The sequence below is a fragment of the Salinivibrio siamensis genome, assembly GCF_001996005.1.
GTDB lineage: Bacteria > Pseudomonadota > Gammaproteobacteria > Enterobacterales > Vibrionaceae > Salinivibrio > Salinivibrio siamensis.
The window spans coordinates 1-54,437 of the sequence record NZ_MUFB01000022.1 but is presented as its reverse complement, the minus strand read 5'-3'; the positions used below and the strand labels follow the sequence as shown (position 1 = coordinate 54,437).

At 48.8% G+C, this 54,437-nt stretch carries 50 protein-coding genes and 1 pseudogene; 32 read left to right on the top strand and 19 right to left on the bottom strand.

The annotated features are described in order from the left end of the window. The coding region (locus tag BZG73_RS11955) for an IS110 family transposase (protein WP_131826197.1) at positions 1–384 on the bottom strand (384 nt) is incomplete at its 3' end. Positions 385–472: 88 nt separating this feature from the next. On the opposite strand from BZG73_RS11955, the gene BZG73_RS11950 reads away from it, so the two are divergent. The 7 genes from BZG73_RS11950 (at position 473) to BZG73_RS11920 (ending at position 6,776) form a co-directional block, all read left to right on the top strand. Continuing rightward, positions 473–1,171 carry a hypothetical protein gene (locus tag BZG73_RS11950; protein ID WP_077668413.1) on the top strand — a complete coding sequence of 233 codons (699 nt, stop codon included), beginning with the start codon at positions 473–475 and terminating at the stop codon, positions 1,169–1,171. A gap of 123 nt (positions 1,172–1,294) precedes the next feature. Further along, the gene (locus tag BZG73_RS11945) at positions 1,295–1,807 is read left to right on the top strand and encodes a methylated-DNA--[protein]-cysteine S-methyltransferase (RefSeq protein ID WP_077668412.1); all 513 of its coding nucleotides are present in this window, start codon (positions 1,295–1,297) and stop codon (positions 1,805–1,807) included. Between the two features lie 17 nt (positions 1,808–1,824). Beyond that, positions 1,825–2,043, top strand: a complete 219-nt coding sequence (locus BZG73_RS11940) for a DUF6500 family protein (RefSeq protein ID WP_077668411.1) — start codon at positions 1,825–1,827, stop codon at positions 2,041–2,043. Positions 2,044–2,216: 173 nt separating this feature from the next. Continuing rightward, positions 2,217–3,569 carry a molecular chaperone gene (gene yegD, locus BZG73_RS11935; RefSeq protein WP_077668410.1) on the top strand — a complete coding sequence of 451 codons (1,353 nt, stop codon included), beginning with the start codon at positions 2,217–2,219 and terminating at the stop codon, positions 3,567–3,569. A 294-nt stretch (positions 3,570–3,863) separates the two neighbouring features. Further along, positions 3,864–5,249, top strand: a complete 1,386-nt coding sequence (locus tag BZG73_RS11930; protein ID WP_077668409.1) for a DUF3137 domain-containing protein — start codon at positions 3,864–3,866, stop codon at positions 5,247–5,249. Positions 5,250–5,256: 7 nt separating this feature from the next. Further along, entirely contained in the window at positions 5,257–5,829 is a 573-nt protein-coding gene (locus tag BZG73_RS11925; protein ID WP_077639256.1) for a LemA family protein, read from the top strand. 74 nt (positions 5,830–5,903) lie between these two features. Continuing rightward, positions 5,904–6,776: an AraC family transcriptional regulator gene (locus tag BZG73_RS11920; RefSeq protein ID WP_046073031.1), complete on the top strand. Its 873-nt coding sequence runs from the start codon at positions 5,904–5,906 to the stop codon at positions 6,774–6,776. On the opposite strand, the gene BZG73_RS11915 is transcribed toward BZG73_RS11920, so the two are convergent. The 5 genes from BZG73_RS11915 to BZG73_RS11895 form a co-directional block, all read right to left on the bottom strand. Then, positions 6,738–7,331 (bottom strand): LysE family translocator, encoded by a 594-nt coding sequence (locus tag BZG73_RS11915; protein WP_046073032.1) that lies wholly within the window; start codon positions 7,329–7,331, stop codon positions 6,738–6,740. The two genes, BZG73_RS11920 and BZG73_RS11915, sit on opposite strands and share 39 nt — an antisense overlap. 200 nt (positions 7,332–7,531) lie before the next feature. Next, on the bottom strand, positions 7,532–9,313 hold the full coding sequence (locus BZG73_RS11910) for a putative bifunctional diguanylate cyclase/phosphodiesterase (protein WP_077668408.1): 1,782 nt from the start codon (positions 9,311–9,313) through the stop codon (positions 7,532–7,534). 2 nt (positions 9,314–9,315) lie between these two features. Continuing rightward, positions 9,316–9,693 (bottom strand): PleD family two-component system response regulator, encoded by a 378-nt coding sequence (locus tag BZG73_RS11905; protein WP_077579016.1) that lies wholly within the window; start codon positions 9,691–9,693, stop codon positions 9,316–9,318. A gap of 16 nt (positions 9,694–9,709) precedes the next feature. Then, on the bottom strand, positions 9,710–11,089 hold the full coding sequence (locus BZG73_RS11900; RefSeq protein WP_077668407.1) for an ATPase domain-containing protein: 1,380 nt from the start codon (positions 11,087–11,089) through the stop codon (positions 9,710–9,712). Between the two features lie 259 nt (positions 11,090–11,348). Beyond that, positions 11,349–11,732 carry a hypothetical protein gene (locus BZG73_RS11895; protein ID WP_077579018.1) on the bottom strand — a complete coding sequence of 128 codons (384 nt, stop codon included), beginning with the start codon at positions 11,730–11,732 and terminating at the stop codon, positions 11,349–11,351. A gap of 240 nt (positions 11,733–11,972) precedes the next feature. On the opposite strand from BZG73_RS11895, the gene BZG73_RS11890 reads away from it, so the two are divergent. The 4 genes from BZG73_RS11890 (at position 11,973) to BZG73_RS11875 (ending at position 16,104) form a co-directional block, all read left to right on the top strand. After that, a complete protein-coding gene (locus tag BZG73_RS11890; RefSeq protein WP_077668406.1) occupies positions 11,973–12,734 on the top strand; it encodes an N-acetyltransferase in 762 nt (253 codons plus the stop codon). Between the two features lie 31 nt (positions 12,735–12,765). Beyond that, positions 12,766–13,344 (top strand): DJ-1/PfpI family protein, encoded by a 579-nt coding sequence (locus tag BZG73_RS11885; protein ID WP_077668405.1) that lies wholly within the window; start codon positions 12,766–12,768, stop codon positions 13,342–13,344. A 58-nt stretch (positions 13,345–13,402) separates the two neighbouring features. Further along, the gene (locus BZG73_RS11880) at positions 13,403–13,945 is read left to right on the top strand and encodes a GNAT family N-acetyltransferase (protein ID WP_077668404.1); all 543 of its coding nucleotides are present in this window, start codon (positions 13,403–13,405) and stop codon (positions 13,943–13,945) included. Positions 13,946–14,019: 74 nt separating this feature from the next. Next, entirely contained in the window at positions 14,020–16,104 is a 2,085-nt protein-coding gene (locus BZG73_RS11875) for a M13 family metallopeptidase (RefSeq protein ID WP_201247903.1), read from the top strand. A 156-nt stretch (positions 16,105–16,260) separates the two neighbouring features. Here the strand turns inward: BZG73_RS11875 and BZG73_RS11870 are convergent, their stop codons facing one another. Then, positions 16,261–17,583: an IS4 family transposase gene (locus tag BZG73_RS11870; RefSeq protein ID WP_077668403.1), complete on the bottom strand. Its 1,323-nt coding sequence runs from the start codon at positions 17,581–17,583 to the stop codon at positions 16,261–16,263. A 96-nt stretch (positions 17,584–17,679) separates the two neighbouring features. On the opposite strand from BZG73_RS11870, the gene rimJ reads away from it, so the two are divergent. From rimJ to betA, 10 genes and pseudogenes are all read left to right on the top strand, one after another. Continuing rightward, positions 17,680–18,165, top strand: a complete 486-nt coding sequence (gene rimJ / locus BZG73_RS11865; protein ID WP_077668402.1) for a ribosomal protein S5-alanine N-acetyltransferase — start codon at positions 17,680–17,682, stop codon at positions 18,163–18,165. A gap of 163 nt (positions 18,166–18,328) precedes the next feature. Beyond that, positions 18,329–18,544, top strand: a complete 216-nt coding sequence (locus BZG73_RS11860) for a DUF4177 domain-containing protein (RefSeq protein ID WP_021022754.1) — start codon at positions 18,329–18,331, stop codon at positions 18,542–18,544. Next, positions 18,544–18,768 carry a membrane protein insertion efficiency factor YidD gene (gene yidD / locus BZG73_RS11855; protein WP_077668401.1) on the top strand — a complete coding sequence of 75 codons (225 nt, stop codon included), beginning with the start codon at positions 18,544–18,546 and terminating at the stop codon, positions 18,766–18,768. Before BZG73_RS11860 ends, yidD begins: the two co-directional genes overlap by 1 nt. Then, positions 18,768–19,160 (top strand): hypothetical protein, encoded by a 393-nt coding sequence (locus BZG73_RS11850; RefSeq protein WP_046073042.1) that lies wholly within the window; start codon positions 18,768–18,770, stop codon positions 19,158–19,160. The genes yidD and BZG73_RS11850 overlap by 1 nt, the downstream gene beginning before the upstream one ends. 108 nt (positions 19,161–19,268) lie before the next feature. Further along, a complete protein-coding gene (locus BZG73_RS11845; RefSeq protein WP_046073043.1) occupies positions 19,269–19,796 on the top strand; it encodes a nucleotidyltransferase family protein in 528 nt (175 codons plus the stop codon). 100 nt (positions 19,797–19,896) lie between these two features. Further along, the gene (locus tag BZG73_RS11840) at positions 19,897–20,301 is read left to right on the top strand and encodes a GNAT family N-acetyltransferase (RefSeq protein WP_327295098.1); all 405 of its coding nucleotides are present in this window, start codon (positions 19,897–19,899) and stop codon (positions 20,299–20,301) included. 8 nt (positions 20,302–20,309) lie between these two features. After that, a pseudogene (locus BZG73_RS16180) lies at positions 20,310–20,480 on the top strand (delta-class carbonic anhydrase); the annotation flags it as partial. 12 nt (positions 20,481–20,492) lie between these two features. Beyond that, complete coding sequence (locus BZG73_RS11830) at positions 20,493–20,945, top strand: GNAT family N-acetyltransferase (RefSeq protein WP_077668398.1); 453 nt, start codon at positions 20,493–20,495, stop codon at positions 20,943–20,945. Positions 20,946–21,141: 196 nt separating this feature from the next. Then, positions 21,142–21,876, top strand: a complete 735-nt coding sequence (locus BZG73_RS11825; RefSeq protein WP_077668414.1) for a FadR/GntR family transcriptional regulator — start codon at positions 21,142–21,144, stop codon at positions 21,874–21,876. 108 nt (positions 21,877–21,984) lie between these two features. After that, positions 21,985–23,676, top strand: coding sequence for a choline dehydrogenase (gene betA, locus BZG73_RS11820; protein WP_077668397.1), 1,692 nt, complete (start codon positions 21,985–21,987; stop codon positions 23,674–23,676). 93 nt (positions 23,677–23,769) lie between these two features. On the opposite strand, the gene BZG73_RS11815 is transcribed toward betA, so the two are convergent. Genes BZG73_RS11815 through BZG73_RS11805 form a run of 3 tightly spaced genes read right to left on the bottom strand, consistent with a single transcriptional unit; the run spans position 23,770 to position 29,302 of the window. After that, a complete protein-coding gene (locus tag BZG73_RS11815; RefSeq protein WP_077668396.1) occupies positions 23,770–25,728 on the bottom strand; it encodes a PAS domain-containing sensor histidine kinase in 1,959 nt (652 codons plus the stop codon). A gap of 15 nt (positions 25,729–25,743) precedes the next feature. After that, positions 25,744–27,702: a sensor histidine kinase gene (locus BZG73_RS11810; RefSeq protein WP_077668395.1), complete on the bottom strand. Its 1,959-nt coding sequence runs from the start codon at positions 27,700–27,702 to the stop codon at positions 25,744–25,746. 55 nt (positions 27,703–27,757) lie between these two features. Beyond that, positions 27,758–29,302, bottom strand: coding sequence for a response regulator (locus tag BZG73_RS11805; RefSeq protein ID WP_077668394.1), 1,545 nt, complete (start codon positions 29,300–29,302; stop codon positions 27,758–27,760). 382 nt (positions 29,303–29,684) lie between these two features. On the opposite strand from BZG73_RS11805, the gene BZG73_RS11800 reads away from it, so the two are divergent. From BZG73_RS11800 to BZG73_RS11790, 3 genes are all read left to right on the top strand, one after another. Then, positions 29,685–31,568 (top strand): methyl-accepting chemotaxis protein, encoded by a 1,884-nt coding sequence (locus BZG73_RS11800; RefSeq protein WP_046073051.1) that lies wholly within the window; start codon positions 29,685–29,687, stop codon positions 31,566–31,568. A gap of 88 nt (positions 31,569–31,656) precedes the next feature. Further along, positions 31,657–31,950, top strand: coding sequence for a DUF3955 domain-containing protein (locus BZG73_RS11795; protein WP_077668393.1), 294 nt, complete (start codon positions 31,657–31,659; stop codon positions 31,948–31,950). A gap of 54 nt (positions 31,951–32,004) precedes the next feature. Further along, positions 32,005–32,280, top strand: coding sequence for a YrhK family protein (locus tag BZG73_RS11790; RefSeq protein WP_046073052.1), 276 nt, complete (start codon positions 32,005–32,007; stop codon positions 32,278–32,280). Between the two features lie 129 nt (positions 32,281–32,409). On the opposite strand, the gene BZG73_RS11785 is transcribed toward BZG73_RS11790, so the two are convergent. The 3 genes from BZG73_RS11785 to BZG73_RS11775 all read right to left on the bottom strand — a co-directional run bounded on the left by BZG73_RS11785 (position 32,410) and on the right by BZG73_RS11775 (position 34,651). Next, complete coding sequence (locus BZG73_RS11785) at positions 32,410–32,730, bottom strand: AzlD domain-containing protein (RefSeq protein WP_046073054.1); 321 nt, start codon at positions 32,728–32,730, stop codon at positions 32,410–32,412. After that, complete coding sequence (locus tag BZG73_RS11780; RefSeq protein WP_046073055.1) at positions 32,727–33,449, bottom strand: AzlC family ABC transporter permease; 723 nt, start codon at positions 33,447–33,449, stop codon at positions 32,727–32,729. Before BZG73_RS11780 ends, BZG73_RS11785 begins: the two co-directional genes overlap by 4 nt. A gap of 188 nt (positions 33,450–33,637) precedes the next feature. Further along, the gene (locus BZG73_RS11775; protein WP_077668392.1) at positions 33,638–34,651 is read right to left on the bottom strand and encodes a bZIP transcription factor; all 1,014 of its coding nucleotides are present in this window, start codon (positions 34,649–34,651) and stop codon (positions 33,638–33,640) included. A gap of 288 nt (positions 34,652–34,939) precedes the next feature. Here BZG73_RS11775 and BZG73_RS11770 point away from each other — a divergent pair, with 288 nt between their 5' ends. From BZG73_RS11770 to BZG73_RS11760, 3 genes are all read left to right on the top strand, one after another. Continuing rightward, positions 34,940–36,145, top strand: coding sequence for an MFS transporter (locus BZG73_RS11770; RefSeq protein ID WP_077668391.1), 1,206 nt, complete (start codon positions 34,940–34,942; stop codon positions 36,143–36,145). A gap of 278 nt (positions 36,146–36,423) precedes the next feature. After that, on the top strand, positions 36,424–38,013 hold the full coding sequence (locus BZG73_RS11765; RefSeq protein WP_046073058.1) for a SulP family inorganic anion transporter: 1,590 nt from the start codon (positions 36,424–36,426) through the stop codon (positions 38,011–38,013). A gap of 11 nt (positions 38,014–38,024) precedes the next feature. Then, positions 38,025–38,873 carry a universal stress protein gene (locus BZG73_RS11760; protein ID WP_077607144.1) on the top strand — a complete coding sequence of 283 codons (849 nt, stop codon included), beginning with the start codon at positions 38,025–38,027 and terminating at the stop codon, positions 38,871–38,873. A gap of 120 nt (positions 38,874–38,993) precedes the next feature. Here BZG73_RS11760 and BZG73_RS11755 read toward each other — a convergent pair whose 3' ends face one another. From BZG73_RS11755 to BZG73_RS11745, 3 genes are all read right to left on the bottom strand, one after another. Next, a complete protein-coding gene (locus tag BZG73_RS11755) occupies positions 38,994–39,542 on the bottom strand; it encodes a hypothetical protein (RefSeq protein ID WP_046073060.1) in 549 nt (182 codons plus the stop codon). Positions 39,543–39,675: 133 nt separating this feature from the next. Next, positions 39,676–40,176: a response regulator gene (locus tag BZG73_RS11750; protein WP_046073061.1), complete on the bottom strand. Its 501-nt coding sequence runs from the start codon at positions 40,174–40,176 to the stop codon at positions 39,676–39,678. Further along, complete coding sequence (locus BZG73_RS11745) at positions 40,173–42,128, bottom strand: ATP-binding protein (protein WP_158075305.1); 1,956 nt, start codon at positions 42,126–42,128, stop codon at positions 40,173–40,175. Before BZG73_RS11745 ends, BZG73_RS11750 begins: the two co-directional genes overlap by 4 nt. 282 nt (positions 42,129–42,410) lie before the next feature. Here BZG73_RS11745 and BZG73_RS11740 point away from each other — a divergent pair, with 282 nt between their 5' ends. Then, positions 42,411–43,706, top strand: a complete 1,296-nt coding sequence (locus tag BZG73_RS11740; RefSeq protein ID WP_077668389.1) for a DUF945 family protein — start codon at positions 42,411–42,413, stop codon at positions 43,704–43,706. 65 nt (positions 43,707–43,771) lie between these two features. Beyond that, on the top strand, positions 43,772–44,512 hold the full coding sequence (locus tag BZG73_RS11735; RefSeq protein WP_077666836.1) for a PilZ domain-containing protein: 741 nt from the start codon (positions 43,772–43,774) through the stop codon (positions 44,510–44,512). Positions 44,513–44,584: 72 nt separating this feature from the next. On the opposite strand, the gene BZG73_RS11730 is transcribed toward BZG73_RS11735, so the two are convergent. After that, the gene (locus BZG73_RS11730; protein ID WP_077668388.1) at positions 44,585–46,207 is read right to left on the bottom strand and encodes a VRR-NUC domain-containing protein; all 1,623 of its coding nucleotides are present in this window, start codon (positions 46,205–46,207) and stop codon (positions 44,585–44,587) included. 47 nt (positions 46,208–46,254) lie between these two features. Between BZG73_RS11730 and BZG73_RS11725 the strand changes: the two genes are divergently transcribed. From BZG73_RS11725 to BZG73_RS16020, 3 genes are all read left to right on the top strand, one after another. Then, on the top strand, positions 46,255–47,736 hold the full coding sequence (locus BZG73_RS11725; RefSeq protein WP_077668387.1) for a bifunctional NUDIX hydrolase/phosphatase PAP2 family protein: 1,482 nt from the start codon (positions 46,255–46,257) through the stop codon (positions 47,734–47,736). Positions 47,737–47,841: 105 nt separating this feature from the next. Beyond that, positions 47,842–50,940 (top strand): D-2-hydroxyglutarate dehydrogenase YdiJ, encoded by a 3,099-nt coding sequence (ydiJ, locus tag BZG73_RS11720; protein WP_077668386.1) that lies wholly within the window; start codon positions 47,842–47,844, stop codon positions 50,938–50,940. Between the two features lie 63 nt (positions 50,941–51,003). Beyond that, positions 51,004–51,159: a hypothetical protein gene (locus tag BZG73_RS16020; RefSeq protein ID WP_156146643.1), complete on the top strand. Its 156-nt coding sequence runs from the start codon at positions 51,004–51,006 to the stop codon at positions 51,157–51,159. Between the two features lie 131 nt (positions 51,160–51,290). Here the strand turns inward: BZG73_RS16020 and BZG73_RS11715 are convergent, their stop codons facing one another. Together BZG73_RS11715 and BZG73_RS11710 are read right to left on the bottom strand one after the other, a co-directional pair. Continuing rightward, positions 51,291–53,444: a YgiQ family radical SAM protein gene (locus BZG73_RS11715; RefSeq protein WP_077668385.1), complete on the bottom strand. Its 2,154-nt coding sequence runs from the start codon at positions 53,442–53,444 to the stop codon at positions 51,291–51,293. Positions 53,445–53,589: 145 nt separating this feature from the next. Then, the coding region (locus tag BZG73_RS11710; RefSeq protein WP_077668384.1) for a LysR family transcriptional regulator at positions 53,590–54,437 on the bottom strand (848 nt) is incomplete at its 5' end.

The window sequence follows — 54,437 nt, the reverse complement described above, 5'->3', positions numbered from 1 at the left end:
ATGCTCACGTACACGATGAGTCGCGAGAATCGCTTGGCGTTCGGGTGACTTAACAGGAATGAACCGGCTGTTTGGACGCTGAACAGCGTCACAAATGGCAACGGCATCGTTCAGGTCATTTTTTCCTTTTGTGCGATAAGGACCGACGTACTTTGCGGCCATGATACGGGTATCGTGACCGAGCTTGTTGAATTCTCTGGCCCAATAATGTGCCCCACTACAGGCCTCAATACCTATGCACATTGTAGGCATATTTGCTAATGTAGCCAGTAGTTTAGCGCGTGAAACAGATTTATGGATAATGACTTTTCCGTGGTCATCCACCGCGTGAAGAGAAAAGTGGTGCTTGGCGAGATCAACGCCACAAAAGAATTGAGTAGGCATGGTTACCTCCGGTATTAAAGGCCGCACCTAAGTGTGGCAGATCTTCAAGAGGGGGAATCCATGTCATTCGTTATGTTCTAGGAGTAAGTTGTTGATTTATTTGTGTGCTATTTTTGTTTTGGCTTTGTCTATACCAGTATCACTGTATATGAGCCAATTTGGGCTGGGGTTGTGGGATGATCATACAAAATGGGCTGAAATGGGAAGCTTTTTCGGTGGTGTTTTGGGACCAGTAGTTACTATTATTTCTGTTGGCTTTTTATATGTTCAACTGAAAGCTCATCAAAAACAACAGCAATATACATTCGATACATTGAAACTACAGAAAATTGAATCAGATATTTCATTTTTTGCATCTGTAGTTAAGTCGGAACTTGAGCGTGAAATAGAAACGATGGATAGTAAAACCCTACAGAGTGTTTTAAGTCATCATGCTGCAGAATTTTGCTCTGTTCATACCTATTATCAAGGTGATGAAGATCCGAACTTGATCGTCAAAGAATTTGGTCGACGTTCGTTTGACTTTCTTATCTGCTATGAAAGTCTATTTGCTTCTTGGTCTGCAATAAATGCCCATCTACATTCTCTAAAGACTATTGATGACTCTTTAGGTATGGATAACTATAAATCACAACGTGCGCGAGTCTTTACTATATTGGATAGCTATATTTGCTCTCATTTAGATACTATCGTAATGACCTTAGAGCAAGATTTTAAGCCTCACTTCCGGCCGTCATTTGAAGAGTCTCGTGAAAAAGTACAAACATCAATTGAGAAACGAACATAACAAAGCGTTTAAGACGGGTTCTGGACTTGAACCGTTTTACTGGACACGGCACAGAGGTTATCAAAAGTAGGTTATTGTTCATTCTTACGTATTTAATGGATGAATCATTTATAAGAGAACACAATGAACACAATAAATATCCAGTATTATAAACATCCTTATGCCGAATTTATCCTTGGTTCGTATCAAGGTAAGCTTTGCTTGTGTGACTTCCGATATCGCAAGATGAGAAGTGCTGTTGATGAGCGCATTAAACGGATTCTTAACGCTGATTTTGTAGAAAAGAGCGATGATGTTTTAGCGGCTACTCAAGCTCAACTCGAGGAATATTTTTTGGGTGAGCGAAAAACTTTCGATTTGCCTTTACTTTTGGCGGGTACCGATTTCCAACGGTCGGTATGGAATGCATTAAGCAACATTCAATACGGTGACAGGGTGACGTATCAAGAGTTGGCAGTATCGATTGGTAATGAAGCCGCAGTACGTGCGGTTGGCAATGCTAACGGGGCAAATGGGTTGGCGATTATTATTCCTTGTCATAGGGTTATCGGCACCCAAGGGGAGCTCATTGGCTATGGTGGCGGTTTGTCACTGAAAAAGCGTCTTTTAGAATTAGAGCAGAACTTATTCATTTAAGGATAAAGTAGGGGCGTATGAGAGCGGAGCTGAGAGCGAAAATCCTGGCGGTATGTGATCAAAAAATCAAAGCGAAAGGTGAGAATGTCGGTGTGTCATTTTATGCGTTCTTCAAAAATAAAAATGACGATCCCGAGCAGTTGATGGAAGCTGCAACCTGGTGGATACAGACCCATCAGTTAGATCATTTTGTTAAGGCACGAGTTATCAAAGAGATGATCAAAAATAATTTATGACGGCTGCAAAAATCATGGCCTATTTTGCCGACAAGGTGTAATTCAGGTTCACAAGGATGGTACTGGGTAGCGGCACAGGCCCAGATAGTCGGACTGGCTTCGTCGCACTGATGTTAGAAATCCCGCGACGGTTGAGGTAGCATTGCCGACTTTTTCTGCGGTGAGAGGCATTTATGTATATCGGCTTTGACTATGGTACAGCAAATTGCTCGGTGGCGAAGATTGAAAACGGTCAGCCGACGCTATTGCGTCTAGAAGGGGACAGCACGTTTATTCCTTCCTCCCTTGCCGCACCTACGCGCGAATCAGTGTCTGAGTATCTGTTTCGTCATCGGGGCATCAAGCCGTTAGATACGATTGGCGAGCAGATGTTGCGCCGCGCCATTCATGTAAACCGTGAGGAAAGCATTGAACTTGAGGCGGAGGACATGGCGTTTGGTCAAGCGGCGCTCGATCGCTATCTCGATGATCCGCGCGATATGTACTACGTGAAATCGCCTAAATCTTTCCTTGGTGCGTCAGGTTTACGTGATGCTCAGCTTCGGTTTTTTGAAGACCTCGTATGCGCAATGATGGATAACATCAAAACGCAAGCCGAACACCAAACCCAACAGAGTATTCATGATGCGGTGATTGGTCGGCCGATCAACTTTCAAGGCCGTGGGGGCGAGACGGCAAACCGCCAAGCCGAAGCTATTTTGCTCAATGCGGCTAAGCGGGCGGGCTTTAAACAGATTGAATTTCAGTTTGAACCGGTTGCTGCTGGTCTGGACTATGAAGCCACATTGAGCGAAGACAAAATTGTTCTGGTGGTCGATATCGGTGGGGGGACCACAGACTGTTCGTTGATTGAGATGGGGCCATCATGGCGCGGTAGTAGCGATCGTAGTGCAAGTTTATTAGCGCACAAAGGCCAGCGTATTGGCGGCAATGACTTAGATATTGCGTTGGCATTCAAACAAATGATGTTCCCGTTTGGGATGGGTAGCAAAATGGAGTCTGGCATTGAGATGCCGATTACGCAGTTTTCCAACCCCATCGCGATTAACAACGTACAAGCGCAAAACGATTTCTATGCGTTTGAAAATTTGGCGGTGCTCAAAGGGCTGCACAAGCAAGCGCAAGAGCCACATAAACTGGCCCGTTTGCTTGAGGTGTATCACGAGTCACTGGGTTACAATATTGTCCGTCGTGCGGAAGAGGCAAAGATTGCGTTGTCGGATCATGCCGCTTACCGAGCGGGTATTAAGCTGTTCTCCGAGCGCGTGGACGTTGATGTAACGCGCGATAACATGATTGATGCGATTGAGGCGCCCAAACGTAAGATGATCGCCTTAGTTCACGATGTGGTCGCGCAGGCTGGTGTAAAGCCTGACGTGATTTTTATGACGGGCGGCTCGGCACGCTCGCCCTTTTTACGTGAGGCTGTACAAGCAGAGCTGCCGCACATTCCTGTGGTGAGTGGCGACTACTTTGGCTCAGTCACCGCAGGCTTAGCGCGTTGGGCGGAAGTTTGCTTCAAGTAACTGTGCTTTAATGCGCCAGCTTAGCTCTTGTCGGTTGCTCACTAATACATACTGCATTGGTTAGATGTGTTGTGACATCCTTTTCCCTCTACGGATGTGATTGCTCTCGGGTATCAGATCCGTGCCCGTATTGACATGCGACCAGTACGCTAATTTCTCGTGATCTTTCTCCAAAGTGTTGCACGCTTTAGCAGGCAGTCAGTTGCTTCATGGCTAGAAACGATATTAACTACAGCCTGCTCAAATCTAATCGGCATATATGATGGTCACGTTAGTCGTCCAAGAGGAAATCGGATGCGCCACAATAGGAAAGTTTCGGAGAATATCAAAGAGCTCGAAGCAGAGCTAAACGCTGCTAAGAGCCAGGAAGACTTAGTTACATTTATTCGTAAGGTAGAAAGTCACCCTGGACCGCTTGATTATGATGATCGGCCCATTCGTGTTTTTCTCGGTGCCTGGGTATTGCTGCTTATCTATACGATATTTTTATTTGGGGCGCCCGCTCCTTTTAAGTTAGTCTTTGACCTTCCATATATTGACGATGTTTTGCAGACTGTCGTTTTCTATAGCTCTGCATGGGTGCCTGCCACTATTAATTGTTATTTGGCTAAGCGTCTGGATAAGTGGACTTGTAAAGAGTTCGGGCTCGATAAACTGTTGCCTAACCCTGATCATCGCTTTGCTTTTGCCTTTTTAGCTACCTTCATTTCTATGAGCATTTCATCGAAATTACAAACCGCCTATTGGAACTTCATGTCTTTTATTGGTTCCTCGTTTTCCTCTTACCGAACCAGTGGCGAACTTGTTGGCTTCTTTTTATTCTGTGCTGGGGTTATCTTATTTTACTGGCTCTTTTTAAGAAGGCGGCCGAACTGGCGTCGTTATATGTCAGAGCATATTATGTCTATGGGCACGTTGTTCGATAATAACTTAAAAGATCTCAGAAGAGCTTGCGGTATCCGTTATGAGCAAGTGGCTTCTCAATTTGCAGAGTTTGACCGAGGTAACGATTATCGCGGCCTAGACAGCTTGTACCAAGGACATTACAAAGGGGAGGTACACGAGTTTGATTATCAAGTTTATCGCTTTGTGTATGTGATTAGAAAGTCAGAGACGCGCAACGATTCTAGTGGTAATACTACCTCTCGGGACGCTCGCTGCTCTTACTACCGCTATGGTTTGTTAGTGCCATTTCCTTTTGCTGAGGACGTGACTATTAGCAGTGACGGTGCAGTTTCAGGTGGAGGTGGAGAATACAAAACGGCTTCTCCGGCTTTTAACCGTCAGTTTATAATTAACGCTAACGATGAATTGAGTGCAGCTCGGTTTTTGTCGCCCGCAATGGTTGAGACATTGAGTGATCTCAACGATATAGTCGAAAAGCCTGTGTTGGCTGTGAGTAATGACAACGAGCTTTGTCTGGCTTTTGACGATGGCGACATTCTTAAAACGGAGTGGCAATACGACCTAGAAAACCCCGGGGCATTTGCTGATGAAATCACCGCTCATGCTAACCTTGAAAAACTGAATAGCCTGTTAGCGATCATTCACGAGACGATGAAACTAACGGACAGCAACTTTAGTGGTGAAACGACCCATTTTTTCCCAGATTACAATGTAAGAGAAGTGTCGTTTGACGATCTTGATGAAATAGAAAAGCTAACAACAATGRTAAGGTAAATGATAAATGGGTACCATTATACTCCTAATACTATTCACATTAATCCTACTAGCTATTTGGGCTATTAGGATTAACAACACTATTATCAGTAATTATAATGGGGTTGAACGAGCGTGGGCGTCGGTGCTGACTCAGGAGCGACAGAAGAATAAAATTATTCCCTATGTGGAACAGTTGGTAGAAGACTACAAACTACATGAGACTTCTTTGTTTACTGAGATTACGAAGTTGCGAACATCACTCGATCAGCTTTCTGACGCTCAAGTAGATACCGAGCTTTTAGAGGAGGCCGAAAAGCAGACCAGTAATTTTTTATCAGGGTTACGCGTAACGGTCGAGGCATATCCGGAGCTGAAGGCCTCTGATGCATATTTAAAATTGATGGATGAGATTTCAGAGCAGCAAGAACAAGTGGGTGCGGCACTTCGTATTTTTAATCAAAATGTGGAAAGCTTTAATACAAGTATTCAAGTCTTTCCCAACTCTTTGGTAAACAAGTGGGTGAATAACAAGCAGGCTATTACGGTATTTTATGATAGCGAGGCCTCAGCAGGGTTTGAATATAAGCCTAACTTTTGACGGCTCGTGTCTTTTTTTTCTCTTGCCTGTGTGGTTAAGGCACAATCAGAGATTATTTGATCAGGACGTTATCCATGGAGCAAAACGCGCGTATCGGGCCACCAGATCAACCGCTTTTTTGGCGTGATGGGCGTATGCCATATGTTGAGCTTCGTGTGGTCCAGGATGGTCGTAAAGTGTGTTATGCGCCGCATAGCCATGTTGAGTGGTCAATGGGTGCGATCATTAATGGGGAAAGCACATTTGCCTACCGTGATGACGCATATCGGGTGAATGCTGGCACCTTGGTGTTGATGAACCCACATTGGGTCCATGCATGCAATCCAATTGATAATCAACCCTGGGCATACACGATGCTCTATGTGGATAAAGATTGGTTAACGCAGCTGCGCTATGAGGCGGGTCTGCTTGAAGCTCCGCTTTGGCAAGACATAATGACAGCCACAATTAAAGACGAGAAATGGTATGTCGGCTATTGCGACATGGCGGCATGCTTACTCGACAGCACGCGAACGTTGCTTGAAAAACAATCAATTTTGGTAGAATTTCTCACCAACATCATGACCTTGTTTTCCGGTCAGCTCAATCTATCTCGAGAAACACCAGCCCCTTTGCAAAAGGTAGCGGATTATCTGAGGGCTCAGGCTTGTGAGGATGTATCACTCGATAGCCTGTGTAATTTGGCCGGATATAGCCCTGGCCACCTTATCCGGTCTTTTAAAAAGCAGTTTGGTCTGACCCCACACGCTTACCTACTTAATTGCCGAGTTCAGCAGGGTCAGAGAGCACTAAAACGAGGTGAATCAATCGCAGATACTGCGGTTGATGTGGGTTTTTCGGATCAATCACACTTTCAGCGGACATTTAAAAAGCTATTGGCTGCGACGCCAAATCAATATCGACGGTCACTAGTCCATCACGATAAAGACACAGCTAGCAGCAATTAAAATGGATAGTGTTCGGTTGAGGGCGACGATCACTTTCGGTTGACGGGTGTATCTTCGCAGTGTGGCGCCAGCGTAAACCCAACAGCCCAGAGAAAGCCAACATATCGGCATATACAGTGAGGCAAAAATAACCAGTTCGATAAGGTTTTCGCTGTTGGTATACGCGCTAATACCAGACACCGAGGCGAGCCAGGCTTTTGGGTTAAGCCACTGCATAGCGGCGCCAGTCATAAAACTGGGTGCTTCCGGGGCCTCATCTGTGCCTAGCTCTCCGCTATCCAAGAATAATCGAAGACTTAGATAGAGTAAGAATAGGATACCTGCCCAGCTCAATAATTGTTTAAAGCCAGAAAAAACAGAGAGAAATGAGTATAGGCCAAGCCCTATAGCGAGAAATAAGGAAATGAATCCCAGTGTTGCGCCAGTTGCAAAGACTAAGCCTTTAGGTAGGGAGTAGCGCGTACCGCTACTCAAACAAACCAAGTTCACGGGGCCTGGAGAGATAGAAGCCGCGAGCGCAAATGCCATCATGGGTACAACTAAAATATCTGCCATTGTTACAGTCCTTTGGGTATAAACATCGCCCAAAAGTGTGTAGCAAAACGGGCTGGTAGGTATTGAACAAAATTGCTTTCCTATCATTAATACACGTTAAACCAATGGCGGATGTGATCGCTCCCTAAACCTAAAAAGGCTTGCTGAGGCGTTGTTATTGAGAGCGTGCTGATTTTCAAGAGCCGTTGCTGTTGTTTCAACTAAGATATTTGGCTTTGCCGTTGTTCTATTGGCTTAACGTTGGTTTGTTGTTGTAGCCACGCTATTAGCTGCTCTTCCGGCATGGGCTTGGCGTAATAAAAGCCTTGGGCAATGTTAACGCCTAACTTTTTCAAATAACTGGCTTGATCCGCGGTTTCAACACCTTCGGCAACGGTTTGTAGTTTGAATGTTTTGGCCAGCCAAATAATGCTTTCAGTGATCGCGATATCATTTTCGCTGGTTAAGATGCTGTTGATGAATGAGCGATCGATTTTAAGCGTAGAAATTGGCAACGTGTGCAGGTAACTCAACGAGGAGTAGCCCGTACCAAAGTCGTCGACAGCAATACTGAGCCCACGCTTACGTAGTTGGCTGAGTTTCTCAAGGTTCTTTGATTTAGAATGAAAGAACACGCCTTCTGTGATTTCTAGTTCTAAATTGGGAGGAGGGATGTGATTCTTCTTTAAAATATCATCAATAAAGCTAACAAAGTCATCCTCTTCCACATCGCATGCCGTCACATTAACCGCCACGCGCTCAATGCATAATGCCTGCTCTTGCCAGCGTGCCATGGTTTCACATGCCTGAATGATCACCCATCTGTCAATTTGTGTAATGAGCCCCGTTTTTTCTGCTATTGGAATAAAGTCACCCGGTGAGACGAGGTTACCATTCGGTAACCGCCATCGCACCAAGGCCTCGACACTGATCACTTTACCCGTTGCAAAGTCTATTTGCGGTTGGTACCAAAGCTCAAATTGCTGTTTGGTGATGGCTTGTCGTAGCAATGTCTCAGTCCGAATATAGCGCAGCGCATCCTGTTGAAGTCGCTTTGAATAGAAGTGAGGGGTGTTGGGGGCCTTAGTGTTGATCGCGTTAATAGCTGCATCCAGTATACGGCGAGTATTGACAGCATCATCGGGGTAATGACTCACGCCGATAGCGATATCAAGATGAATCAGGTCATGCTCAATGCTAACAGGGACACTAAGGGCACTGATCAGTTGTTGGCAGACAGATAAAGTGTGATTCAAGCTGTTTTGGCCGGGTGGGTTAACCAAGCACCAAGTATCCGTCGTGAGGCGAAAGAGCTTATCATTATCGGTAATCGCGCTGACGGCTCGTTGAGAGCATATCACCGCCGCTTGATCGAGCCCGGAATGGCCGAATGACTTAAAAACCTGATCGAGATTAATGGAAAAAACAATCACGTAAACAGGTTGATTTAATACTGACGCCGAGAGGATGGTGTCGGTGACATGCTCTATACACCGCTGCTCGTTGGGGAGACCGGTCACCCTGTCATGGGTAGCAAGATAATAAAGCTTATCGCGTTGGCTAATAGCTAAAAAACGTGCTCTAAGCAGCATCACAACGCGTTCCATAAACTCTACTTTATCAACGGGCATGGTAATAAATTCATCCACCAGTGCCAGGTAAGGGCGAAGTTTGTGTTTGAGGTCGCGCTTAGAGAGCATGAGCATCACAGGTAAAAGTGTGGGCTCGCATCGGGTCTTTTTGTCTTGCAATGCGTCTTTATACTGCTCGAGAGAGGGGATATCGATGATCGCAAGGTCAAACTCGATATTGTCTATATCACTTGGATTTTCATAAATTCGGAAGTCGCTGCTCAGTTGTTCGCGCAGTAGTGCCAAGTTGTTGGGGTTATGGATAGCCAATAAAACGTTGGCACCCTGAATACGCTGTAATCCATCGTCTTTGCGTTCTGCTTTTTGCTCGGGGTTTACCATTATTGGTAAGGTTCTAACCGTACTGGTCATCGTTACTCCTCACCCGTGAAACCAGCAACGAGCTGCATCAAGGCCTTTTTGGCGACGGGTTTTTGCATGATACTAACTGCGCCATATTGGGAGGCTTGGCTGGCACTTGTCAGCATTTTCTGTGGTGAGAGAACAATAAACGCGGTGTTCATCTGTTGTAGCTTTTCGCATAATCGCCACACGTTGGCGCCAAATCCGCTGGTGTCGACCAGGGCAAGCTTTTTACCGCCAATCGCCGCTGCAGCCTGCATATCGGCTTCGCTATTCAAAGGTCGACAATGATAACCAGCCTCTTCAAGAGAGTCGGCCAACACTTTTCGGTTACCCGATGATTTCACGCACAAAAAAACCGTTAATGACGCCGCGTTTTTATTCGTCACCTCGCTTACCTCTTTTTCAAACAGCTACGGCTTGCACTTTATCGGGGCCGATCAGGTACTGATGAGGCTTGCGATCAAAATCACTCAATCGTTTCTTCATCACCGAAATCTGTGAATGCGTGGTATCGTCCGCATAGTAAGACAGGGAAATAATCGTATCCGACAAGTAGCTGATGCCTTTTTCAGAAATGCTGTCTTCGCCGTAAAGCGCAAATGTCTCGTTCACCAGGATCACCGAGACATTGATTCTCGATAAACCTTTTGCGAGGGCATGCAAACGGTTTTGAATCGATTCCTCGCGCAAGGTCAGTTTAAAACCGGCTGTGCTATCAAGCACCACCAGGCGAGTGTTATTTTGAACAACATCCTTGTACACCTTGGCTGCAAACTCATCGGCTAAATATTGCAAAGGCTCGATCTGTTCGATGGTTAAACATCCTGCCTCCGCTTGGTGTTGCAGTGTGATGTTGAGTTGTCGTGCCCGGTGAAGGTATGAGGAGATTTCTTCCTCGAATAGGTAGATATTTACGTGACCTAGACTATGGCTATATTGCTCGGCAATACAGCTGCTTAAGGTCGACTTTCCAATGCCAGATGGGCCGGTGATCATCGTCACTGTCCCCATCTCTAGTCCACCGCCAAGCAGATTGTCGATAGATGCAATGCCCGTCGAGATGGGTTCAAATCGTCCTGGTACCAGTTCTTCGTTAGGAGGAAGTGGCCGTGGGAACACTTCAACCCCGTGAGCGCCATTGCGCATCTGATGACAGCCCTTCAAAAAATCAGACCCACGGAATTTTTCTACACAGAGTTCTTGCCCCATCGGGGTTTGACTCAGTGAGATCACGCCATCGGATAAAAAGCGTAAGTCGTCATCGGGCGAGGAGTCACTGTGTTCTGACGTGAACAAAACGGTGGCGCCACGTTCGGTGAGATAATGGATAAACGACAGTACCTCTTTACGATACTGAAAAACATCTGCGGTGAGAAAGCGCAAGTGGGTAAAGGAGTCGACAAAGACTCGAGTCGGTTTGAGTGTTTCCACCGTTTCRACGATGGCTTTGGTGACAGGCTCATGCTCTACGTCGTTGGAGGCGAATATGTCATAAGATTCGTTCTCCTTAAAAAACGTTTCGTCTGGCGCCAAGCTAAGAAAGGTGATGTTCGCAACGTCAATACCAATCGCTGTCGCGTTGGTTTTGAGCTGATCCTCTGCCTCTTGAAAGCCAATAAACAAACTCTCGCCTTCTCGTGACGCCGTAGAGAGAAACTGTAAGCCTGTGGTTGTTTTACCTAAACCTGGCCCACCTCTCACCAATACCGCCGTTGAGGGGAGGAAGCCGCCATTCAAGACTTGATCCAGTCCAGGAATCCCTGAGGAGACTCTCTCTTTCATGTTGCTTCCCCCTATTATGCTTATTCGTATTAGGCCTAGCCTACCCAAAAGCACCTATAAAGATGCTTTTTGGGCATTACCGTCTAAAAAGGTAGTAGAGGTAAGAGCAACTGTCATGGCGGCTGTAAGAAAAAGCAGCATTTACGCCTCAAAACGCCTAGAATGCAGTACGCTGTGCGTTTGCTGCCGCAACATCTGTGGTGCAATGGAGAATCATCATTAATAGGAACCCATTTTCGCGAACACTTCCGTATTTTGATTAGAAATCATGCACCAAGGTGGGGGTATTGGCGCGAAATAGCTTGGTCAAAACAGATTTATATTGCCAACCGAGTGTGAGCAATCGCCTCGCTAGGCAAAGGTTTTGGATGGTGGCGACTTCAATGCCGCGGTAGTGATGCGGATGCGCTTGAATATAGTCGATAAACGCCGTCAGTACCCCTTGGCCGCGCACGCTGGGGGCAAATTGTAGCGAAACAATCGAGAATCGCTGACTACCGATCGGGCAGTGAACCAGGCAATAGCCGAGTGGGTGCTTGATAGCGGTGGAGAGCTCTGGAAAAGCGCGCGTTTGGTGACGTTGGGCTAATCGGTCATAGCCTTGGCATAGGTGGTCAAGTAATTGCCGAGCGTTATCATCCATCGATGTGTCTCTGGAGAGGCCGAAACGTAGCCACCATATTAGGGACTTTATATTTTCGAAAAACAGAAAGGTCCAAGCCACGTATTTGCCTCTTTTTCTCGCGTTTTACAGAGATAAAAAGCAAGCTTGGCGATTAGGCTGCCATAAAATTGATGGCTTTGTGACCAAGGTGGAGTCATCACCTATGCGGTTACGGTAGGTTAAAAGGTATACCATCAATACACCTGTGTGGAGGTGAATATGGCCTACCTAACTTTAACCCCAGAAACCTTGGATGATGCGCATATCTGCTGTGCGTTCTCGGACAAAAAGTGCCAAGCCAGCTATCAGGCGAAAAAGCAGTGGCTAAAGCAGGAGCATCAGCACGGATACCGCTTTCGCCGTTTGGATGAACGCGCCAAAGTCTTTATCGAATATGGCCCAGCAGAGACCGCTTGGCAGCCCATACAAGCGGATGGTTATCTGGCATTGGGTTGCTTTTGGGTCTCTGGGAAATACAAAGGACATGGACACGGCAAGCAACTGCTAGCTAACGCCATTGAAGCGGCTAAGCAGCAAAACAAGCAAGGCCTAGTCGCTGTGGTCGGTAAAAAGAAATACCACTTTATGAGCGATACAAAATGGTTAAAAGGCCAAGGCTTCAACGTGGCGGATGAAGCCCCTAATGGCTTTGTGCTGTTGTATTATCCGTTGCATGACACGGCTGAAATACCGCAGTTTCGGGCATCCGTTCATACCGCCAAGGTATCAACCGAAGGGTGTGTGGCGTATTACTCCCATCGTTGTCCTTATGCGGAATACCATGTGCTGAACTCGTTACAACAGAGCTGTGCGCAGCGCGGTATCCCGCTTGAAGTACATCATTTAGAGACATTGAGCCAAGCACAAGCATGTCCTTCACCGGCCACCATTTTCAGTTTGTATTATCAGGGCGAGTTTATCACTACCGATATCAGTGCCTGTATGGAGAGCCGCTTTGATAAGTTTATTCCTCATCATTAACCCAACACTTACACGGATGTAATGACAAACGATGAATATTGGTATTTATGTGTATGAGCACGCAGAGGTGCTCGATTTTGCCGGACCTTTTGAAGTATTTAGCACCGCAAAACGTTTGGGCGCGGACAGTTGGCAGGTTGGACTGATTGCTGAACAAGACACACCGTTGCTGGCGCGCGGCGGCTTGCGTGTCGTGCCGGATTATCATCTCGCCAACCATCCCACGCTGGATGTGCTGCTGGTTGTGGGCGGCGTTCACCATGAGCAAGTCACTAACCCGTCGGTGATCGATTGGGTGAAGCAACAAGATGCGATCACTCAATGCACGGCCTCTGTCTGTACGGGGGCGTTCATACTCGCAGAGGCCGGATTACTCGATGGTCGAAAGGTGATCACGCATTGGGAAGATATGGACGACCTCAGCCGTGCTTATCCGCCATTAAGCGTGGTATCAGGTAAGCGCTGGGTGAGGGATGGAAAATATCTCACCTCCGCAGGTATTTCTGCGGGCATTGATATGAGTTTGCAGCTGGTGGCTGATCTGCACAGCGAAGATTTAGCCTTGCGCGTTGCCAAGCAAATGGATTACCACTGGCAGCGAAACGAGTAGTATGCAGTTTGGATAAGGTACGTAGCGACTGTATGCGCTGATAGAGTAGGAATTGAGCATGTTCCCAGCCACATGGCGCTCTAAGCGTTTGTGTTTTAGTCCGTTTGAATATTGCGATGCAAAGCGTGTCAAAGCGATGTTTGAGCAAAATCAGCATCTGCAATATCAAGATCCCACGTTTAAACCTTGGTCGTTATCCACCTACCAATCATTGATTGCCGACAGTGCGGAGAAAAAAGCGCCTGATGTGGAAGAGGCGTTTTATCTTCGTCGTATTCAGACCCATGACGGTAAAGATATCGGCTATTTGCAAATCTCGCTCAATGCACCTGACACACAGAGTGTTTGGCTGCCCATGCTCACTATTTCTCCAAGATATCAAAAACATGGCTATGGCAGCGAAGCGGTTGCGAGCGTGATTGAAACCGTGCAAGCTTATGGGGACTATCGACGCATGGGGGTGAATGTTTATGCCGAAAACATTCGCGCGTTTCGATTCTGGTATCAGCAAGGGTTTTGTCGTATTACCCATTTTGAACCCGAGCAAGACGAGGGGCGTGATTATCACTGTGTGGTGCTCTATCGAGACCTTATGTCGTGAACAGCGCATGTCTTTTCGGGAATCGACAAGATTACGTCGCTTAAGCCATGTTATGGAAGGAATTAGGTAAACGAATGATGAAAAATAAACCAGTCAATCGAGTGCGATTAAAACGCGCCGCGATGGGGGTCGCGCTTGCACTAGGTGTAATGAGCTTGGTGCCTGGCCAGGTGTACGCTGCTGACACCACACACGCTGAAGTGCAGCGCGAATCAGGTCTGTATCTAAAAGACTTTGATCGTTCGGTTCGCCCGCAAGATAACTTGTTTCGTCACGTCAATGGCACTTGGTACGACCAAACCCAAATCCCCAATGATATGTCCAGCTATGGTGCGTTCCGTATCTTGGCTGAAGAAAATGAAAAGCGCTTGAAAGGGATCATTGATGAGCTGGTGGCGCGTGATGATCTCAAGCCTGGCTCCAACGAGCAAAAGCTACGTGATTTTTATCTTAGCTATATGGACCAAGATAAAATTGATGCCTTGGGGGTGACGCCAATCAAACCTGAGCTCGATCGTATTGCCGCGATTTCCTCGAAGCCTGCGCTGATTTATGCGATGGCCGATTTGCGACAAGTTGGCGTTGGGATCCCGTTTAGTTTTTATGCGTGGGCCGATGCGAAAAATCCGGACTATAACGCCCTGTATCTGAGCCAAAGCGGGTTGGGGTTGCCGGATAGAGACTATTATTTCCGCGACACCGAGGATGCTGAGCGTATTCGCACCGCTTATAAACGCTATCTCGAAGACATGCTGCGCTTAGCGGGCTACGATCAGGCCAAGCAACGCGCTGCCCGTATTTATCAGTTAGAAAAAACACTGGCAGAGCACCATTGGACACGCGCCAAACGCCGTGACGCGCAAGCCACCTACAACAAAATGCCCATTGAGGCGCTCAACCAGTTGATGGGTGAGTTTGATTATGCACGTTTTGCCAAACGCGCGGGTATCGACAAAGCCGGTGAGGTTGTGGTGCGCATGCCATCTTATTTTGAGGCGCTAGGGCAGGTGTTTGAGCAAACCAGCCTGCAAGCGTGGCAAGATTATCTCACCATTCGTACCCTCAATGCCTTTGCACCGCGCCTTAACCATGAGCTGGTTGAACGTCAATTTGCGTTCTACTCCAAAACCCTCAATGGTATTCCTGAACAGCGTGACCGCTGGAAGCGGGTCGTACAAGCCACCGAAGGGGTGTTGGGTGAAGCGCTCGGCCAAGAATATGTCGCGCGCTACTTTCCACCGCAAGCCAAAGCGCGTATGGAAACCATGATTGATAACCTGCGTGCTGCGTTTAAAGACTCGATTGAATCATTATCGTGGATGAGTGATGAAACCAAAGCGAAAGCGTTGGATAAGCTGAGTAAATTCACGCCTAAAATTGGCTATCCAGAGCAATGGGAAGATTACAGCGCGCTGACTATCAACGCCGATGACTTGATTGGAAATAGCAAGCGTGCCGCAAGCTGGGGCTATCAAGATATGTTGTCGCGGATTGGTGCGCCGGTTGATCGCAAAGAGTGGGGCATGACTCCGCAAACGGTCAACGCTTATTACAGCCCAACCGCCAATGAGATTGTGTTCCCCGCCGGGATCTTACAACCGCCGTTTTTTGATATGAATGCGGATGACGCCGTGAACTATGGCGGTATCGGTGCAGTGATTGGTCATGAAATGGGACACGGTTTTGATGATCAGGGCTCGCGTTATGATGGGGATGGTAACCTTGCAAATTGGTGGACAGATGAGGATCGCGCGCGCTTTGATGCTCGCACCCAAAAGCTGGCTGAGCAATTTAGCCAGTTTGAACCATTGCCAGGCTTGTTCATTGACGGCAAAGTGTCCTTGGGTGAGAACATTGGTGATTTAGTCGGTTTGACTACCGCCTTCCGCGCCTATCAAAAATCGTTGCACGGTGAACCGTCTCCTGTGATGGACGGGTATACCGGCGAGCAGCGATTCTTCCTCAGCTGGGGGCAGATTTGGAAAATGAAAATGCGTGATGATGCGCTGCGTGAGCGCGTGTCACTGGGCCCGCATGCGCCACCAAAGTATCGAGTGCTGGGTGCGCCGCGTAATGTGCCTGCGTTCTATGAAGCCTTTGATATTAAAGAAGGGGATGGCATGTATTTACCCGAAGATCAGCGGGTGAATATCTGGTAGTCTCTGATGCCGCCTCCAAGGCGGCATTTTTTATAGAATTTAGTACTGTCCGTCGCGCCAATCGATGCAAGGAGGCCCAAGTGCTAAGCACGCCAAGGACGAGATTAGTTTTACTTCCCCCAGAAAAAGCCGACCTGATGGCGTAATGCATGTGAATTAAGCTGAGTTACGTCTTTTAGAAGGCCTAGTCGCATAGCGATTGGGCCTTTTCTTCACTGCTCTTGGATATGTCCTCTCTCGCCTCTCTGGAAGTACAAAGCTCTCTGCCATGTCGAGAATATATCGGAGCACTTCTGGATATCTTCCAGGTGCGACAGCCGGGAGCATCTGCAACTGACTCACCAAAAATATCGATGCCTGCTTAAAGCCTATTTGGTATGGCATTACCGTGTTCAATGAATACGCCATCTGACACATCATAAAACGCAGCAGGTTGTAGGCGAGCAACATCCCCCAAAGCTCCTGTTTAACTAACTCCGGCGTTTTACTTCTTAGCGTAAGGCTATTTTGAAGCATGTACTGCTTCATCTCTCGATAGCCTAATTCGATTTCCCAACGATGACTGTAGAGCTCTGTAATATCTGCCCCTATGTACCGCTTGGGGTCGGTCATTGACGTCAGCAGTTTGACCTCTTTCCCTTTGATCTTGGTGGTAATGAGTCTCGCCTCCAGTGTATCCGGCGCATCAGCCCATTTTTTTTTCGCTTGAGCAGTTAGCGAGAGTTCAATCAACTCCTGACCACGCCCCAGTTTTCTCAATGTCTTATATTTCGCCCCTTTTCGTAGCGGAATTAGCCAGTGCCTCTCCTTACCTTGGCTTTGCCAACGATGGAGAAGCCCTAAGGCATAAAAGCCTTTGTCAAACAGAGTGAGGCTATTATCTGGGGCTTTATCGATAAGCTGAGCGGTGAGGTCAACCTCACTGACGGAGACGGAGTCAAAGGCCGCACTGTTAAGCAGATGGCTCGTTAATTCCATGTGGCAGACCATGCGAACTTGAGGATAATCTGACGTTGTTGTTTTATTACCAGTTCGGCTAAAAGCCTTATCGTTGTCGGCCGTATCTGGTGTTCGCCAAACCACGCCATCAACAGCATGTAAAGTGAGTCCGTACCAGTCAGGGTGTGGGGTCTTCTCATGCCACAATTGCTGAGTTTGGTTGAACACCGCTTCTACCGGCTCATGCCCTAACTTCTTACGGGCATGGATAACCGCACTCGGCGCAACAAAGGGTTTCTTGCCCGGCAGCAATATATCTAGCTGAGAGACCACCTTACTCATCGATAGATGGCGATAAAGTGACATGCCCACAACGCTCCATACCATCAATTCCATGGGGAGCCTACGCTTACGAATCGTCGTGACGCCTGTGTCCTCAAGACATTGATGAATGAGTTCAGGACAAAGAAGATCGGATAGACCATTGAGTTGGTCAGCAGAGAATTGATGTATTCGGTCGAGGGCTTGTCTTAAGAACATAAAAAAATCCGAGTGTGAAGAAACACTCGGATTTTGACACCGTCTCAGGATCGTTCAACCGATCCTTTTTTGCTTAACTGATCGGCATTAGACCTGATGGCGCAGTTTTATCAGCGAAATCGTGCTCACCTTTCCCCATGGGAGCCCATACGTCCTGCCGCATTTTACCGCGAAGACTATTGGCAGCGCGCGCTGCAAGAGGCGAAAGACTTGTTTCAACAGCAGCAAGCCTTCAAGTTTGTGATTTTGCATCATGAACGGGACGATGTGATAGGGGTGTGCAATTTCACCAACGTGATTCACGGCGCCTTTCAAGCGTGTTTGTTAGGTTATGCCGCTGACAAGCATTATCAAGGCCAGGGCTACATGCACGAAGCCATCCAAGCAGGCATCCGTTTTGTGTTTGAGCAGGTTGGGTTGCACCGTGTGATGGCCAACTATATTCCCGATAATACGCGCAGTGAGCGGCTACTTACCAAGCTGGGGTTTGAGCGCGAAGGCTATGCTCGCCGTTACCTCAAAATCAACGGCCGTTGGCAAGACCATGTGCTAACCGCGAAACGTAATTCTTTGCTTGAATAGCAAGACAATGAGTAATTCGCGTGAACTGGCTTCAAAAAAATACACCTTTAATAATAAGTTTTTGAACAAACAAAAAAATTCTTACAAAATGTGCCGGTTTTTTGGCAGGGGTGTTCAACGATGACCACACCTGGTTATGTTGTTGTGAGTTTGAGGATAAAAGATGAGTAAGTTTACCGAGTATAAAGTCGTTCATATTGTTGAAGGTGGCTGCGGCACCTTGCTACTGGGCTCAAGTGGATTACCGTTGCAACGCTTAGAAGCAGAGCTAAACCAGTATGCACAAGACGGCTGGCAGGTTGTTTTTCAAGTTATTGAAAAGAAACGTTATATGCTATTCTGGCAACGTGAAGCGGTGATTGTGACTTTGGGTCGCTAATGCTCAAGTATTTGTCTCTCTCTTTGATCCACCGCTATCAAGAAAAAGGTGGATCAAAGAAACTGTTTAATATTGAGTGTAACTTCGAGCCGACGTGCTCGGAGTATACACGCCAAGCCATTGAAAAATACGGCGTAATCCGTGGCTGGCAACTTGGTTTGGCGCGCATTCGCCGCTGCAATAACCCCAATGCGCTAGAAAAAATTTACGATGAGGTGCCTTAATGCGTTTTACCCAACCAATAGAAGCGCTAGAAGCACAAGAGGTCGAACTTAAGCAACAGGTAAATGGCTTAACTCAAAGCCAGAAAAAACGCTTTTTTGCCGAGCAATCAAGACAGCTTAAAGATCCCGATACTTACGCGGCGCTGAATTGGGGATTCTTAGGGGGGATACATCATCTTTACTTGCGAAAGTATGGGTTGTTTGTCGTAGAATGTACGCTGTTGGTTATCGCCATTATCGGCTTAGTACTGAATCAGCCTTATTTTGGTTTGATTTTGGCGGGTTTAGTGCTATTTGAATTACCACAGCTGTTTTTTGCCCAGAAGATTGCCAGGCAGTACAACTACCATGTATCACGTGAAATATTTGAAGACATCCGCCGCGGTGGTTAACCCATGAAGCGTCGTCGGATCCGTAAACGTCATCAGCACCAGTTCTTTTTATGCCAGAAGACATACCGACGCGCCTTGATTGACTTGATTGAGGCAGATCCTGTTAGGATGCGTGCACTTCGCTGTGTTCAAGCCTTAAACCTCCCTCAGTGTTATATTGCCGCTGGATTTATCCGTAATTTGGTGTGGGATGCGCTTCACAAGTACTCGTCGAGTACACTTAACGATATTGATGTTGTCTTCTACGATCCTGAAGATACCAGTACAGAACGCGAACAATATTTAGAGCAGCTACTGCAAAAGACCATGCCAGAAATGACTTGGCAGGTACGTAACCAGGCGCGAATGCACGAGAAACACCAAGATCCTCCTTATGCAAGTACACTGGATGCGATGCGCTTTTGGCCAGAGAAAGAAACCGCGATTGCTGTTCGCCTTGATATGAACCAACGCTGCGAAGTCATCGCTGCCTTTGGGGTTCAATCTTTGTTTGAATTGAAGCTTAGCCATAATCCTGCCCGCCCATGGCAAGTGTTTCAGCAGCGCCTTGATGATAAACAATGGTTAACGCATTGGCCCAAACTTACAGTCACCACTCAGTGTTCTGTGGCTGCGAAGCCAATAGAGCACGAGTAAGCGCCAATAGGGTGCGCATGGGCACAGATTGTCCCTACTACACAGGGCATAATATGCCGTGTGTTGAACAGTATGGATAGCTAAGCCAATGAAATACCGCATGGATGCGAGCCCGAGTGACGACGATGTCGCTGCCATTCAACAGCAGCTACAGCAAAGCAACGCCCCTTTTTTGGCTGGCCTTCCTGAAGGCTCTCTTGCTGGCTATGCTTACAATGATAACGATGAACGCATCGGCGGGGTTGTGGCGAATACATGGGGGCAATGGCTATTGATTAAATACCTTTGGGTCGATGACGCCTTCCGTCATCGCCACGTGGGGAGCCATTTATTGAGTAATTTGGAAGAGTACGCCAAGGCGTCGGGCTGCAAAATGGCGTTTGTTGATACCTTAAGCTTCCAAGCCAAACCTTTCTACGAAAAGCATGGCTATCAATGTCAGATGACATTGGATGACTACCCGTTGAATCACGCCTTACACTTTATGACCAAACCGCTTAGTTGATCAAAATCTATTCGCACAAAGGCTCTCCTTTCCAAGTTACATGGCGTGTCCGTCCACACGTCAAGAAAGTTGATATTGCTAGTGTGCAGCGCTGGTGCCACGCGAATGTATTTGATGAGCATCATGCCCACGGTGTAAGGAATCGCGTGATCAACCCTGCACTGCTGTCAGGCCGATAATCAGGAGGAATCATGGTATCGACTTCCGAGACGTCACTTCGTTTACGTCGTATGCGACCAGCGGACACAGATGTCGTGCTTGATATCTGGTTAAGCGCGTCATTAACCGCGCATGACTTTATCAGCGAGGACTTTTGGTACCAACAGCGCGAGGCGATGCGATCAGCCTATTTGCCGATGGCGGAAGTATGGGTCGCTGAGCGAGAAGGGCTTATTGAGGGTTTTTATGCGCTTCATGACCATACATTAGCGGCGATTTTTGTGTCACCTAACAAGCAGGGACAAGGTGTGGGCAGTCAGTTGTTGATGCATGCTAAGCAACAAAAAACCGTCATTGATTTGACCGTTTACCAGAAAAACAAAGCTAGTTATGCCTTTTATCAGCGTCATGGATTTGTGGTCGACCGCGAGCAAACCGATCCCCATACGGGTGAACGAGAGTGGCGAATGGTTTACCAAAGTTAGTTGCCGTTTATATCATGTAAAAATCCCGCTTCGGTGAAAACCAAGCGGGATTTTTTGTTTTTATCAATTATATCAATACTATAGTGTCCTTTCCGATGATATTTAATGGTCGTACCAAAAGAAGAGTCGCTAGAGGGTATTTGACTTTATAATGCAAAAATTGCTAGTTTGGTACTACCAAATCAAAGGGGTAACCATGACGACATCCACCAGTAGCCTGTTTCACCCGGTCCAAATGGGCCGAGCGAGTGAAGATGTAGCATTGCAAATCGAGTCGGCGATTTTGTCTGAGGCGTTAAAGCCGGGGGATAAATTGCCCAGTGAGCGTGAACTGCAGCAACAATTTGGTACTGGCCGTGGTGTGGTGCGAGAAGCCATTCAGTCACTCAAGCAAAAAGGCTTGATTGAAATCCGTAAAGGCCAAAAAGGTGGTGCGGTAGTACGTCAGGTTGATGTGCATAACATTAGTGAATCACTGGCGCTATTTCTCAAGCAAAGCCATGTACAAGCAGACAAGGTGGCGGAGTTTCGTGAAACCGTTGATCAAAGCCTGGTGTTGCTCGCCATTAGCCGTGGTACCGACTCGCAAAAACAACAGCTCAGTGAAAGCGTCACAGAGCTTGCGGCACTTGCCGCTGAAAAGCCCCCGGATTTGGATCGCTTAGGAGAGCTCGATCGCGCACTGAACCTGCTGATTGCTGCGATGTCAGGCAACCCGATTTTTGAATGGGTGATGCATGCTATCCAGCAAGGGTTTAGTTCGCACGATTACGCCCTTTATCAGGCGGTAAAATATCGTCGCCAAACCGTGGAAAACTGGCAACAGACCGTTAACCACATTATCGCTGCCGAGCCGTTTAAGGCGCAGGCAACGATTAGCCACCACTATCGGTTGCTACAACAATGCATTGATGAACAAACATCAAGCTAATTATAAAATTTCAAAAAGGAAACCTCTACACAATCATACCCATTACCTGTGTTGCGACTGTTCCGGGCTAATGCCCTGCACACGGGAAGGACAAAATTTGGAGGTTTTATGGGACAGCAACAAAATTACGACTATATCATTGTCGGTGCAGGCTCGGCAGGCTGTGTTCTGGCGAACCGTCTAAGTGCTAACCCAGATAACAACGTATTGCTACTCGAGGCAGGGCGGCCAGACTATCGGTTGGATTTTCGCATCCACATGCCTGCCGCATTAACTTATTTGCTTACCGATAGCACTTACAACTGGCTGTATGAATCTGAGCCCGAGCCAAATATGCACAATCGTCGTATWGCACAGCCTCGCGGTAAAGTGCTCGGTGGTAGTAGTAGCATTAATGGCATGATTTATATTCGCGGCAACGCGTTGGATTATGAAAAGTGGGCCAACGAACATGGACTTAAAACGTGGGATTATGCCCATTGTTTACCGTATTTCCGTAAATGCGAAACACGTTTGGCCGGTCAAAATGATTATCACGGTAATAATGGCCCGCTGGCCATCACCACCGCGAACTGTGATAACCCTTTGTTCAGTGCTTTTTTTGATGCGACGCAGCAAGCGGGTTATCCGTTGACGGACGATGTGAACGGTTACCAGCAAGAAGGCTTTGGTATTTTCGATCAAAATATTTATCGAGGTCGTCGCCACAGCGCGGCTCGGGCGTACTTACACCCGGTGATGAACCGTAAGAACCTTACGGTGATCACTGGCGCGACAACAGACAAAGTGCTGTTCGAAAACAAAACCGCGATGGGTGTGGAATACCGTAAATGGGGACGGACGAAAACCGCGTATGGCGCCGAAATCATCAGCTGTGGTGGTGCAATCAACTCACCGAAGCTATTGCAGCTTTCAGGCATTGGCGATGAGACCATGTTGAAGAATTTGGGTGTTAAGCCTGTTCATCATTTGCCTGGGGTGGGAGAGAACTTGCAAGACCATCTTGAACTCTACGTGCAGTATGAATGTAAAGAACCGGTCAGCATGTATCCCGCGCTTAAGTTCCACAATCAACCGAAAATTGGTTTTGATTGGCTATTCCGTCGTAAAGGCGCAGCGGCCACCAACCACTTTGAAGCGGGTGGTTTTGTGCGAGGTAATGATGAGGTGGCGTATCCGAACTTGCAGTTCCACTTTTTGCCACTGGCGATCCGTTATGATGGCTCGGCACCGAACAAAGGACATGGTTTCCAGTTGCATGTCGGACCAATGAATACCGATGTGCGTGGCCATGTTAAAATTCGCAGCACGAACCCGGATGAGAAGCCAGAGATCTTCTTTAACTATCTCTCCACGCCACAAGAGCGTAAAGAGTGGGTCGAAGCAATCCGTGTATCCCGTGATATTATCGCCCAGCCGGCCTTTGATCATCTACGTGGCAAAGAACTCTCGCCCGGGAGCGCGGCGCAAACAGATCAGGAGATCCTCGATTTTGTGGCACGCGAAGGGGAAAGTGCTTATCACCCAAGCTGTACCTGTAAAATGGGATTGGCGAGCGACGAAATGGCGGTGGTCGATGAGTCACTCAAGGTACATGGCGTCAATAACCTGCGTGTGGTCGATGCCTCCGTGTTCCCCGCGATCACCAATGGCAACTTGTACGCGCCGACGATTATGGTGGCGGAAAAAGCAGCGGACATGATTATGGGGCACACTCTTTCACCAGCGAAAGATGCGGAATACTACCGCTACCTGCCTGACCATACTCCGGCACCGGAAAAAGACGCGGCGCTTGTCTAACTCCCCGTGTACGCGTTAACGACAAGAGCCAGTCTTGTGCTGGCTCTTGCTCATTATCTTTTCCTTGGTTCCGTGTTCTTATGGCTGAATCGGTTATTCAGTAGAACTTTCAGTTTGTGGCGCAGATGTTTCTGTCAAAAACTTAGGCAGGCTGAGCACCACGGTAACCCCCTGATTGATATTGGAATCGAAATGAAGTTYTCCTTGCAGTTTTTGGTGCACCAGATTGAAAACGAGATTGAGGCCGAGTCCCGACCCCCCTTTGCCGCGTGAGCTGGTGTAGAAGGGCTCAAAAATACGTTGGTGAAGTTCGGGCGCAACCCCGACACCATTATCGGTATAGCGGATTTCCACGATCTCACCTTTATCGGCAATACGAATGTGAATACGAGGATCATTAATCGTGTCAAAGGCATGGCGGACACTGTTCATCACCAAGTTGGAAATAACCTGGGTAAGCACTCCGGGCAGGCTACTCATAACAAGCTTAGCGTCGCCCTCGACGATAGGCACAACCGGTATTTTCTTGGTTTCGGGGCGCAAACTTCCCATTAATGCTTCAAGTGTTTGCACGGGACGGAATTGACTCCGATTTTCAGAGACTTGGTCGACCGCTGTTTGTTTGAAATCCCGAATTAATCGTGCGGCACGATTGAGGTTGTTCTCTAGCATATGCGTGCCATCCGTGACCTGTTTCATCACGGTGGCATACTGCTCACTGGTCAAGGTTTTTTGCTCGAATGCGCGGTTAAGTGTGGAAACCGCGTCTTTGATCACTGAATTAGCCGTTACCGCGATACCTAGGGGCGTGTTCACCTCGTGGGCAACGCCCGCTACCAAGCTACCCAACGCGGCGAGCTTTTCGGATTCTACCAGTTGATTTTGCGCGGCTTTAAGGTTTTCCATACTCTGCGCGAGATCCTGGGTTCGTGCTTCAACGGTCGCTTCTAAACTCTGGTTCAGTTGCTCGAGTTCCAACTGGGTCGTTTTAAGCTCGGTGATATCAATCGCGGTTCCGCGAAAGCCCGTGAAGCCGTGTTCGGTGAAATGTGCTATTCCTCGGAAAACAAAATAATAGGTGTGTTTGCCTAAGGTGATTTTTTCTTCACACATAGTGAAATCATCGTATGTGTCCAAACAGTTCAACAGTGATGTGCAGTGACTCAGTGCGGGTATTGACTTTATTTTGGGGTTATTTTCAATCGAGATCGCGAGCGCCGCTTGCATCGCTTCAGAGCAAAATGTCAGTCGCTGCGTGGCATCGGTCTCCCATAACCAATCTGAAGCGGCGTTAGTGAAATCAGATAACCGCGCCTGTTCTAAGGCGATATTCCTATAGAGGCTCGTCATCCGCAAGGTGATTTTATTGGCTTCGTCCGCCAGCCAATCGAGTTCATCACTTTTTTCCATGATGAACTTACGATGTTTCAACAGCAATGGCTCGTGGACAGGTTCGAGAGGATCAAAGCTAGCCAAGTGCTTGGTGATAGCAAATACACGTTGGCTGACGCTTTGGTGGAAGACCCATAAAATCAGCGAGCAGACAATCAGGGTTTTTATCCCGTTCAAAACGAGCGTAACGAGAAACTGCTGTAACAAGAGGTCATAGATTTTTTGCGCGTCAGATTCGACGCGTAAGGTGCCCAAATYAATGCGGCGATTGGTGTCGGGGTGGAAATAATTGAGCTCCGTCTGGCTGACCACATTACTGCTGGAAAGTGGTTTTCCTGCATCCAACACCACGCCATCAAACTCAATCGAGAGATAGTCGATATAGGGAAGGTTGACTAGGCCATCCAGTCGATTTTGCGCACTCACAAGGTCAAACACCCATAAAGACGACGCAATTAAGTCGGCGTGGACGTTTTGAATTTCCGCATGGCGGCGGTCAACATGGTCAAAGGCTTCCTCGTAATCCCATGATAGCTGCAGTAGCGTGGTTAATATGGTAAAAAAACCACTGAGTAGGACCATCAGCAGAATGATTCGGCGGCCAACAATACTAAAAAGTGGGTGCTTGAGACCTTGTTCAAACCTTTCTAGCTTTTCCATTCTATGCGCATCACCTTACTCTTTGCTTTCACTCGCGTAGCGGGCTATTTGGCTTGATAAGCTTAGGGGGATCAGAAACATAAACTTCACGCCTTGCCCGGGTGCTGATTCAAATTGCAGCTCGCCGCCTAGCTTTTGTTTGACGAGGTTAAAGACCAGATTGAGGCCAAGCCCTGAGCCTCCTCGCCCGCGTTTACTGGTATAAAACGGTTCAAAAATTCGATGGTGAAGGGATTGCTCTACACCACAACCATTATCTTGGTAACAGAGATAAAGGTGGTCTCCTTGTCTTTCAAATTCGATCGTTATTTTAGGGTTATCGGTCTCGTCAAAGGCATGGTTGATGCTATTCATCACGAGGTTAGAGACGACCTGGGTGATGACGCCGGGTAAGCTATACATGAGTATGTCAGGCTCGCCACTGACCTCGGGAGTCACCGGGATTTTACGGGTTTCTGGGTGTAAGCTGGCGACGAGTGCGTCTATTGTCTGTTTGACATCGAATTCGGTGAGCGCTTCTGATACTTGATCAACCGCGGTCTGTTTAAAGTCACGAATAAGGTGGGTCGCACGCTTGAGGTTGTTCTCCAGCATGATCACGCTGTCGTTCACTTGTTTAATCAATGAAGCAAACTGCGTGCTGGTTAACGTTTGTTCCTCAAACGCTTGATTGAGCGTGTGGGCGATATCTTTAATCACGGATGATGCGGTGACGGCGATGCCTAAAGGGGTGTTGACCTCATGCGCAACACCTGCCACTAGACTCCCCAGTGCCGCGAGCTTTTCCGACTCGACCAACTGTTCTTGTGCCGCTTTTAAGTGCTCCATATTCTCTTGGAGTTCACGGGTTCGCTCATCAACGGTTTCTTCTAGGTTATGGTTTAATGTTTCCAGTTCAAACTGGGCCGTTTTCAGCGCGGTGATATCGATGCCCGTGCCTCTGAAACCGCGAAAACCATCAATACCGTGATGGGCAAGCGCCTGAAAGACAAAATACCGGCTTTCACCCTCAACGGGTACGATTTCCTCACACATCGAAAAGTCCTGCTGTCGGTGAAGATTGGCCATGAATTGGTGACAACCGACAGCAGAAAGCAACTTGTCAAGGTGCGGATACTGGTTGGGATTAAGGTCAAACGCCAACCGCATCGGATCGGAGCAAAAGGTCAACTTTAGGTCGGCATCGGTTTCCCACAGCCAATCTGAAGAGACATGGGTAAAGTCAGACAAGCGCTCCCGTTCTAGCATAATATTACGATAGAGCGTGGACATATTCTGGGTGATTTTATTGGTTTCGGCTGCTAGCCAGTCGAGCTCGTCTTCTTTTTCCATGATGTAGCGTTTGCGGGGCAAGGTCAGCTTTTCTTCGTTGGGATCAAGCGGATTGTACTGACGTAAAAACTGCGCCACTTTAAACACGCGTTGGCTGACGGTATGGTGAAACACCAACAAAATGAGGTAGCAAACAATGAGTGTTTTTATTGCGTTCAATAGCAGTGTGATAAAAAAGTGTTGTATCAAATCATTGTAGATAGCGTTCGTATTGGACTCGACGTAGATAGTACCAATCCGTTGGATTTTTCCCGTATCGGGGTCGTCATACTCGAGCGGATACTCATTGACCATTTTACTCACGTCTAGGGGAGATCCCGCTTCAAAGAGGTAGTTCTCTGACCGCACGGCTAAATAATCAACATGTGGCAAGTTGATTAACCCATCAATGCGCTCTTGGACACTGGTTAAGTCATAGATCCAAAGCGAGCTGGCGAGTAAGTCGGCATGAATGTGTTCAATTTCATAGTGTCGGCTGTCCACCAGATCGAACGCTTCATCGTAATCCCAATAGGTTTGTAGCAAGGTGGTGAAAATGGTGAAAAAGCCACTGAGCAAAATCATGATCAGCAAAATCCGTCTTCCTACCAAGCTGAAGAACGGATTACGGATGCTGTCATCAAATTTGTGGCTTCGGCTCATGGACAGTTTGATCTGTTATATATCGTGATTAAGACCCAAGGCGTCATTGTTCCAATTAATCTGGATACGCGGCGCGGATAGCAATAAAATCGTCCCAATGCTCGAGCAGTAAATCGACCAGCTTGGGCTCGAAATGCTTGCCACGTTGAGCCACGAGCTCGTTGCGGATGTCATCATCACTCCACGCTTTTTTGTACGAGCGCTTCGAACCTAGGGCATCGAATACATCTGCCAATGCTGAAATTCGACCACTGATCGGAATGGCCTCGCCGGCGAGCTGATTGGGGTAGCCTGTTCCGTCCCATTTTTCGTGATGGGTGGCTGCAATCTCTTTGGCTTCGACGATCAGGCGCCGCTTGGAGTGGCTGAGAATTTCTACCCCGTACTCGACATGCTTTTTCATCGTCTCCCATTCATCAGCATCGAGTTTGCCCGGTTTGTGTAAAATAGCGTCTGGGATAGCGACTTTACCGACATCATGGAGGGGGGAGCCATGTTTCAGCAGCATGGTTTTGTGTTCGTCCAAACCATAGAGCTGCCCTAACTTTTCACAGAATAAAGATACCCGTTGTACATGCGCTCCGGTTTCTTTACTCCTCGCTTCCACCGCGTTTGCTAAGTTGTAAACCAGCTCTTTGGAGGTCTCACGCAAATCGACCATTAGGCTTAAGTTCTCAAACGTCAGTCCAATGTTTTGCATGTAAATTTTTAGCAAGTGCTGATCGAGCTCTGAAAGGGTTTTGTCATGGTTGACATACAGCAAAAACTCGACATCTTCATCATCGCGGTGGAAAAGCACAAATCCGTCGTCGAATTGGATGCTTTTCTGTGCTTCAAGCGCTTGCTTGCAACGGTTTGAGACATTGCTAGGCAGTTTATCAAAGGCGCATTCCGTGTAGCAGTTTACATACTCCCCCGTCGCCGCCAGGGTGAGTGCACGAGATTCTTCTGCCCCCGGGCGAGGTTGTACCACACAATAAAACGCAGAGTCGTGGATATAGAGAAGGGATGTGAGCTGCTCGAGCACCGCGGTGGCGTAGTGTTGAAGATTGGTGGTGTTTTGCACATTGGCCGATGCTTCAATCACACGCCGCAACCCTTCTTTCTGCTCTTCAATCATGCAGAGGTCGCGGTAAGAACGCAGCATTGAATATAATAGGGTTTTGAGTTTTTGTGTGGTGAGCTCCGTTTTCTCTTTATAGTCGTCAATATCATATTCGCGGATCACCCGGTCTTCCGGTGCTTGTCCGGCTTGTCCGGTACGCAATACTAGGCGGATCAGGTGGTTATTCATTTCATCTCGAATATGCCGTACCAAATCCAAACCTGCGTGCTCGGTTTCCATTACCACATCAACGAGTGCCAACGCGATATCTGACTCTTTCTCCAACACTTCCCGTGCTTCCTGCCCAGAGAGGGCAGACAATATCTCTAAAGGGCGTCCTTGAAACGTGAATCCCGTTAGCGCGAGCCGTGTTACCTCATGCATCAGATCATCGTCATCAATCAGCAGTATCCGCCATGGCGCTGCATCAGATGCTGAATTGGTCTCATTAGACTTGGGAGATGCGCCGTCACGTTGATCTGCAAACAAGTCCATTCACTTCGCCCCTATTCGCGTTTATCTCAGTTAGTTAAAGCGTAGTTTAGGACTTTCAAAGTTGCGAGGAGAGGGCGAGTGATTGATACTTAAGTCACTTTCCTTGGTTTTGGGTTTGTTACATTTCTCTGATCTGGCGCAGTATGTGTGCTAACTGGGCTGCTAGCCTTGGAATAGACAAGCGATGGTCTCGAGGCTTGAACCCAGGTATGTTGCATGAAATTGGTCAATTTGTCGCCTTCTGACAACAGCTTGGGTAATTGTCTTGCACCATTGTTGTGATATACCTATCAGTTGTATGGCGCTTATTTTGCGGGTGGCAAATAACGCTGTTTTACTAAAAATCATTATTAAAACATTATGACAGACGAACAAGGCCGTTATGTTTAAAAAACTCTCCCTCAAACACAAGCTCGCGCTGTCGGCAAGTGTAGCCATCATTATCGGTGGTTTGCTCGTTGAAGCGTTATCGTTTCGCGCATCACTCTCCCGGCTGGACACCGAAGTGGCACAGCGATTGGAAAGTACCACTGCATCATACAATCAATATGTCTCTGATTGGGTCGCGTCAAAAGAGCGTGCGATGACCTCACTGACCAGTGAGGCCGATGAGAACAATATGGTCACTCACCTCAAGCAAGTACGCGATGCAGGTGGCTTTGACAATGTTTTTCTTGCCTACCCAGATGGCAGTCAGGATAACGCAAATGGTGTTGTGCTACCGCCGGGCAATGACGATCCGCGCAAGTGGGGTTGGTATATCAACGCCAAAGCGGACCCGTCGAGTGTGTTTATGGATAATCCGACGGTTGCTGCGGCAACCGGCGCCAATGTGGTGTCGTTAGGTAAAGCGCTCCAGTTCAACGGTGATACTTTGGTGCTTGGGGCGGATGTTGAAATTGGCGACATTATCGAAGGTCTCGAGAAGGTGATCTTGCCAGGTAATGGCTATATGTTTATCGCCAACAGCGAAGGCAATATTTTTACTCACGCCAATACCGAGCTACTTAACGAGCCAATTAATCAGCTAGGCTTGTCTTTCAGCACGGTGAAGTCTGCCATGAATTCGGGTGAGAGTGTGATGGCCGACGTGGGCGGGGCAGAAAGTGTGGTATATGCCAAACCCATTAAAGATACTGGATTAATCACTGTCACCGTTATTAACTATGACTCCTTAGTCGCGCCATTGTTTGATGCGGTGTGGGGGCAAATTGCAGTAACAATTGCCGTGGTGATTGCGTGTACGCTGCTATTTAATCTACTGGTGAATATTCTATTTAGACCGCTGACCAATGTCTCTAATGCCCTCGAGCAAATTGCTCATGGTAGTGGCGATCTCACTCAACGTATTGACGTTGAAAGTGAAGATGAAGTGGGGCAACTGGCGAAAAACTTCAACACCTTTGTTGGCAGTATGCATCAGTTGATTAGCCACATTCGCGAGCAAGCACAACAGCTGACATCACAATCGGATAGCAGTACGGAACGTGCGCGCCGCAACGTGGATGATATTAATCAGCAGCAGCAAGAAGTGACCATGGTAGCAACCGCCGTCACCGAGTTGGCGTCTGCGACACAAGAGATCGCCTCTCATGCTGAACATACCGCGAATACGGCGCAAGAATCGACCGCTAGTACCGATAACGGACGTGCGGTGGTCGAAAATACCAAAACATCGATCACCCGTTTGTCGGATGAGCTGAAACAGGCTAGCACTATCGTTGCCGAGCTAGATAAGCACTCGCAGGAGATTTCGACGGTACTATCGACGATTCAAGGAATTGCTGAGCAAACCAACTTACTTGCGCTAAACGCAGCCATTGAGGCAGCCCGCGCAGGTGAGCAAGGACGAGGCTTTGCCGTGGTCGCGGATGAGGTACGTATTTTGTCGCAGCGAACGCATGCCTCGACAGAAGAAATTAAATCCACGATTGAGACGTTGCAAACGACGACGGCAAGCGCGGTATCGACCATGGAGAGCAGCTCAGCGTTGGCAGGTGATTCTGTTTCTGATGTGGATAAAGCCACTGCCGCGTTGAGTGAAATTGATGCAGCGGTCAATCAGATCAGTGATATGGCGACGCAGATTGCGACAGCGGCAGAAGAGCAAACCCATGTGACGAGTGAGATCACACAAAATATCACATCCATCAAAGATGTCTCTGAGCACCTTGTAAGCAGTGCCAACGATACCTCGCAAGAGGCGGACAACCTGCGTAACCAAGCGACACAGCTGAGCGACAAGGTGTCGACATACAAGCTTTGAAGGACGCACAACCAACACGCTAAATGAATCGGCCGCTACCTACGCATCATGCAAGGTAGCGGTTTTTTTTGAAAAAAATGTGAGAGACATGGAACTTTTAGTGTTGTGGTCAGTCTCAGAGAGTACTGAAGCAACGAATATAGGTTTTATGTTAACCCTACTGCGACATTTTCGTACCTCGTTTATCCTCTTCCTCATCGGCACGGGTTGCCTGCTCGCCTTCAACCTTTCCACGCCACATGTTGCTGCTAACGGCAGTCTCAACGAACCTTTCGCATTCATCCCGCTAGCTTGGTTGTTTTTAGGGTTGAGTGCGGTCACGTTTGTGGCCAACATGGTGAGAACCATGCTAGGCATTAAACGGCAACACCTTGATTGTTAATGCTATGACAAACCTGTCGATTCATTGTTAATACCAAGGTCCAGAGGAGGCAAGATGATACAGCGCAATGGCCCTGAGCTGGATATTGATATTGGTAATAAGCACTTAGTGATCCAGCGTCGCTATGAAGCGTTGGGGGCATTTAATGATTTGCTCATTGCGATTTGGTTTTTGATCGGTAGCTTCTTTTTTCTCAACGATGCGTTAATGGAAAGCGGGACTTGGCTGTTTATCGTAGGGAGTGCGCAACTGTTACTCAAACCGAGTATCAAATTGATGGGGCTAGTCCATGTTTCTCGCGTACAACAAAGGGCGCAGGAAACGGCATAACCCACTTTTATTCAATAAGCTATCAACTCATTGGCCTCTGGGGCCAGCAACCAAATAAATTAAAGAGGCAGGGTGATGACCCTGCCTCTTGCTATAGTGGCATCGCACTGACTGGCTTATCGTCGTTATTTATCCCAGGACCCAAAGCTGAAGGGTAACGAAAAAACCAATCGATAGCCCGACCACTAATAAGGTCGATAGACGGGTACAGGCTAAACCGATAGCGACCAAGGCGCCGAGTAAATAAGGATTGGTGGTAGAGATAGCCAGCTGATCCTCGGGAAAGAAGACAATCGGTACCCATAGCGCGGTCAGGACCGCGGGTGCAGAGTAGGTTAGGAGTCGTTGCAATCGCGGCCCAATGCGCACAGGGATACTCCGTGCCAGTAGCAGATAACGCACCGAGAAGGTGATCAGCGCCATGGCGACGATGATTAACCAATAACTCATGTTGACGCCCTCCTTGTCGGTAACGATTCAGCCATTAGCCCCGCGACCATACCTACGCCGGTTGCAATGATTAACGCATTGGGGATGTGGTAATAGGTGAATAGCAGCATACTGACACCGCTTGCCAAGGCACAAAGCAGTACGGGGCGGGTTTTTATACTGGGCACGGTCAGTGCGATAAAGGTGGCTGCAATGGCAAAGTCGAGGCCGATCGCTTCCAAGGCTTTCAGCTGAGAACCAGCTAGAATCCCCGCCAAGGTGGCAAGATTCCAACCAACGTAAAACGCGGCGCCCGTATACAGGGCATAGTGTTTAGAAAATCTTCCCTGCTTGCTGGTGTGTGCGGTTGAAAGCGCATACATTTCATCGGTCAGTAAAAAGCCGAGGCCGAGACGCCATTTAAGTGGCAAGGGAGTGATGTACTGTCGAAAGTGAGCACCATAGAGAAGGTGCCGTGCGCTAATCACCAGTGTGGAACCGAGTACCGCTGGTAAGCCCGCCGCATTGCCCACCATCATGGTGCCCGACAATTGCACCGCTCCTGCAAAAACCAGTAATGACATGGCTTGTGTTTGCAGTGCACTGAATCCCATTTGCAGTCCTAATGAACCGCAGAGTATCCCCCAAGGCAGGACGGCGAGGCACAACGGACTGACATCGCCTAATGCGCGCCATACTGATGCCTCAGGCGCATGCACCTCTTGTGCAGCCTTATGCATAGATCACCTTTTTGTTGTATTTGCTTGGTTATAAATTGTTTTTATCGGTAAGGTGCTAAAAGGTCAGGTAACGTACTGATTAACAAACTTACAAGATGTTTGTACCATATCGCTACGCAGTCGCAAAGAACGGGATAGTTAAGTGGACTTCCCGCCATGATACTCAGAGGTATATTGATGCTGGTGGTTTAACCCACCCAGTGATAATGGTGGTTCGGCTTTTTGGCCACCAATCCCTGCTGTTGTAAGTGGGTAAATAGGGTATCGACGGCCTCTTGGCTGAGTGCATACTCCGCCATCACCGCTTTTTTGCTACAACGTAGCGTTTTGGCGGCTAGCGCGGCTTTGATATCTGCATAAGGCGCATCCGTATCCTCGTGAGGAGACGCTGAATCCGGCGTGGTGGATTCCGTGCTGATATCATTGGCACGAGGAGAGGCCTTGTTGTTCAAAGGCGTAGGGGGCGTGGCATGTGGGTGACGATACCAATGGCGGAAACGCTGCTCTTCACCAATCACGCCGACAAAGAAAGCGGCGAACACATCGAGCAACACAGAGAGAAAAATCACCAGCCAAGATTGGGCTTGATCGGCGCTGACGCCTAATGTGTTAGCAAGGTTGCTAATCAATCCCAAGATGGAGCCCTGTGCCACCGCGGGTAAACTATCGCGCTCTAACGCGAGTTGCTGTTGCTCTTTGCGTAATTGGTTGTTTTCTTTTTGTAATCGCGCCACGCCAGTCGCAATTCTATCCAATTCGATATAGCGCTCGGCAGCTTGATTATTCAATGTGATTTGTTGCTCGATAGCATCGATTTGCCGGTTATAAGCGTCAATCTGCGCTTGGGCTTGGCGCTGCTCACTTTGCGCGGCATTGGTGGCACTATTGATGCCGCCAATACTGCCGCCAATCGAGATTAAGGCCAAAATGAGATAAAAAGCCAAGGCTGATAAGGCACCCACATAGTTGCCGTGCGCTCGGCGCTCACCAAACTCGTACCATGCGTAAAACTTACCCGCTTCAAAAATCACTGCCAGTGCCCCGAACAACCACTGCATCAGCGGGTTGTCGTCAAGAGATAAAAAAAGCAGCAGGGAAAAAATGGTAGAAGCCACAATGGCGGCACCGGTAAAGCTGTACACACTCAACATGGCGAATCGCCCTTTGGGAAAGCGTAACGCCATCTTGGTTGGCGCTGACATGACTGGATTCATATTGTTGTTATTGTCTGTGATATTGAGAGGGCGCAAAGCCTAGCGCATCTCGGACCGTTTGTGTGTCAGTAAGCGGTGAAAACATGAATAAGCGATTGATCCATCGCCAATATGGATTAAAAGGCATCACAAAACCGACGTAAGCAGGTCGGGTTTCATTTCTTCTTCCGTGCAGGCATGTCATAGTCAGCTTTCACCTCATGCATTAAGTAAACCCTTGAAGGCGTGTTGATATATGACGTTTCAAAATGGAATGACAGGGGGCAATGGAGGCGTATGCTAGCGCGATCGTATGTGACATTAATCAGGCACCAATGGCCGTTAATTGCTTTTGGCTTTCTATCGATCTTTTTTGGCAACATTGGTCAATCGTTTTTCATCAGTTGGTATGGCAGCAGTATTAAAGATGCGCTGTTGTTGAGTGATGCAACCTACGGCGGGATTTACGCCATTGCGACCATGACCAGCAGCGTGTTGGTGATTAGCTTTGGTGGTGTGGTGGATCGGGTGCGGGTCGACAAATTACTGATCTTCTTTGCCACGTTACTGATGGTCGCGTGTGCGTTGATGTATTCCGTTGATAGTGTGGTGGGCTTGCTGCTGGTTTTCTTCTTACTGCGTTTTTGTGGACAAGGTTTTTTGCCTCACATCGCGCAGGCCACTGTGATTAAGCGTGCACAGCAAGATAAAGGCAAAGCCATTAGCTTGGTCGGCAGTGGTGTTGCCATTGGCGAGGTGGTTTTACCCTCAATTGTCATTGGCTTAATCGCGTTTTTGGGCTGGCGAGAAAGCTGGTTATTCATTGGTGCCACCCTGTTAGTGGTGTTTTTACCACTGGTGTTATGGCTAGTCAGAAAAGCAGACCTTAAGCGGACCCGTATTGACGCAGATAATCAAAACCACGCCAGCGATGCGAGTCGGCGTCAAGTTGTTCGCGACTGGCGGTTTTGGATGATCATACCGATAGCTTTGGTGACGCCGTTTTTGGTGACCGGCGTCTTTATCCAACAGGACTTTATCCTGGAAGCGAAAAGGTGGACGCCGGGCGTATTAGCGGGCAGTTTCGTATTTTACGGGGCCGTGCATTGGCTAAGCTCAGTGATATCAGGCAGCTTGATTGATAAATATCGTTCGCGAAATGTACTTATCTTAATTCCCATTCCACTGCTACTTGGGCTAATGGTGATAGCTAACATTGATCATACCCTTGCGGCACCGCTTTTTATGTGCCTTTTCGGTTTAGCGATTGGTGCAACCAATCCTGTGATTAATACCTTATGGGCGGAAATGTATGGGGTCTCGCATATTGGTGCCATTCGGTCTTTGGTGACTGGCATGATGATCCTCTCCACCGCATTGGCACCTTGGGTGTTCGGTATCGTTATCGATATTGGCTGGACGCTTAACCAACTGATTTATGCACTCATTGGATTGATTCTTTTCTTTACCGTGCTGTTGGTGCCTGTGTATCCACGTATATAAGATACAGCGCTAAGCCTAATGTGCGAAAGCCAACCTTGCCTGATGGTAAAAATAAGCGAAAAAGGGGGTTGGAGAAAAGAATGAAATAAATCTGTGCTAAAAATATCACAATTACAAATTAAGCATCTGATTTGTAGTCATTAAGTCGTTATTGGACAAAAAAAGGGGAGTTGACGCTTGGTCAATAAGTGACTAGGATCACGCGTTTTGATTTTCAGGTGAAATAAGGCCTGAAATGAGCGCAACACCTTTTTTAACCCAATTTTGTAGAGACGTTCATGATAGATAGAATTCAGCGTGATTGGTTCTCCAATGTACGTGGCGATATTCTTGCGGGTATCGTTGTGGCATTGGCCTTGATCCCAGAAGCGATTGCCTTCTCGATTATTGCCGGTGTGGATCCGAAAGTCGGGCTTTACGCCTCCTTCAGTATCGCAGTGATCATTGCCTTTGTGGGTGGCCGTCCAGGCATGATTTCCGCCGCAACGGGTGCGATGGCGTTGTTGATGGTGACCTTGGTGAAAGAGCATGGGCTTGAGTACCTATTGGCGGCCACTGTGCTAACCGGGATACTGCAAATAGCGGCCGGTTATTTAAAACTCGGTAACCTGATGCGTTTTGTTTCTCGCTCAGTGGTAACTGGGTTTGTCAACGCGCTCGCGATCCTGATCTTTATGGCGCAGTTGCCAGAGCTCATTGGTCCGGAAATCATCCAGGGTCTAAAGGTGACATGGGAAGCGCTCGCGGTGACCGATTCTGGTATTGGACTTTACTATCCACAAATCACTCTTATGGGTGAGATTATGTGGCATGTGTATCCAATGACGGCCGCCGGTTTGGCGATCATCTATCTTTTCCCTCACATTCCTCGTATTGGTAAAATGGTGCCATCACCTTTGATGTGTATTCTTATCCTAACCGGTATTGCCATGGCGTATAACCTCGACTTGCGTACCGTGGGTGACATGGGTGAACTGCCTGACACCTTGCCAGTGTTCTTATGGCCGGATGTGCCGCTAAACGTTGAAACCCTGGCGATTATCTTTCCTTATTCTGCGGCTCTGGCTGTAGTGGGTTTGCTTGAGTCAATGATGACCGCCACCATTGTCGATGATTTGACCGACACAGACAGTGAGAAAAACCGTGAGTGTAAAGGTCAAGGTATTGCCAATATTGCCACCGGTTTCTTGGGCGGTATGGCCGGTTGTGCGATGATTGGTCAGTCGGTCATTAACATTAAATCCGGTGGACGTGGACGTCTCTCTACCTTGTTCGCCGGTGTGCTATTGCTGATTATGGTGGTGTTCCTCAGTGATTGGATCAGCCAAATCCCGATGGCCGCGCTGGTGGCGGTAATGATCATGGTGTCTATCGGTACCTTCTCTTGGGAGTCAGTGGTTAACCTGAAATCACACCCACTATCGACTAATATCGTGATGGTCTCGACCGTGGTGGTCGTGGTCTTCACCCACAACCTCGCGATCGGTGTATTGGTTGGGGTGCTACTGGCAGCCTTGTTTTTTGCCAACAAGATTGGTCGCTTTATGGTGGTCAAAAGCGAGCCTGAAGACAATGGCGATGCGCGTACTTATCGTGTTGTTGGCCAAGTCTTTTTTGCCTCGTCAGATCAATTTTTATCATCGTTTGACTTCAAAGAGGCGTTGGAGCGTGTCACCATCGATCTCTCGGCAGCGCACTTCTGGGATATCACCTCCGTGTCTGTGCTTGATAAGGTGGTCATTAAGTTCCGCCGTGAGGGTACCGAGGTGAATATCGTGGGAATGAATGATGCGACGGCGACCATCGTCGATAAGTTCGGCGTGCACGATAAACCAGAAGAAGTAGAAAAAATGATGGGTGGCCACTAAGGAGACCGACCATGGAACAAATTACCGCGTGCGTAGATGGCCCGCATTATTCAAAGCAAGTGGCAGATTTGAGCGTTTGGGCTGCCAAGCGCTTGTCTGTTCCTTTGACACTTTTGCATGTGCTGGATAAGTCCTCACACCAAGCGGAGCCTGAACTATCAGGCAACTTGGGCGTGGGTAGCCGTGAACAACTGCTACAAGAGCTGGTGGAGCTGGATGAGCAGCGCGCCAAGCTAGCCATGAAGCACGGCAAAGCCTTGCTGTCTGAGCTGGAAGAAGACGCTAAAGCCAAAGGGCTGAGCGATGTGCGCAAGTTGCAGCGCCATGGCAATTTGGTGGAGACCTTACTGGATATCGAGCCACAGACGCGGGTATTAGTATTAGGTAAATCAGGTGAACTACACCAAAACGACACCAAGGCGATTGGTTCGCAGCTTGAAAGCGTGGTGCGCTCGATTAAAGCGCATACCTTGGTTGCTAACGGTGAGTTTTCAACACCTGAAAGCTATTTATTAGCATTCGATGGCAGCGATATCAGCGAAAAGCTAGTGGAAAAAGCACTGAGTACACCGCTGTTGGCAGGGATGACCTGTCATTTAGTGATGGTGGAAGACTCGCAAGAAAAGTTGGCAGCGTTTAAACGCGCGGCAGAGCGCTTGAAAACGGCGGGTGTCGATGTGGTTGAGGCTCAGTTAACCGGTGACGTGCACCGCGCGATTTTAGCGTATCAAGCTGATAATCAAGTGGGCATGATCGTGATGGGCGCCTACGGGCACTCAAAACTGCGTCAATTCTTTGTGGGGAGCAATACCACTAAGTTGTTGGTTGAATCGACCGTGCCTATGCTATTAATCCGTTAGTTGTGCATGAGTGCATACATACATAAAAACCCGCAGCGATGCGGGTTTTTTTGATCTGACTTTCAACGTCTGGCGGCAATACGCCATTGCTTGATGGCAATGCATTACCGAGTGGACTTATCAGTATTTAAAACGCGTGGTAAACATAAACTGATCGCCGTACCACTCGTTAACACGGTAGGCTGCACCGAGTGAGAATAGCTCAGTGGCATGGAATCGCCCGTAGGCAGATCCAAAGGTATCTTCTTCATCATCCACTGTTAGCAGGCCGATTTCGCCGCCAACTTCAACTTGTGGGCCAAGCCACTGACGCACGCCTAGGTTGACCTCTAAGCCGACATCACTATCAAAGTTGTCTTTGTTGACGCCACGCGCGAGTAGCTCACCGGTTAAGTCTGCCCAGTTGTTAATCGGCGCATGAAAGCCAATCCCAGCAGCCGTGTCCCAATCGGAATCAAATTCGGTATCCGCTTCTACGCGTACGTGCGCGTTGGGATGGATAGACATGCTAAATCCTGCACCATAGGTGAGTGGGCTAACACCGATGCGTCCTTCCAGATAGTCGTAACTGAAGTTACTCATGGTGGTGAGGTTGGCGTCTTCTTCATTGGCCACGGCGCTGAATGAAGCCAAAGCGACAATCGCGCTGGCTAAAAGAGATTTACGCATTATCAATTCCACTTGTTATTGGTGTTCAAATCATTCTATAAGACGATTGCGCGCAGAAACAAGCACATCCGCCCGTGAGTCAGGCTTTTTTACCGATTTTTGACCTATCGGCGTGTACGAACTGGTTTGAGAGCTATTCTGCGCCCATATCCCATTTGTTGCGGTTGATGGCTTCTACAATCCTAGGGGTGTCCAGTACACTGGTCCACGGCAATAAATTGGCTTCGTGCGCGATGACATAGCTGGTGAGCTGATCGGTGACGACACTGACCAAGGTCTCTTTTTGCCAAGGTTTGGCAAGGTAATAGTGTAAACTGGCGTGATTAACCGCAGAGACCGTATCTTCTAAGCCTGCTTGGCCGGTCAGTAACACTTTGCGCGTCGACGCTGTCTCTGGCTGATTGGCTAACTCAATCAAAAATTCCACCCCGAGCTCGCCGGGCATAATATGATCACACAGAATCAATGCCAGCTTGGTACCTTCTGTGGCCATGTCCGCAATCACTTCTCGTGCTTCTGCGACTGACTCTGCCGCTTCCACCTCGAAGTGATCGGTAAAGCCTTGCAAGTCATCGATCACGCTATCGAGCACATCACGCTCATCATCGACACATAGGACTAAGTATTGGCTCATCGTTGGGGCTCCTTACTGGCAGAGGCGGGGAGTTCAATAGGTAACGTCACTGTCATTGTGGTACCGACAGCTGGCTGCGAGTGTACCTGAATATCGCCCCCTTGCTCATGGATAATGGTTTGGCACATGGTCAGGCCAATACCTAGACCAAAATGACCTTCGCGTTTGGTGGTGTAATTTAACGCAAACATTTTTGCTTGCTGCTCAGGGGTCATGCCTATACCGGTATCACTGACCGACACTTCTATCGTGCCAGAGGCTTGGTCATTGAGTGTTTTTACTGTCACTGTCAGTGTGCCTGGCGTTTGCATCGCATCTAAGGCATTGGCAATGAGGTTTGTCCATACCTGCGCTAAGGCCGAGGGCTGAGCAATAATATCGGGCACCCAGTCGTAGCGTTTTTCCAATTGATGAGGCTTGAGTCGATGCTCAAATAAGGTAAGGGTATCATCAATGTTTTCAATAATACGGGTGCGTTGGCGTTGTTCGCTGTCTTGACGGGCATAGGTGCGTAAGCTTTTGACGAGATCGGCAATACGCGCCGCGCAGACATGATTAGAGCGCAATAACCGCCCACAGCGGGCGTATTGCTTCCAGGTAGCAAGTTCGTGATTAAAGCCCTCACCCAGACGTTGTTGCCATTCTTTGATGTTTTCAGGCTGATACAACCCAATGTTGACTAAATCGCGCGCGATCCGTTTATCCCCGGTGAGGTCGCTTAGGGTGCGGGTATAGGTTCGAGCCGTGGCGGTTGATAGGGGGGAACTCTCGCGGTTTGTCTGTAAAAGCGACAGGGCTTGTTCGCGGCTGGCTGAGGTCAACGGGGTTTTTGCGACTTCCTCTAGGGCGTCTGCAAGTGCGTCACTGTTGCGTAAAATCGCTGACACTGGATTATTGAGTTCGTGAGCGACGCCCGCCACGAGTTGCCCCAGTAGTGCCATTTTTTCTTTTTCTAATAACTGGCGGTTGGCTTCGTCCAGTGAGGCGAGCGTTTGCTGCAGCTGGATTTCGGTATCGATACTGCGCTTTAAACGTTGGTTAAAGTGCAACAACAGGTATTGAATAAACAATGGCAGTAGCTCAGAGCGACTGGTCATTATTTTGCTAAATAACGCATGATCGATTTTGATCACCTGCGTCCGAGTGAGGGTGCGCCCCGTAGAGAAAGAAACGTCTCCCGTCACGAACGACATACTGCCAATCAAGCTGCCGGAAGAAAGGGTGGAAACATGGTGCTCTTGCCCTTCGTCATCTGTTTTATACAGCCCAACGTCACCATCGGTGATAAACCACAAAAAAGCATTATCTTGATTTTCTTTGGTAAGCACATGGTTGGCACTGTAGGTGCGGCACGCACGGCTTTCATCGTTGCCTTCAAAAAACGCATACAAACCGGCAATGACGCGATCGGCGACCGCTGCTTTGTCGGTTTCGCCTGGCGCTAACAATTGCGCTTGAAATTGGCTTATCTCGCGCTCAACTTGAGCATCTAATAAGGTGCGGTGATCTAACACTTCGGTATAACGCAGCAAATCATGTTGGCAATAGCGCAACACGTAGGTAGTGAGTTCTTTTTCGGCAACACGCTGCATCTCCTCGGCTCGCCAAGGCTTGTGCATACAATAATTGAGTCGGCCTTCATTCACCGCCTGCAAAATAATATCGTATTGCGGTGCCTCACTGAGCAAAACAGTCCGTGCGCCTTGACTGGCAGAGTGGTTGTCGACATTGACTAATAGATCGATACCGCGATTATCGTCCGACCCGTTATGGCAGATCAGTAATGCCACCTGTTGCTCGTTAGCCTTAAAGTCGTCGAGCATGGCATAAGCGTCGTCTGGGGTCTCTGCACTGCAAAAATCAAACACATCACGAAACGGCGCAAGGTCGTGAGACAACTGCTCTACCACGAAAGGGTCTTGGTCAATGCACAATATAACGTAGGGATTCATACACTCTGTCGATCTATTGCAAATATGCTTTGATTGTATGCATTTATCCGCGGCAATGATGCGAAATGGTCGACATTCACGAATAAATACACCGTATTCTGCATGGCAGTACTGTGATACACGCCCTTGCCTCATTAGTGAGAAAGTTCCTTCTTATTATTCATTGTCTATTGACCTGTGCGATGGCTTCCATAACAGTTTGCCTTCACAGTATAACGCGTTATCTTCAGCGCCTAATTTTAGTTACACTATGATTTTTCGCATGCCTGAGGCAAAGAAAACATGTTTTTAGGAAAGTATGGTGCCATCGCAGGTGGCCTTGCGATTGTTGCGTGTTGGCCATTTGCGACTGGCCAAATCGCACAGTCGATGTATGAGCGAGAAGTCGATCAGCGCTCAACGTCAGAATTCACGCTTGAGCAGCAGACCTACGATCGCGGGTATTTAAGCTCGCAGGCGGTCACACATCTCGCATTTCAGGGTGAAACCAAAGCGATGCTTGCGCAGTCGGGCTTACCCGTTAGCTACGAAATCGCCTCAGAGATCTCCCATGGCGTGTTTGGCGTCTCGTCAAGCAACACGTTAGTGATGACGCCTGAGCTACAAGCGATCACCCAAAAAGCGTGGCCAGGTAACCCAACCCCAGTTCGTTTAGAGCTAGATACCTTGATGACAGGGGCATCCGATTATCACCTTACCGTCGCACCTTTTTCGCTATCAGAGGCGAGCAGTAACCTGACCGCGAGTGAGTTAAGCCTACAAGGCGAGATCGACCGCAAAGGACATGTGAACGCAACCTTTTCTTTACCCGCGCTGGCCTTCAACGACGATAGTGGGCAGCAACTGAAAGTGGATAGCGTGTCGGGGTCAGGAAGCGGCTATTTGCAAGATGGTCTGTGGATTGGTGAACAGTCTTTATCGCTCGAGCAAGCGCACTTCAGTGATGTGAGCGGTCAATCGTTAAAGCTGGGCGATGTCAAGCTTGAGATAGGGAATAAGTTGATCACGTCTGAGTCAACCTCAACCCGCGAGCTAAATAACACCAACCAACTGACGGTGGGAACGATTGCGTTACCGAACAACACGCAGTGGCGTAACTTGGTAGTGGCACTCGATGCCAATCATCTTGATTACAGTGCCATGTCCCAAATCGCGTTACTCTCGTCGCAGTGGCAAGAAGGTAGCGCACCAGTGAGTATGGAGGCCTTTGATCAAGCTTTGGTGCAATTGTTGCAATCGGGGTTATCGATTGATTTGTCGCCCGCCAGCTTAACCGTGCCAGAAGGGGATATCAGTGTCGACATGCACGTCGATGTAAAAGGCAGTGAGCCAACTGGCGTGTTTAATTTGCAGCAACTGGTCAATCAGGTAAGCGGCGATCTTGATGTTTCGGTACCCAATGGGGTGCTGACACAGTCACCGTGGCAAGCAAAAGTACAGGATCTGACCAAAGCGGGTTTTGTCACACAAACAGATAAAAATACTGTGCTGTCTGCCAAAATTGAGGGAAACCAAATCATCACCTCTGATGGCTCTGCCGTACCGCTGGTACAGTTTGTCATGTTTATGCTGATGTAAATGCCGCATGGGCACTGACTGGAGACGTCGGTGCCCTTAGTTATCCATCACAATAAAAGCGAACGATGATGCAGTCCTTGCCTGAACTTAAGGCCAAAAAATACAAAACGGTGAGAGAAGAGACCGTCATAGGGTTACGTGCCGTGGCATTTATGAAGCATGGCACCACGACGCAAGTACAAATAAAGACCCCAGTGGGACAAACGTACCGGTGTGAATGTACCTTTATCGGTTTTGATGGTGAAAAGCGCTTATTCTTTTCGCTACCGACAGAAAACCTTAATCAGGTTAATCAGTTTTTTATTGAAGGTTATCGCTTGGCGGTTGATGCAGTATCTGATGAGGGCGAGGGGGCTAAAGTGCGGTTTGCCTCTAAGATCTCAACCGTGCTCAAAACACCCATTAATTTGGTCATGGTCGAGTTACCGCAACAAGCCAAACTGATACAACAGCGCAAAGATAATCGTTATGAGTTAAACGTCAAAGGGGAAATTCCGCTCGATCATCGTCGTTTGCCCGTTAATCTTACCGATATTTCTGCAGGCGGTTGTGGGTTTAGTTTTGACGCCATTGCGCCTGTGTTTGAAAAACACCACCAAATGGCGATTCAAATCCAAGCACCAAACAGTGACGAGTGTTTTATCTTGAGTGGGCAAATAGAGAACCGCCAACAAAAATGGGGCATGCAACGCTATGGCGTGTCGTTTGACCGCAGCGGTCTCAAACATTGCGAGGCGTTGATTAAACGGCTGGTTTACGATGGTTCCTATTATATTTTTAACCCACATGTAGAAGAAAAAGAGTGACAACGTCACTTTAAAGACGCGGTGGCTGTCGCGAGATTGAGAGCAGGTGATAGACATGTCTCAGTGCGTGCATTATTGGTCTGGCGTCACATACGTCACTTTCGCTGGGATCTCATGCTGTTGAAAAAACTGTAGCCAGCGTGTTTGGTGAGGCTGTAGCGTATCGCCCGGCCCCTTTACTTCCACCCATTGGTAGGATGCGCCTCGGCACATAAACAAGTCTGGATGGCCGCGGCGGTTATGGCGACGGTCGAACAAAATACGTTGAAAACAGGCGCGAAGCTGTGTGTCTGTAAGCATGACTAACGCAGCCTCAAGCAGCGGCCACTCTATCACCGACCAATTTACCCACTCGTTAGTGATGCCGTGCTTTTGCTGATAGTGTTGCGCCACCCAATCGCGTGCTCGATCAATCTCGGCAAGGCGCTTATCAATCAGTGTCTGTCGTTTAGCGACAAAGTCGTCGCTGTGGAGATCGCGCGGCCCACGTTGAAAAGGGTTAAGAAAGGCGCCACGGACCGGCAAAAACAAAACATCCCAAAAAAACAGCCCAAATAACGCGTTAAGCAAGCTGTTCTCGCTGAACCATACTTCCCAGCCTTGCTGACGATAATAATCAGCAACCTCCTTTTCGACGCGCTGATTCAGCGGTAAAGCTAACGTCTCGGTGGGTAATGTCGCCGGTTTAGCACGCGCTGAGGGAACCAAGCGGCCGAGTGCGCGAACCGGTTTTTGTTTCGCCAAGCGATAAGCGACGTCAAGCTCTTCCTCATCGTGTGGGGCTTGGAGCATGGTTGCGATGATCGTTGCAGCCGCTTTAATGTCACCTTGCTTTATCAAGATACGTGCGCATCGTTCTTGGCTGGGTGGCTGAGTGGTGGTTTGATACAGCGACAATGCGGTCGATAAATCATCCTGGCGCTCAAATTCGCGTGCAATGCGATTAACCAAGCGCTGCCGCTTGCGCTCGAGCGGTGCCCAGTCAAAAGGGGCTGGTAAACAGGGCGCTAACGCCAATACTTCTTTAGGTTGCTTGTTTTTGCGCGCTTGCCACAAGATCTCGTTTAATGCGGATAAGTGCAGCCAGTCATTTATTTGGGACCTATGCTCAAATAAGCGATCGGCTTGCCGAATGGGATAGGGCTCAAAGTGTTGGATACCCAGCTCGGCCACCACGAACTGGCTCAAATCCTGGCGCGAATTGCCAAAATACAGCAGGTTTAATACCGGTAAGATGTCTGGCTGGTGGCAGACCACCAATGCATAAGGGCTGTCGAGCGTGTTGCCGTAGAGATCCTCTATCGCCTGCTGCCACTGGCTTTTAGGCGCACTTTTGGTGAGCCCTGTATCAGGAAAAGCCGCCATAAGTTGTGTTTTGGTGAGTAATTTGAATACCACCTCTGCCGGGGCAGTATGGGTAAGGCTAATAAATTGATGTTCAGCTAAGGTGTCGAGCAGCGGCGGCGTTTCACCCAGCTCATCGTAGTGCAGCGAGCCGGCCAAAAACCAGTCGTGACGGCGCATCAGTAAACGCACCAGCAAACACTGTGCTTTGAAGCTAAGCTGTTGAAAGGTCGTCAGCCAATGTCGTTCTTTGTGCGTGAGAAGATCCCAGTCACGTTCGCAGACTAAATCCATCAAGTTTTGAAAGTTATGATGGTAATAATAGGGACTAAGAGGGTCTGGCTGCGTCATTCTTTTCCTTATCTTTCATCAGGACACGTGCATTCAGGAGCCGCCGCATGAAACGGATTATCGCTGTACTATTGTCAGTCTTTAGCGGATTAGTGTCGAGCTATGCCTTGGCTGAGAATGAAACTACGTTCTCCACCGAGCAAGGGATCGCTGGGGTCGCATGCATTATTAGCGATCCAGCCGGACGGCTCTTGCTAGTGAAAGACACAGTGACCGGACGGTATGGTTTGCCCGGTGGGCGGGTTAACTTGGCCGAATCACCGAGTAGAGCGCTAGCGCGTGAAGTGTTTGAAGAAACGGCTATTCGCGTCACGGTCGGTAATGTCTATCATCAAGATGAGCGTGGTGTGTTATTTGCCTGTCAAAGCCAGGCACCATTGCCCGTTGTCTCTACGGCGGAGGGAGTGGGTCTTTTGCCGGCTTGGCGCGCGCCCCATTTTGCCTCTGAAGTCGAGCAAGCACGGCTGGTACCGCGCGCCCATGCGCAAGATTATCGCTATCGTTTTCGCGACCGTCGTGATCTTTTGTGGTCGCTAGCGGCGAGAACGCCAAGCAGCGATGTCAGTGCCTTGGCCGATTTTAGTGCCTTAGCGCCTGTGTTTTATGTCAGTCAATATCGATGGGTCGCGGGGATACAAACCGCGGTACAGCAAATGAGCGAGGCGGCGAGCTCGACCGTGACCGCGGTATTTAGATTGGTCAATACGCTGGGCGAGACCGCCTTTTACGTTGCACTGCTGCCGCTATTTTTGGTCTTTCGTGGCCATAAATCCGCATTATCACTTCTCTTTTTGTTAATAAGCGCGGCGGCAGTGTCGACGACGCTAAAAAGTGGCTTTGCCATGCCAAGGCCGTTTTATTTGTGGCCAGAGTTACAAATCGGCCAGGCAAGCGGTTTTACCGTACCCAGTGGACATACATTGCTTGCAGCGGCAGTGATGACTGCTTGGTATCTAAAACGTCGAGTCATCCACCCACCCGCGTTTGGCGCGCTTGCGGTGGCGTTGTTGGTGATCGTGCTTATGGGGCTGAACCGGATGTACCTTGGGGTGCATTTTGCCAGTGATGTGGTCATTGGCGCTTTGGTCGGCGCCAGTGTTGCTTGGGCGACTGTCAAGCTTGATACGGTAACGGTGGGTAATGAAAGGCCCATGCTAACGACAGGCAGAATCTGGTTCTTAGCGTGTCTTATCATGGCGCTGTTGGCATTGGCATTAAAGATCCCCAATTTGGTGTATCTGTCAGCGTTAGCAGCGGGTGTCTATACCGGTCAGGTTTGGCATAAGCTGTTTCCTAGCCATAAACCGGCTAGCCAGCTCAATGGCAAACTGTTAACGCTGGCGTGGATTTTTTTCGGTATCGCCGCCATTGTTGGCGCCGCCTGGGGAGTGGCACAGCTGACAGGCCTAAGCTGGATTGTGCTTATTGTCGTTTCAATGGCGGCATGGAGTTTGGGCCCGTGGGTACTGATTGCCAGCCCAGAGCTTGCTAAATGGTCGGGTAAGCGGCTAGGTTGGCGCGAGTGGTGATAAGGATTTGCTAGGTGATCGCTTTGGCTGTGCCAAGAGTTAAGGTAAAGTGACAGCACAACAAAAATTGCACCAGGCATGGTGAGATAGCGCACAGGAACAGCAATGATACCGGCAATCCATCCAGAGGCGGGCCTGTCGTCCGCCGTTGTTGATTTTATCACCGCTTTGCAAACAGCAGGTTTTCAAGGCGACATTGAATCGACCTATGCAAGCCGCCTTGCGGTGGCCACTGATAACAGTGTTTATCAGGCCTTACCACAAGCCGTCCTCTTTCCCGCATCGGTTGATGATCTTCAGCTTATTGGTCAGACCGTCCAAGCCCCAGCTTTTAGTGAGATTAAGTTTTCTCCCCGTGGTGGCGGCACTGGCACCAATGGCCAGTCGTTGACCCAGCATGTGGTGGTGGATGTGTCGCGTCATATGCAACAGGTGCTGGAAGTGAACCCGGAGCAAGGCTGGGTACGTGTGCAAGCAGGCGTGGTTAAAGATCAACTCAATGATGTCTTGCGCCCGTATGGTTACTTTTTCTCACCTGACTTATCGACCAGTAATCGTGCCACGATTGGCGGGATGATCAATACCGATGCCTCCGGTCAAGGCTCGCTACGTTACGGCAAGACCTCCGATCATGTACTGGGTTTAAAAGCAGTGCTCGTCGATGGTAGCGTCCTCGATACACAGCCTCTCAATGCGGATCAGCTTCAGCAAGCGATGTCGCGCGATGATCTCAGTGGCCGGGCGCTGCAAACGGTGTCCTCAGTCTGTCGTGAGCACCGTGACTTGATTACCGAGACCTTTCCACCGTTAAATCGCTTTTTAACCGGCTATGACCTTAAACATGTTTATGATGACACACTCACAGCCTTCGACATTGGTCGCGTGCTGTGTGGCGCTGAAGGGTCCTTAGCGTTTATTGCCGAAGCCAAGCTCAATATCACCCCGATCCCGACCGTGCGGACTTTGGTAAATATTAAATACGACAGCTTTGACTCAGCATTGCGTAATGCACCGATGATGGTAGACGCTAATGCCTTGTCGGTTGAAACCATTGATGCCAAAGTGCTTGATTTAGCGCGTAATGACATTGTTTGGCATACGGTGAGTGATCTGTTGCAAGCGGTGCCCGGCAAAACCATGCACGGCATTAATATGGTGGAGTTTGCGGGGAATGATCCGGGTGAGATAGAGCAGCAGATTACGGCACTTTGTCAGCAACTGGATAGCTTGATTGCTCACAAGCAAAAAGGGGTGATTGGCTATCAGATTTGTCGGGATCTCGCGTCAATCAACAAAATTTACGCGATGCGTAAAAAGGCGGTCGGACTGCTAGGTGCCACAAAAGGTAAAGCCAAGCCCGTCGCCTTTGCCGAAGACACTTGTGTACCGCCGGAACACCTTGCTGACTYTATCAGTGAATTTAGAGCATTGCTCGACAGCCACCATTTGCACTATGGCATGTTTGGTCATGTCGATGCGGGGGTACTGCATGTGCGTCCAGCGCTGGATTTGTGTGACCCTGACCAAGAACGCGTAATGAAAACCCTCTCGGACCAAGTGGTTGCTTTGGTTRCCAAGTATGGCGGCTTGATGTGGGGAGAACATGGTAAAGGCTATCGTTCAGAGTACGGCCCAGCGTTTTTTGGTGAGACCTTGTTTGCGCAGCTTCGCCATATCAAGGCGGCATTTGATCCGCAAAATCGGATGAATCCAGGAAAAATCTGCACACCGATTAACAGCCAAGATGCCTTGGTGAAGGTTGATGACACTAAGCGTGGCTTTTATGACCGTCAAATCCCCGTAGAAGTGCGTGATAGCTTTAAAGGGGCAATGGAGTGCAATGGCAATGGGCTGTGCTTTAACTATGACACCGCCTCACCCATGTGTCCTTCGATGAAGGTCAGTTATGACCGTCGCCATTCGCCAAAAGGTCGCGCTGGGATCGTGCGAGAATGGTTGCGTTTACTGTCTGAGCAAGGTGTCGACCCCTTGGCGGTTGAGCAGGCATTGATGACCCAGTCGCCTTCAGTCCGTGAAGTGATGGCCAAATTCGGACGCTATTTTACTCGCCGCAGAGAAGCAGATGATTTTAGCCATGAAGTCATGGAAGCCATGAGCGGTTGCTTGGCGTGTAAGGCTTGTGCTAGTCAGTGTCCGATCAAAGTGGATGTGCCGAGTTTCCGCTCGCGCTTTATGCAGCTCTATTACAGCCGCTATCCCCGCCCGGTGAAAGACCACTTAGTGGCGAACATTGAAACCTTGCTCCCGCTGATGGCCAAAGCACCAAAATGGGTGAATGCGGCGACTCAGCCTCAATGGGCCCAAGGACTCACTGCGAAGCTAATTGGCTACACAGACACACCGGCGTTGTCGGTGCCGACGCTGGCTCAGTCTCTGGCGGGCGATCATGCGCTTAAGTTTGACTTAGCATGGCTGCAGGCTCTGTCCGCGCAAGAGCGTGAGCACTATGTGTTGATCGTGCAGGACCCTTTTACCAGTTTTTATGAAGCGCCCCTGATTCATGATTTGATCAAACTGGCGCGACAACTCGGGAAGGTGCCCATGCTGGTACCCTTTAAACCCAACGGGAAAGCCCAGCATGTAAAAGGTTTCCTCCGTCGTTTCGCCCAGACGGCGCGTAACACCGCTGGCTTTTTAAACCAGCTGGCGGCGTTGAATATACCCATGGTGGGCGTTGATCCGGCGCTGGTGCTTTGTTATCGCGATGAGTATCAAGAAGCGCTAGGTAAGCACCGAGGTAACTTTAATGTGATGCTGAGTCATGAGTGGCTGAGCAGTGTTGTGCCTGACATGCCGGTCGTGACGAGCCGTGATGCTGACCCCTGGTATCTGTTCGGCCACTGTACCGAGAAAACACAGTTGCCTCATGCTGAGCAACAATGGGTGGCTTTATTTGCGCACTTTGGTGCGACGCTTAAACCGATTTCTGTCGGTTGTTGTGGTATGGCGGGCACTTATGGCCATGAAGCAGACAAACGTGAAACGTCAGCTGCGATCTATGATTTAAGTTGGTCGCCACAGTTGGCCAACCTACCTAGCGAGAGAGTGCTCGCAACCGGTTACTCGTGCCGTAGCCAAGTGAAGCGGTTTAGTGAGACGCAGTTACAACATCCTTTGCAAATCTTGTTGCGGCTAGCGTGTACGCGAATTGATCGTGCGCGTGTCGATAACGTATCACTATAAAGCTTGCATCTGGGTGGCTTTGTCATACAGTAAAATAAAGAGCTGAAAGCTAAGGTAAAACAAATGCTTAAAACGATTGTTATCATCTTGCTGGTTTTACTCGGGATTACGGCAGCCCAGTACTTGGACGAGGGGACGCAAAAGAAAATTGCGTGGGTGATCGGAGCCATCGCCGGTGTCCTGGCGCTTGGTGTGATTGGTGTTGAGCTTTTCCGTTAGTGGTGGGCGTATCCGACGCGCCATGAGTACGATGATACCGTAACGCTCGTAGTGAAACGCCCGTAGTAAGATGCCCGCAACGGGGTGTACCACGACGGGCGTTTTTTATTTCATCCTTTTAAAGCAGGCGCTTATGCGCGTTTTCCACGCTGGTTATTGCCTCGCCCTTTGTTATTTGGCCGACGTATATCGGGTTGTTTGGGGTGCTTAGTGGCAAAGCGCTGGGTGCCATGGCGGCCTGAGCGGCGCTGCCGGCCTGTTTTTTCGGGGGCATCTTCTTTCGGGATCAGGCACTTGGGCCCGTTACCAATCAAATGCTGTTTCCCCATACGTACCAAGGCTTCACGGATCAGTGGCCAGTTAGCGGGATCATGGTAACGCAGTAGTGCCTTGTGTAAGCGTCGCTGGCGCTCTCCTTTTGCCACTGTCAGTGTTTCGCGCTTTTTATAGCGTACCCGCTTCAGTGGGTTGGTTTCTGAATGGTACATGGCAGTCGCATTACACATGGGTGATGGGTAAAAGTTTTGCACTTGGTCGCACTCAAAGGCATTCTCTTTCAGCCAGCATGCCAGATGCACCATATCTTCATCCGTACACCCTGGATGCGCGGCAATGAAGTAGGGGATCAAATACTGTTTTTTGCCCGCTTCTTTACTGTATTTTTCAAATAGAGCCTTGAAGCGATCATACGCACCCATACCGGGCTTCATCATTAAATCCAGCGTATTTTTCTCAGTATGTTCTGGGGCGATTTTTAAATAGCCACCGACATGGTGAGTGACCAACTCTTTCACATATTCCGGTGACTCAATCGCCAGATCGTACCGCACTCCCGAGGCAATCAGGACTTTTTTGATTCCCTCTACTTGGCGTGCTTTACGGTAAAGATCAATGGTATGGCGATGATCGGTATTGAGCTTGTCACAAATCTTTGGAAATACACAAGAGGGGCGACGACAGTTACGCTCCGCTTTAGGATCGGCACAGCCGAGTCGATACATGTTAGCGGTTGGGCCACCCAAGTCTGAAATCGTGCCAGTAAAACCAGGCACTTTATCGCGAATATCATTGAGCTCTTCAATGATCGACGCTTGTGAGCGGTTTTGGATGATCCGCCCTTCGTGCTCGGTAATTGAACAAAATGAACAACCGCCGAAACAGCCACGCATAATGTTCACCGAGGTTTTAATCATGTCGTAGGCAGGGATCTTGGCTTTACCGTACTTTGGATGAGGTACTCGCGCATAGGGTAGGCCAAACACATAGTCCATTTCTTCGGTGGTGAGCGGCACCGGAGGCGGATTAATCCAAAGCAGTTGATCGCCATGTTGCTGACCCAACGCCCGCGCGGAGTAGGGGTTGGCTTCCAAATGCATCACCCGGCTTGCATGGGCATACAAAATCCGATCGTTTTTGAGTTTTTCAAACGAGGGCAGGCGAACAAAGGTGTTTTTCGCATCATGCCTAGAAGGGCGAATGGTGATTGGTTTCGCGGCATCCGGCTCTGCTTTTTTGCAGGTTTCGCATTGGGTTTCTGTTGCATAGGGGTTGGGCATGGTCATGCTCTTTCCCGGCTTATCAATGCGGGTGGAATCGACTTCTGCCATACCTTCGGGCGGTGTTTTCATCATCACGGCGGTGCCAGCGATGCGAGTCATATCGGCTAAGGTGTCACCGCGAGATAAACGATGCGCCACTTCTATTAAGGCGCGCTCGGCGTTGCCAAATAGCAATATGTCTGCTTTGGCATCACATAACACAGAGCGACGTACTTTGTCTGACCAATAGTCGTAGTGTGCTAAACGGCGCAAGCTGGCCTCTATCCCGCCCAGTACGATCGGCGTTTGCTTATACGCCTCTCGACAACGTTGAGAATAGACCAAAACCGCACGATCAGGGCGTTTACCTCCCTCGTTATTGGGCGTATAGGCATCATCATGGCGCAGTTTTCGGTCTGCGGTGTAGCGGTTGATCATCGAGTCCATGTTGCCAGCCGTCACGCCAAAGAATAGGTTAGGCTCGCCTAATGCCATAAAATCATCTTTATTGTGCCAGTTAGGCTGCGAGATGATGCCAACACGAAACCCTTGTGCTTCCAATGTGCGGCCAATCACCGCCATGCCAAAGCTAGGATGATCGACATAGGCATCACCGGTTACGATGATGATATCGCAGCTATCCCAACCTAAGATATCCATCTCTTCACGGCTGGTAGGCAAAAAAGGCGCGGGGCCAAAGCAGGCCGCCCAATAAGGGGTGTAATCGTATATAGCAGTCGGTGTCACGTTATGGTCTCTTGGTCAGCCCATTGCAATGAGGACAGGCGATTCAACGATACGCGCATCGTGCGCCAGGGCGGGCGATAAATTAGCCAGCGATTTTAGCGATAATCCTGCATCGAGTATAGGGGTAAATCTGGGGAAAGGTGGCTCAGGATGTCATAGAAGGCTTGGCAGACGGATTGTGTTGTTGCACATAATCAATGAAGGCGCGATCGGCGAGGGACAAGTAACCGTGTTTACGCCAGGCAATCGCAATATCGAGCTTGATCGGTTGTGTAAAGGGGATCCCGACAATCCCCCTTTCATGTTCGGTGACCATATCGAGCAGTGCACTGATCGCAAACCCATGACGGACGATATTCAAAATCATCGCCAGTAAATTGGTTTCTAATGAAAGTTTGGGGGTTATTGCATGCGTATCGCAGACCTGATCAAGGTAATCACGGTGGAAGTATCCCGGACGGAACATGATCAACTCATGGTCGAAAAAGGTGTGGTAATCGAGCGTATGATGTGTGGCGAGCGTATGATCGGTCGCGACAACGGCGACCATCTGCGAGGAAATCAAATGCGTGGTTTCTAACGAATCGGGCACCTCTCTATCGTTAATCACGGCGAGATCCAGCTCACCGTCGAGCAGCATTTGCCGCAGGGAGTGAGTGCCAGCCTCTACCACCGTGAGTTTTAGCGCGGGATAGCGACGGCGGAACCCCATCAGCAACTCAGGAAAAAAATAAGATCCGAGCATACCCGGTACACCGATACGTACCTCGCCTTTTTGCAATCCTTTAAGCTCATCCATGGCTGTGGCTGCATCTTGCATTTGCTGTACGACGCGATAGGCATGCTGCAGTAATACTTGCCCTTCTTGCGTAAGCTGAATGTGCTTTTCATTGCGAATAAAAATCGGCATACCCAATTGATTCTCAAGCTTTTTAATCGCAATACTGAGCGCAGGTTGCGCGATATGCAGACGCTGGGCGGCGAGCGTAAAGC

Excerpts from the sequence above, each read along its gene's own strand:
- BZG73_RS11755 (WP_046073060.1), bottom strand. The coding sequence starts at position 39,542 with ATGCGTAAATCTCTTTTAGCCAGCGCGATTGTCGCTTTGGCTTCATTC.
- yidD (WP_077668401.1), top strand. The coding sequence starts at position 18,544 with ATGCTCAAGTATTTGTCTCTCTCTTTGATCCACCGCTATCAAGAAAAA.
- BZG73_RS11850 (WP_046073042.1), top strand. The coding sequence starts at position 18,768 with ATGCGTTTTACCCAACCAATAGAAGCGCTAGAAGCACAAGAGGTCGAA.
- BZG73_RS11880 (WP_077668404.1), top strand. The coding sequence starts at position 13,403 with ATGTTCCCAGCCACATGGCGCTCTAAGCGTTTGTGTTTTAGTCCGTTT.
- BZG73_RS11895 (WP_077579018.1), bottom strand. The coding sequence starts at position 11,732 with ATGGATGATAACGCTCGGCAATTACTTGACCACCTATGCCAAGGCTAT.
- BZG73_RS11885 (WP_077668405.1), top strand. The coding sequence starts at position 12,766 with ATGAATATTGGTATTTATGTGTATGAGCACGCAGAGGTGCTCGATTTT.
- rimJ (WP_077668402.1), top strand. The coding sequence starts at position 17,680 with ATGGCGCAGTTTTATCAGCGAAATCGTGCTCACCTTTCCCCATGGGAG.
- BZG73_RS11800 (WP_046073051.1), top strand. The coding sequence starts at position 29,685 with ATGTTTAAAAAACTCTCCCTCAAACACAAGCTCGCGCTGTCGGCAAGT.
- BZG73_RS11775 (WP_077668392.1), bottom strand. The coding sequence starts at position 34,651 with ATGTCAGCGCCAACCAAGATGGCGTTACGCTTTCCCAAAGGGCGATTC.
- BZG73_RS11890 (WP_077668406.1), top strand. The coding sequence starts at position 11,973 with ATGGCCTACCTAACTTTAACCCCAGAAACCTTGGATGATGCGCATATC.
- BZG73_RS11945 (WP_077668412.1), top strand. The coding sequence starts at position 1,295 with ATGAACACAATAAATATCCAGTATTATAAACATCCTTATGCCGAATTT.
- BZG73_RS11870 (WP_077668403.1), bottom strand. The coding sequence starts at position 17,583 with ATGTTCTTAAGACAAGCCCTCGACCGAATACATCAATTCTCTGCTGAC.
- BZG73_RS11825 (WP_077668414.1), top strand. The coding sequence starts at position 21,142 with ATGACGACATCCACCAGTAGCCTGTTTCACCCGGTCCAAATGGGCCGA.
- BZG73_RS11830 (WP_077668398.1), top strand. The coding sequence starts at position 20,493 with ATGGTATCGACTTCCGAGACGTCACTTCGTTTACGTCGTATGCGACCA.
- BZG73_RS11785 (WP_046073054.1), bottom strand. The coding sequence starts at position 32,730 with ATGAGTTATTGGTTAATCATCGTCGCCATGGCGCTGATCACCTTCTCG.
- BZG73_RS11765 (WP_046073058.1), top strand. The coding sequence starts at position 36,424 with ATGATAGATAGAATTCAGCGTGATTGGTTCTCCAATGTACGTGGCGAT.
- BZG73_RS11730 (WP_077668388.1), bottom strand. The coding sequence starts at position 46,207 with ATGACGCAGCCAGACCCTCTTAGTCCCTATTATTACCATCATAACTTT.
- BZG73_RS11790 (WP_046073052.1), top strand. The coding sequence starts at position 32,005 with ATGATACAGCGCAATGGCCCTGAGCTGGATATTGATATTGGTAATAAG.
- BZG73_RS11810 (WP_077668395.1), bottom strand. The coding sequence starts at position 27,702 with ATGAGCCGAAGCCACAAATTTGATGACAGCATCCGTAATCCGTTCTTC.
- BZG73_RS11780 (WP_046073055.1), bottom strand. The coding sequence starts at position 33,449 with ATGCATAAGGCTGCACAAGAGGTGCATGCGCCTGAGGCATCAGTATGG.
- BZG73_RS11750 (WP_046073061.1), bottom strand. The coding sequence starts at position 40,176 with ATGAGCCAATACTTAGTCCTATGTGTCGATGATGAGCGTGATGTGCTC.
- BZG73_RS11845 (WP_046073043.1), top strand. The coding sequence starts at position 19,269 with ATGCGTGCACTTCGCTGTGTTCAAGCCTTAAACCTCCCTCAGTGTTAT.
- BZG73_RS11805 (WP_077668394.1), bottom strand. The coding sequence starts at position 29,302 with ATGGACTTGTTTGCAGATCAACGTGACGGCGCATCTCCCAAGTCTAAT.
- BZG73_RS11925 (WP_077639256.1), top strand. The coding sequence starts at position 5,257 with ATGGGTACCATTATACTCCTAATACTATTCACATTAATCCTACTAGCT.
- yegD (WP_077668410.1), top strand. The coding sequence starts at position 2,217 with ATGTATATCGGCTTTGACTATGGTACAGCAAATTGCTCGGTGGCGAAG.
- BZG73_RS11740 (WP_077668389.1), top strand. The coding sequence starts at position 42,411 with ATGTTTTTAGGAAAGTATGGTGCCATCGCAGGTGGCCTTGCGATTGTT.
- BZG73_RS11735 (WP_077666836.1), top strand. The coding sequence starts at position 43,772 with ATGATGCAGTCCTTGCCTGAACTTAAGGCCAAAAAATACAAAACGGTG.
- BZG73_RS16020 (WP_156146643.1), top strand. The coding sequence starts at position 51,004 with ATGCTTAAAACGATTGTTATCATCTTGCTGGTTTTACTCGGGATTACG.
- BZG73_RS11770 (WP_077668391.1), top strand. The coding sequence starts at position 34,940 with ATGCTAGCGCGATCGTATGTGACATTAATCAGGCACCAATGGCCGTTA.
- BZG73_RS11840 (WP_327295098.1), top strand. The coding sequence starts at position 19,897 with ATGGATGCGAGCCCGAGTGACGACGATGTCGCTGCCATTCAACAGCAG.
- BZG73_RS11860 (WP_021022754.1), top strand. The coding sequence starts at position 18,329 with ATGAGTAAGTTTACCGAGTATAAAGTCGTTCATATTGTTGAAGGTGGC.
- BZG73_RS11915 (WP_046073032.1), bottom strand. The coding sequence starts at position 7,331 with ATGGCAGATATTTTAGTTGTACCCATGATGGCATTTGCGCTCGCGGCT.
- BZG73_RS11910 (WP_077668408.1), bottom strand. The coding sequence starts at position 9,313 with ATGACCAGTACGGTTAGAACCTTACCAATAATGGTAAACCCCGAGCAA.
- BZG73_RS11940 (WP_077668411.1), top strand. The coding sequence starts at position 1,825 with ATGAGAGCGGAGCTGAGAGCGAAAATCCTGGCGGTATGTGATCAAAAA.
- BZG73_RS11725 (WP_077668387.1), top strand. The coding sequence starts at position 46,255 with ATGAAACGGATTATCGCTGTACTATTGTCAGTCTTTAGCGGATTAGTG.
- BZG73_RS11745 (WP_158075305.1), bottom strand. The coding sequence starts at position 42,128 with ATGAATCCCTACGTTATATTGTGCATTGACCAAGACCCTTTCGTGGTA.
- BZG73_RS11920 (WP_046073031.1), top strand. The coding sequence starts at position 5,904 with ATGGAGCAAAACGCGCGTATCGGGCCACCAGATCAACCGCTTTTTTGG.
- BZG73_RS11875 (WP_201247903.1), top strand. The coding sequence starts at position 14,020 with ATGATGAAAAATAAACCAGTCAATCGAGTGCGATTAAAACGCGCCGCG.
- BZG73_RS11760 (WP_077607144.1), top strand. The coding sequence starts at position 38,025 with ATGGAACAAATTACCGCGTGCGTAGATGGCCCGCATTATTCAAAGCAA.
- BZG73_RS11795 (WP_077668393.1), top strand. The coding sequence starts at position 31,657 with ATGGAACTTTTAGTGTTGTGGTCAGTCTCAGAGAGTACTGAAGCAACG.